Genomic DNA, 56,665 nt, shown 5'->3' with positions numbered 1-56,665 from the left:
GATTCGGATTACCGCGGCGAGGTGAAGGTCATCCTGATCAACCACGGCCAGGAGCCGTTCGAGATCGCGCGCGGCGACCGGATTGCCCAACTCGTCCCCGCCCCGGTTCAGCGCGGGGTACTGGAAACGGTCGACCGGCTGGCGGATACCGTCCGTGGTATCGGGGGCTTTGGATCGACCGGACGATGATAGCTGCGTTTCTCCTGCAGGTTGCCGACGTGCCGGCATCACCGCCAAGCTTGCCCAACGACTGGTCGGCGTTGCCCACCCTGCCCTATGTCGCGCCGCGCCAGGCGACGCCGCAAGTCACGACGTTCGTCGCCGGTGAGATCGCCGCGGGACGGTGTGTCGCGCAACGTCCCGGCGACGGGCATTACGTCCTGCCGGTCGAGGTCGCCGCGCTGATCGGTGCGGACGGCAGCGTGCGCAAGGTCGTGCCGCGCGCGATCGCCTGCCCGACGATCGAGCAATATGCAGCGGGTCTCGTGACCGGGTTCGCACGTGGCAATATCGCGCAGTACAAGCCGACGACCGACACCTGGTATCGCACGACCATCGTGTTCGACTGGCGCGGATGAACACGCTCGGCGACGCCGAACTCGATCGCTACGCCCGCCACATCGTCCTGCGCGAAGTGGGCGGCGCGGGGCAACTGCGGCTTAAACAGGCGAGCGTCGCGGTGGTCGGCGCAGGCGGGATCGGGAGCCCGGCGATCCAATATCTCGCCGCCGCCGGGGTCGGACGGCTGGTGATCATCGATGACGACACGGTCGACCTGTCGAACCTGCAACGTCAGACCCTGTTCGGCGATGCCGACGTCGGCGCGTCCAAGGTCGCGGCGGCTGAAACCGCCGCGCGCCGTATTACGCCGCATGTCTCGATCGAGACGCTGGCGGTGCGGCTCGATGCGGCCAACTCTGCGACACTGCTCGCCGCGGTGGACGTGGTGCTGGACGGCACCGACAGCTTTTCCACCCGGCTTGCGGTTGCGGATGCGGCGCATGCGCTACGCATCCCGCTGGTGTCCTCGGCGGTCGGACAGTTCGAGGGGCAGCTCGGTGTGTTCCGGGGGTGGGAGCCGGACAAGCCCTGCTATCGCTGCTTTGTTGGCGACGCGCACGATGCTGCCGGGGACACCTGTGCCGAACAGGGCGTGATCGGCGCGATGACCGGCGTGATGGGGAGCCTGGCGGCACTGGAGGCCCTGCGCAGTATCGTCGGCTTTGGCGAGGACAGCGCAGGCAAGCTTTTGCTGGTCGATGCGCTTGCGTTTCGATTTCGCACGATCATACTTCCAAAAGACCCGGGATGTCCGTGCTGCGGTTAGCGTAACGCTAGGCGATGGGGGATGGGGTCGGAATGATCGAGGCACAGCCCCCCCGCCCCGACCGTAAAGTCCTGGTCGTCTTCGGCACGCGACCCGAGGCGATCAAGCTGTTTCCGGTCGTCGCAGCTCTCAGGGCGACCCCCGGGCTGGTGGTGCGCTCCTGCGTCACCGCGCAGCACCGGGAACTGCTCGATCAGGTGCTCGCGATCGCGGGGCTGACACCCGACGTGGATCTCGACCTGATGGAGCCGGGCCAGTCGCTCAACCGGCTGACGGCACGGCTGCTGGATGGCCTGGGCGATGTGATGGGCACGGAGCAGCCCGACCGCGTGATCGTGCAGGGGGATACCGCCACCGCGATGGCGGGTGCGCTTGCGGCCTATTATCGCCAGGTGCCGGTCGCGCATGTTGAGGCCGGGCTGCGCTCGGGGGATATCCATCATCCCTGGCCCGAGGAAGTGAACCGCCGGATCGTTGCCTGCATCGCGGACCAGCATTACGCCCCGACCGAAACCGCCGCCGCCGCGCTTCGCCGCGAGAATGTGGACCCCGCCACGATCCACGTGACGGGCAACACCGTGATCGACGCGCTTCACGCAACCCGGGCCAGGCTCGCCGCCGACCCATCGCTCGCCGCCGGGCTGGACGCAATTGCCGGGCGGTTTGCGACCAGGCGGATCGTGCTCGTCACGACGCACCGACGCGAGAATTTCGGTGGGGGAATGGAAAACATCGCGCGCGCGCTTGCCCGGATCGCCGAGCGTGACGACGCCGCGATCCTCTTCCCGGTCCACCCCAACCCCAATGTCGTCGCGGTGATGGACGCGATGCTCGGCAACCGTCCCAACATCGCGCGGATCGATCCGCTCGATTACCCGCACTTCATCCGCGCGCTTGACCTAGCGCATGTGGTGCTGACCGATTCGGGCGGCGTGCAGGAAGAAGCGCCTGCGCTCGCCAAGCCGGTGCTGGTCATGCGCGAGACGACCGAGCGGCCGGAAGGCGTTACTGCGGGGACGGCGCGGCTGATCGGGACGGACGCCGACCGCATCGTTTACGAGACCTCCCGCCTCCTCGACGACCACCAAGCGTATCGGGCCATGGCCCGCGCGCATAATCCGTTCGGCGACGGCCATGCGTCAGCAAGGATTGCACGACGCGTCGCGGAGGGTTTTGACGGCTGACCGCGCGATCGCCGTGGTTCCGCGATTCAGGCGGCGGCGGTGAGCAGCGCGCTTTCGGTTTCCTCGATCCAGCCGCCGCCGATCACACGGTCGCCGCCGTACAGTACGGTCGCCTGCCCCGGCGCGACGCCATATTCGGGCGCGTCGAACACGACCCAGTCGCCATCGCGGCGCGCGGGCACTGGCTTTGCAAGCGAGCGGACCTTGGCGGTCAACGGACCGTCATAGTCCCCACCCAGCCAGTTGATCCCGCTCAGCCGCGCCGCGCGCACCGCCAGCGCCGCACGCGGGCCGACGACGACGCGCCGTGTTTCCGCCTCCAGGCGGATGACGTAGAGCGGCTCAGGCGTGCCGCCGATCTCCAGCCCGCGGCGCTGGCCGACGGTGAAGTGGATCAGCCCCTTGTGCCGCCCGAGCACGCGGCCCTCGGCGTCGACGATCTCACCCGCGGTATCGGCCTCCGGGCGCAGCTTCTTGACCAGTCCGGCATAATTGCCATCGGGGACGAAGCAGATGTCCTGGCTGTCGGGCTTGCCCGCCACGCCGAGCCCCAGTTCGGCGGCAATCTCGCGCACGCGCGGCTTGGGCAGGCCGCCGAGCGGGAAGCGGAGGTAGTCGAGCTGGGTCTGCGTGGTCGCGAACAGGAAGTAGCTCTGGTCACGCGCCGGATCGAACGCCCGGTGAAGTTCCGCTCCAGCGTCCCCCTCGACACGTCGGACATAGTGCCCGGTCGCGAGACAATCCGCACTGAGATCACGCGCGGCCGCGAGGAGGTCGGTGAACTTGGGCCCCATGTTGCACTGGATGCACGGGATCGGCGTTCGCCCCGCGAGATAGTCGTCGGCAAACCGATCGATCACCTGATCGCGAAAGCGCGTCTCGTGATCGAAGACGTAATGCGCGATCCCCAAGCGGTCGCACACTGCGCGCGCGTCGCGGATATCGCGCCCCGCGCAACACGATCCGGCACGTCCCACCGCCTCGCCGTGGTCGTAGAGCTGCAGCGTTATCCCGATCACTTCCGCACCCGTCCGCACCGCCAGCGCGGCGACCACCGAGCTGTCCACGCCGCCCGACATCGCGACGACGATGCGCTTGCCCACGCCGTCGGGACCCAACTGAAATTCTGCGTCTGTCATGATGCGTCGAGAGATAGGCGCTTCGGAAGCAACATGCAAAACCACCGGAAAAGCTTGCGGGCTTTACGCCCCCTTTAGAACCTGTGCCCTACAGCGTCCCGGCTCGCCCTGTGGATGTATGTGTGGACCTAAGCTTTTCCCGATTTGAAACAGACGTGCATGTGGTGGCGCTGTCGCCCGATCTTGCCGTGCTGATGGTTGGGGTGGCGGCCCGGCAGGCGGCGAGTCCGACCGCGCTGGCGCAAGCGCGGCTTCCCCGCATCCACGCGAGTGATCCATTCACCCCGACGCACGGTGCGTTCAACGTCGCCGTCTGGGAAATGGTCGAGTTTTCCGGTGACTGGAGGAAAGCGTGAACGCGACGTTTACCGAGACGCTTTAGCCAGCGTTCAAGTCCGACGGTTATGACCGTAACGAATAAGCTGCAGAGGGGCCCCCGCCCCGAGACAAGGTCTTGTAAGAATGATCGAGAACCAGAAGATCCGCCCAGCAAGAGTGATCGGTCCGCTCGGAGAGCCCTTGACGCTCGACTCGCTTCCGCCACCCGAGACGACGCGCTGGGTCGTGCGGCGGAAGGCGGAAGTCGTGGCGGCGGTCAACGGCGGTCTGCTGTCGGTCGACGAGGTCTGCGAACGCTACGGCCTGACGGTCGAGGAGTTCGCCAGCTGGCAGCGCGCGATCGACCGTTCGGGGATGCCGGGGCTCCGCGTAACCCGGATCCAGCACTATAAGTCGCTGTACGAGCGTCAGCAAAAATACTGATTTTCCGAACCGATCGGGGTTTACTCGATCCGGAGCCGGAACAAAAATCACGGTTTGAGAGTCTTGTCTCCGTCATCCCGGACATAACCGGGCAACGGAGGGTAAAATGGTTGGACTTATTGTTTGGCTCGTCGTCGGTGGCGTGTGCGGTTGGCTTGCCAGCATGATCATGCGTACCGATGGCCAGCAGGGGATTCTCCTCAACGTCATCGTCGGCATCATTGGTTCGGTGATCGCGTCGTTCCTGTTCGGGGCAGGGATCAACCAGGCCATCACGATCAACACGTTCATCTATTCGCTGATCGGCGCAGTTATCCTGCTCGCGATCGTGAATCTGATCCGTCGCGGTACGGTTCGCTAAGAATTCGGTCCAACCGGATGATCGGGCCGCTGGGGAAACCCAGCGGCCCTTTTCATGTCCGGCGTATAGGCGTCGGCTATTTGAGCAGGAAGCGCACGGTAACGGTGACGCTGACCTGCGTTTCGCCCGCCGCGATCGGCGTCGAATCGCTCGCCTTCATAGCGCGCGCCATCGCGAAGACCGGGGGTTGCGGGTTGGACCCGTCGTTGGTGCCATTCTCGCTGATCGTGACGATCCGGACGACGCTCATGCCGGCAGCCTTGGCGTAGAGCTCGGCGCGCGACCGGGCGATCTTCACCGCGTCGGTGCGGGCTTCGTCCAGCGCGGCGTCGGGCTTGTCGAGCGACAGCGTTGGGCCATCGATCTGGTTCGCGCCCTGCGCGACCAGCGCGTCGAGGATCGCACCCGACTTGGCGACATCACGGAAACGGATCGAGACGCTGTTGCTCGCCTGATAGCCGGTGACCGCAGGGGGCTGGCCTTCGGTATAGCGATATTGCGGATTGAGCGCGACGCTGGCGGTGCGGATATCGCGTGCGGCCACCCCGGCCTGCTTGAGCGCAGCGAGCACCCGCGCCATCCGCGTCGCATTTTCCGACAGGGCCGCAGCCGCAGTCTGCCCCTGCGTCACGACGCCTGCGCGGATCGTCGCAACGTCCGGTACCCGCGCCGTCCGGCCTTCGGCGGATACGTCGAGCAGCGCGCCGTCGGGCAGGATCGTCGGCGTGGTCTGTGCCATCGCGGGGGTCGCCGCCGCCAGGACCGCAGGCATCAGCAGCATCATCGTCGAACGCATCGTCTTCTCCCAGAGAGTCGGGCAAACGAGCCCGTCCGGGGCCCTGTTGCCAGCTTTGGGTGAAACGAGCGATGAACAATCGTTACGCGGTGCGACCTATCTTTGCGGGATCAGCGCCCCGCCAGAATCGCATCGATCGCTTCCGCCACGCCATCGTCGTCATTGCTCGCGACGACATGCGTTGCTTCGGCGCGGACCGCTTCCGGCCCCTGCCCCATCGCATATGACACAGCGGCACGCGCGAACATCGGCAGATCATTCGCCTGATCGCCGAGTACGGCAATCTGCTCGAGCGGCACGTCCATCGCCTTTGACAAAGCGGTGAGGCCAGCGCCCTTGTTCCCGCTGACCGGCGTCACGTCGAGGTAATAGGTTTGCGACTGCGCGATTGTGGCGCGATCGTCGAAGCCGTGCATTCGCTTGCGCAGGTCGATCAGCAGATCGGGATCGTCACTGACGAACGTGACCTTGTCGACGCGATCGAACAGGTCCGTGAAATTCTGCGTCACGACGGGATTCTGGTTCGACGCACGCTTCTCGCTGTCGACATGACCGCCGACATCGGTGCTGGCGTACCAGAGATCGTCCGCGAACACCCACGTATCGACGGCAGTTCCCTCGGCAGCGGCGAACACGCCTTCAAGCACGGCACGCTCGATCCGGTCCGCGTGCGAGACGGTCCCGTCCCGCGTGAAGACGGTACCGCCGTTGAACGCGCCCATCGGCGAGTCGATTTCCAGCGCATCGGCGATCGGCATCATGCCCGAGCGCGGACGCGCGCTGATGATGCTGAACCCGATCCCGGCGTCGCGCAGGCGGGCAACCGCCGCGCGCACGCCGAGCGTGACCTGCTTGCTGCTGTCAACAAGCGTGCCGTCGACGTCCGAGACGACCAAGCGGATGTCCGACATACCGCTCACTGCGGCATCTCGACGTGACCGCCGAAGCCATAGCGCATCGCGGACAGCAACTTGTCCCCGAACGTATGATCGACCCGGCTACGATAGCGCGCGAACAATGCCGCCGAGAGGACGTTGACCGGCACCGCTTCTTCCATCGCGGCCTGGACCGTCCAATGGCCCTCGCCCGAATCCGCCACCTGGCCCGAGAAGTCGTCGAGCATCTGGTCCTTGGCCAATGCCGATGCCGACAGATCGAGCAACCACGACGAGATCACCGACCCACGCCGCCATACTTCCGCGATATCGGTCAGGTTGAGGTCGAAGCGTTCGTCCTCGGGCAGTTTCTCGGACGACTTGCCCTTCAACACGTCGAAGCCCTCGGCATAGGCCTGCATCAGCCCGTATTCGATGCCGTTGTGCACCATCTTGACGAAATGACCGGCACCCGCCGGCCCGGCATGAATATAGCCCTGCTCGGCACGCGGATCGGCTGCTGCGATATCGCGCTCGGGCGTGCGCGGGATCGTCCCCATGCCGGGTGCGAGCGCCGCCAGGATCGGGTCGATATGGTCGACCGCTTCCTTGTCGCCGCCGATCATCATGCAATAGCCGCGCTCGAGCCCCCAGACGCCGCCCGACGTGCCGACATCGATGTAGCGGATGCCCTTCTCCGCAAGCGCCTTGGCACGACGAATGTCGTCCTTGTAGAAGCTGTTGCCGCCGTCGATGATGATGTCACCCGGCTGTGCGAAGCCGGAAATTGTCTCGATCGTCTGCTCGGTCGGGCCGCCCGCGGGCAGCATGACCCAATAGATCGCCGGGGTATCGAGCTTGGCTTTCATGTCCTCGAGCGAGGTCGCGCCTTCCGCGCCGTCACCGACCAACTTCTGGACGGCGGCTTCGTCGCGATCGAACACCACCGACTGGTGCCCCGCGCGCATGATCCGTCGTGCGATGTTGCCGCCCATTCGGCCAAGGCCGATCATACCGATTTTCATGACGCGCGCGCTCCTGGGGGGTCAGATAAAAAGACGTCCGCCCCGGCATGACACCAGGACGGACGATGAAACGCCCAAAGGCGTTTTAGGCTGCAACCGGATGTTTGGCCGCGATCGACCCGAGCAGATCGTCGAACGCTTTCGAGAATGACGCGACGCCTTCTTCGACCAGTTCACTGGTGACACCGTCGAGATCGAGCCCAAGCCGTTCCGCTTCCGACAGGATATGCCGTGCACCTTCCACGTCCTGCGTCAGTGTTTCGGTCGCCGTGCCACGCTCGCGGTAAGCGTCGAGCGTCTTGGGCGGGATCGTGTTGACGGTATCCTTGCCGATCAGCGTGTCGAGATACAGCGTGTCGGGATAGTCAGGGTTCTTGGTCCCCGTCGATGCCCACAACAGCCGCTGGACCTGCGCGCCCTTGGCGGCAAGCGCCTGCCAGCGTGCCGAAGCGATGAACTCTTCGTACCAGGCATAGGCGAGCTTGGCGTTGGCGATCGCGACCTTGCCCTTGAGCGGCTTGGCCTCATCGCCCCCGACTCCGGCGTCGATCTTGTCGTCGATCTTTGAATCGATCCGGCTGACGAAGAAGCTCGCAACGCTGGCAATCCGGTCGATCGGCTCGCCGCGCGCAGCGCGCTTCTCAAGACCCTCGACATAGGCTTCCGCCACCGCCTGATACGCGTTTTGCGAAAAGAGCAGCGTCACGTTGACGTTGATCCCGGCGTCGATCGTCGCCGCGATCGCGGGGACGCCAGCCGGCGTGCCCGGGATCTTGATCATCACGTTGGGCCGGTTGACTGCCTTCCACAGCTTCTGCGCCTCGGCGATCGTCGCATCGGTGTCGTTCGCCAGGTAGGGCGAGACCTCGAGGCTGACATAGCCGTCCTTCGAATCGAGCCGGTCATAGACCGGGCGCAGCGTGTCCGCCGCTGCCTGGATATCGAGGATCGCGAGATGCTCGTAGCGGTCGATCGTCGGCGCGTCGGGGTTGGTCTTGTCATAGGCGGCGAGCTCGGCGTCATACGCGTCGCCATGCCCCATCGCCTTTTCGAAAATCGACGGGTTGGAGGTCACGCCGGTCAGCGCGTCCTCGTCAACCATCTTCTGGAGGCTACCCTCGGCGAGAAACTTCTTCTCGACGAAATCGAGCCAGACGCCTTGGCCGAGTGCGGCCAGATCGTTGAGCTTGCCCATCAGTTCTTCTCCCGCAGTTCGTTGGCGATCTTCACGATATTGTCGACCGTGAAGCCGTATTTGTCTTGAAGCTTGGTGATCGGCGCAGACGCACCGAAGGTCGACATGGTGACCGTCTTGCCGTCGAGCCCGACATAGCGATCCCAGCCGATCTCGCCCGCCATCTCGATCGCGATGCGCGCCTTGACCGCCTTGGGAAGCACCGACTCCTTGTACTCGGCGTCCTGCAGCTCATAGCGATGCCAGCTCGGCATCGACACGACGCGCGACGCGACGCCATTTTCCTTGAGCTTCTCATGCGCTGCGACAGCAAGCGACACTTCCGAGCCGGTAGCGATCAGGATCACTTCCGGTTCGTCCGCGCCGTCGAGGATATAGGCACCCTTCTTGAGGCCATCCGCGCTTGCATATTTGGTGCGGTCGAGCGTCGGCAACGCCTGGCGCGACAGGACCATAGCGGTCGGGTGGCTGGCGTCCTCGACGATCGCACGCCATGCGGCGGCGACTTCGTTCGCGTCGCCCGGACGGATCGTATCGAGCCCCGGGATCGCCCGCAGCGTTGCAAGATGCTCGATCGGCTGGTGAGTCGGGCCGTCCTCGCCGACGCCGATCGAGTCATGCGTGAACACCCAGACCGACCCGACTTCCATGATCGCCGACAGGCGGATCGGTGCGCGCATGTAATCGCAGAACACCAGGAAGGTGGAGCCATAGCCGCGCAGGTGCGACAACGTCATGCCGTTGACGATCGCGCCCATGCCGTGCTCGCGCACGCCGAAGTGGAAGTTGGTCCCGCCGTAATTGTCCGCCTCGAACGAGGGCGCACCCTTGATGTCGGTCTTGGTCGACGGCGCCAGATCGGCGGACCCGCCAAGCAGCCACGGCAGCTTGGGCGCGATTGCGTTAAGCACCTTGCCCGACGAATCCCGCGAGGCGACGCCCTTGGCATCCGCCTCGAACACCGGGATGTCGGCGTCCCAGCCGTCCGGCAGGCTGTCCGACAGCATCGAATCGAGCTGATTAGCAAGGTCTGGGTGAGCCTTGCGATATTCGACGACCTTGGCTTCCCATTCGGCGCGCAGCGGTGCAGCCCGGTCAAGCATCGATGCCTTGAAGCGTTCGGCAACGCCTTCGGGGACGAGGAACTGCTCGTCCTCGGGCCAGCCATAGGCCTGTTTGGTCAGGCGAATGTTGTCAGCGCCGAGCGGCTCGCCATGTGCCTTCTCGCTGCCCGCCTTGGGGCTGCCATAACCGATCACCGAATGGACGACGATGAAGGTCGGCTTGTCGGTGGTCGCCTTGAACGCTTCGAACGCAGCGCTGAGCGCGCCGACGTCATTGGCGTCGTCGACGTGGATGACGTTCCAGCCGTACGCCACGAAGCGCGCGCCGACGTCCTCGTCGAACGCGAGCGCGGTGTTGCCCTCGATCGAGATGTGGTTGCTGTCGTAGATCCAGCACAGGTTGGAGAGCTTGAGATGCCCGGCGACCGATGCGGCCTCTGCGGTGACGCCTTCCATCATGTCGCCGTCGCCGCAGAGCGAATAGACGTCATGGTCGAACAGCGTGAAGCCCGGCTGGTTGAACCGCGCCGCGAGCCAACGCTCGGCGATCGCCATGCCGACCGAGTTGCCGCAACCCTGGCCGAGCGGACCGGTCGTGGTCTCGACACCCGTGGTGTGACGATATTCGGGGTGGCCCGGCGTCTTCGAATCAAGCTGGCGGAACTGCTTGAGATCCTCGAGGCTGAGTGCGGGCTTGCCCGACTTCTCGCCATCGGCACCGATTTCCTCGATCCCGGCCAGATGGATCAGCGAATACAAAAGCATCGACGCATGGCCGACCGACAGGACGAAACGGTCACGGTTGGGCCAATCGGGCGTGGTCGGGTCATAGCGCAGGAACTTGGTCCATAGCGTCTGCCCGACCGGCGCAAGCGCCATCGGCGTGCCGGGGTGCCCGGAATTGGCGGCCTGGACAGCGTCCATCGAGAGCGTACGGATCGTATCGATCGCAAGCCGGTCCGCGCTGCCGTCCTCGTGGACGCCGGCGTCGGCGGTCTTGGTCTGGGTATCGGCCATGAAAATATTCGCCTTTTGTTTGCGCCCTGAACGCTTGCGGACAGGTCGGGTTGCGGAATGAGTGCGCTTTAATCCGATGCGACGCGACGTTCCAGCCGCGTAACGACGCCGCGGTCCGCAATATACGCTGCGGACACTTCGGTCAGGAACAGGCCGTGGCCAAGGGCTCCCGGGATGGCGGCGATGTTCTGGGACAAGCGCATATGATCGATCGTAGCGGGAAAGACGCAGTCGATGATAGCGTTACCTTGATCGGTCACGAAATCCTTTCGGACGGTCACGTGCGCGCCGAGATCGGCAAGCCGGGCGGACACGAACGCGATCCCGAACGGAAGCACTTCGACGGGAACGGGCGCGTTCCCGATCGCATCGACCCGCTTCGAGCCGTCGGCGATCACGATCATCCGCGTGCTTGCCGCCGCAACGATTTTCTCGCGGAGCATCGCGCCCCCTGCCCCCTTGATGGCTGCAAGCGTGGGGTCGATCTCGTCCGCGCCGTCGATCGTCAGGTCGATCTGCGCGGGAAAATCGATCAGCGGGATCCCGGCGGCACGCGCCATCGCCTCGCTTGCCTTGCTGGTCGCGACCGCGCGAATGTCGAGGCGGCGCTCCCCCAGCGCAGTGATCGCAAAGGCCGCGGTCGAGCCAGTGCCCAGTCCGACGATCATCCCCGCACGGACTTCCTCGATCGCCGCCATCGCCGCGATCCGCTTGTCGGACTCGTTCATGTCGCCGCCTTTAGCATCGCTCTTCCTACCGCAAAGGCCGTATGACCAAAGCGCGGACATTTCCACTGGCCCCTGACGCGAACGCAGGGCAAAGCACCGATCCATGTTCGAGAAAATCCTGGCGACACTCGCCACTTTCACCATCTGGGTCATTTCCAGCGGCGGTTATGTCGGCATCGCGCTGTTGATGGCGATCGAATCGGCGTGCATCCCGCTTCCGTCCGAGATCATCATGCCGTTCGCGGGCTATCTCGTGTCGGTCGGGCGGTTCAACCTGTACTGGGCGGCGACCGCGGGTGCGATCGGCTGCAACCTCGGGTCGATCGTGGCCTATGAGATCGGCAAGCGCGGCGGACGTCCGCTGGCCGAACGCTGGGGCCGCTACGTGCTGATCGGGCCGGGCGAACTCGACACGGCGGACCGCTTCTTCAAGCGCTTCGGGAGCATCGCGGTGCTGATCGGACGCCTGCTTCCGGTGATCCGCTCGTTCATCGCCTTCCCCGCCGGCGTCGCGCGCATGCCGCTGGTGCCGTTCCATCTGTACACTTTCCTCGGCTCGTGGCCGTGGTGCTTCGGGCTTGCATGGGTCGGCATGAAGCTTGGCGACAAATGGAACAGCGACCCGCGCGTCAAGGCGGCGTTCCACAGCGCGGACCTCGTGATCGGGCTGGTGGTGGTCGCGGCGATCGCCTTTTATATCTGGCACCGCGTCCGTGGCTTGAAGCGGCACTGAGGCATCCCGACATCCTTCTGGCGCGGCACCGCGTATCTCGAGCGGCAACGCCGGGAACGCGCGGGTTGCCCCAGCCGGAAAGGTGCTTTGCAATGCTCAAGCCGATTCTCTTTACCGCAGCCGTGGCCGGCGCGGCAGCATTCGTCCTGAGTGGCGGTGCGGCGCGTGCCGAACGCGCAGTCCCCATCCCCGCAGCCACCGCCGACGTCACCGGCGCGACCGGCCCGCAGACCGCGGTCTTCGCGGGGGGCTGCTTCTGGGGCATGGAAGCTGTGTTCGAGCATGTGAAGGGCGTCCGCCAGGTAACCGCAGGCTATGCCGGGGGCACGCGCGACACGGCGACCTACGACCAGGTCTCGACCGAAACCACGCGTCATGCCGAGGCGATTCGCGTCGTTTATGATCCCGCCAAGGTCAGTTACGCCACGCTGCTCCGCGTCTATTTCTCGGTCGCGCACGATCCGACGCAGCTCAATCGCCAGACGCCCGACAGTGGCCCCAGCTATCGCTCCGCGATCTTCCCGCAGAATGCTGCCCAGCGCGGGGTCGCCGCGGCCTACATCGCGCAGCTCGGCAAGGCCCGTGCGTTTGGCAAGCCGATCGTGACGAAAATCGAGACGGGCGCGTTCTTCCCGGCCGAAGCGTATCACCAGAACTTCTTCGATCGGAATCCGAACCACCCGTACATCGTGACGTTCGACAAGCCGAAGGTCGCGGCATTCCGCGCGGGGTTCCCGCAACTGGCGAGCTGAGGGAGGATTGCCTCCACCCCTCTGCTTCTTCCCCGGCGAAGGCCGGGGCCCAGTCGAGATGGCCGAAGTAACGAAGCGCTGACCCCAGCGTTCCGCTGTTTCGCTACTGGGCCCCGGCCTTCGCCGGGGAAGCGGCTTGAGGTCGAACGAAGCGCTTCACGCAGCCAAGTGAAACCGCATGCACCGGGGTCAACGCCAAGGTTGCGGCGTTTCGGGTGGAGTTCTGCAACTGGCAAACTGAGGGATGCTCCCACCGCCCTTCTACTTCTTCCCCGGCGAAGGCCGGGGCCCAGTCGAGATGGCCGAAGTAACGAAACGCTGCCCCCGGCTTCCTGCCGTCTCGCTTCTGGGCCCCGGCCTTCGCGGGGAAGCAGCTTTGGGTCGAACGAAGAACTTTACGCCGCCAGGCGAAACCGCAGCATCCGGTCCTGCACCGGGATCAACGCCTCGGCACCCTTCCCCACCGCGCGCACGATCTCGGGGTGTTGCGCGTCCAACCCGCCCGTGAGCGCGCCGAACGCGGGCAAAATCAGCTTGCTGGGCGTAGCGATGAAGCATCGCCGCGAGACGTTCTGGCCCCGCACGCGCAGCCGCAGTTTCGGATGGAAATGCCCCGACAGTTCGGGCAGCGGGTCCGCCGGATCGGCTTCGTGCCGCAGGACGAGGCCATCGACCACCGCTTCGTCCACCAATGCGCCGCCGCAGCGATCCGCCATGCCGCTGTCGTGGTTGCCCGTGATCCACGTCCAGCGCGTCGCCGCAGTCAGCGCGCGGAGCCGCGCCTGTGCCTCCGCGGGCAAGCGATCGCAGCCTTCGTCGTCATGGAAACTGTCGCCGAGACACCAGATCTCGCTCGCCCCGGTCACCGCAACGACCTCTTCGAGCGCTTCGAGCGTGACGAGCGAATCATAGGGCGGGAGCATCTGCCCACGCTGCGCGAACCAGCTGGCCTTCTCGAAATGCAAATCCGCGACGAGCAGCGCCGATCGGCGCGGCCAGAACAGCGCGCCGCTACGGAGTGCGTGCAAATCGTGACCGGCGAACGAAAAGGGAACCATAGTGCCGTCTATGTCTGAAACACCGGCTTCATGCAACGTTCACGAAACCGCTTGCGCTCTGGTATCACAGGCGTAAAGCGCGCCGTCCTTCCCGGCAGGTCGCCCATCCTATCATGTCTGTAGCCACCGCCACGTCCACTACCGCAAGTCCCCACGGTGCGCCCGCGCACCCGGCGCTGTTTGCGCTGACGATCGGCGCGATCGGGGTCGTGTTCGGCGACATCGGCACTAGCCCGCTCTACGCATTCCGCGAGGCGCTCGAGCTCACCGGCAAGGACGGGCTCGATCCGGGCGAGATCCTCGGCGTATTGAGCCTTGCGATCTGGTCGCTGATCTTGGTCGTCACGATCAAATACGTCGTATTCCTGATGCGGATGGACAATCAGGGCGAAGGCGGCGTGCTCGCGCTGACCGCGCTGGCGCGACGTGCGCTCGGCAGGCGGTCGCTGATCGCGCTGGTGCTCGGGTCGGCCGGCGCATCACTGTTCTACGGCGATGCGATCATCACGCCGGCGCTGTCGGTGCTGTCTGCGGTCGAGGGGCTGAAGACGATACCGGGCATGGAGACCGTCATCAGCGAACAGGTCATCCTGTCGATGACGATCGTCATCCTGATCGCGCTGTTCGCGATCCAGAGCCGCGGCACCGCGAGCGTCTCTCGGCTGTTCGGGCCGGTCTGCCTTGTCTGGTTTCTCGTGCTCGGCGGCCTGGGCCTTTGGCACATCGCAGACGAGCCTTCGATCCTGCGCGTCGTGTCACCGCATTACGGTGCGCTGTTCCTGCTCAACCACGGCGTCACCGGGCTGTTCGTGCTCGGCGCGGTGTTCCTGACTGTGACCGGCGCAGAAGCTTTGACCGCGGACATGGGGCATTTCGGGCGGTTGCCGATCCGCATCGGCTGGTTCGCGCTCGTCTTCCCGTGCCTGATCTGCAACTACCTCGGCCAGGGGGCATTCGCGCTCAACGCGCTGGAAGCGGCAAAGGCGGCGGGGCAGCCATTCCACAATCAGGATTGGTTCTTCCTGATGGCACCCGCGTCGATCCGTCCCGGCCTGATCGTCCTCGCGATGGCGGCGACCGTGATCGCAAGCCAGGCGGTGATCACCGGGGCCTATTCGCTGACCCAGCAGGCGATCCAGCTCGGGCTGCTCCCGCGGCTCCGGATCCGCCAGACATCGGCGACACAGGCTGGGCAGATCTACCTGCCCTCGATCAACTGGTTGTTGCTGTTCGGCGTGCTCGTACTGGTCGTTCAGTTCCGCACATCCTCGTCGATGGCGGCGGCGTACGGGATCGCGGTGACCGGCACGATGGTCGTCACCACGCTGCTTGCCTATATCGTGATACGGCATCGCTGGAACTGGGGGCGTCCGCTCGCCTTTGCCGTGATCCTGCCCTTCCTGACGCTCGACCTGATCTTCTTCGGCGCGAACATCCTGCGCGTGATCGAGGGGGGCTGGGTCCCGCTGGTTGTCGCGAGTGGGATTGGCCTCGTCATCTACACCTGGAACCGCGGCCGCGGGATCGTGCGCGCGTTCGAGGCCCGGCAGAGCGTTCCGCTCGCCGACCTCGCCGCAGCCCTCTCCAAGCGCCCGCCCGAGCGGGTCGAGGGCATGGCGGTGTTCCTGACCGCCAACCCCGACAGCGCACCGGGGGCGCTGCTCCACAATCTCAAGCACAACAAGGTGCTCCACGAGAAGAACCTGATCGTCAGCATCCGCACCGCCGACCGCCCATCGGTCGCGCCCGAGGAACGTGCCGAGATCCGGCAGGTCGACGACAATTTCACGATCGTCGTGCTGCAGTACGGCTTCATGGAATCGCCCGACGTGCCGCGCGATCTCGGGCTGGAGGCGCAGTCGCACAAAAAGGCGCTCAACCCCGCCAAGACAAGCTATTTCATCGGGCGCAACACGATCAAGCCCGCCGCCGACCAGGGGATGCCGATGTGGCAGGACCGGATCTTCATGTTCCTGCAGCGCAACGCCAGCGACCCGACCGACTTCCTGCGCATCCCGCCGGGCAAGGTGCTCGAACTGGGCGAACAGGTAACTGTTTGAGGCCGTCGGTGCGGCGATGCGGGCGCGGTGCCTTTCCCGAGGCACAGGGCAGCATGATGTCGTTGCAGGCCGAAGTGGTAAGCGTTCCACGTCGTGACGGCGTGGAGCGCGATCGTCACAGGTGCCTGCTCACTTTCGAGACAATTCGCCGAACCGCAACGTCATCGTGATTTAAAAATGTTGCGATGCACATTGGCGCAAGATCGTTACGGCAATTTGCTTTTCTTTGTCGGTCAATAGGTTACGCTTCCTATTCGTAGGTACAGAGCAAGGGGCCGTAATGAACGCGATCAGCAATACGCCAAACGGGCCAGTCGAAGCCATCTTGCCGCCCAATGACGATATCCGCACGACCGTCGATCACATGGAAAAGATCGCGCAATTCACTCCGCTCGTGATCCTTGCCGTGCTGGTCGGGATTCCGGTCGTCAGTGCCTTGTTGCATGGGGCAATCGGATCGGCGATCCTGAGCGGGGTCATCATGTTCGTGCTCGCAGGGTTCGCGATCAAGATCGTCAATTCGCTGGTGATCGCCCCGATGCAGAACATCCGGTACAAGCGGATCGCAACCACGCTGGCGAGTCAGGTGCAGGCCCTGCCGCTGCCGACCAACCTGTGGCGCTCATGGTGGGCGGGTGCTCCGGGGGCGCTGGCGATCACGCAGGACGGGCATGTCGTGATCGTCGACAAGTCGACCGATTACACCCATCTCTGGCTCGGCGAAGGGCAGATCGTCAACGTCAGCGTCGAGCGCGAAGCGACGCAGATCACCAACACAAAGCACGGCGGCCGGTTCACCCTCGGGGGTGCATCCAGCAGTGGTGTGTTCGGGGGCTATACGTTCGGCGGGCGTTCAAAGTCGGTTACCCGGATCGTCGAGACGGCTTTCCTTGAAATCCGCTATCAATTCGAACGCAATGGCGCGGTTTATACCTCGGTTATTCCATTTAACGCGGATCGGCGTGGTGCCGATGAACTGTGCGCGGCGATCACCCGGATCGAACATGGCACCAGGCCCGCATAACATGGTTTCAGGGGAAGGATTGCCTCGCCATTTTGAAGAAAGCGGGGCATTCGGCCGAGGCAGCGCATAGCCGCGGGGAAAGAATGCCGATGTCCGAAGAGTACGACCACGGCCGCCGCGACGGCCTGCGCCTCGCGCTCGCCATCCTGTCGGCGGAGGAAGCGAAATGGGCGGCGCTGCTGGGCGAAAGCAAGTCGTGGCGGACCAATCAGATCCGCGAAGTCCGCCATAAGACGCTGCAGGTCGCGCAGAAACGCGTTCAGACCGTGCTCAACCGCCTGTCGCCCAAACAGGACACGGGGATGAGCGACGAACTTGCCGCCGCGCTCGATATCGCGGGGCTTTGACCGCCGCGCCTCGGCAGGCGGCGGTCTGCGAACCCAAACCGCCTACCCCGCATAGGTCTTGACCAGGTCGAACAGATAATCTCGCCCGTCGTACAGCGACTTGACGTTCATCCGCTCGTTGAGCCCGTGCGCGCCGTTGATGTCCGCACCGATGAACATACCCGGCACGCCGTAGACCGGGATTCCGACCGCCTCGAGGAATACGCCATCGGTCGCCCCCGTCGACATCATCGGCAGGATCGGGGTGCCGGGGAAATGCTTCGCCGCGACCGCCTTGGCGGGACCGAGGATCTTGGGGTCGAGCGTCGGCGGGACCGCGGTCGGGCGGATCGGCTGGTTGGCGGTGACCGTCACCTTTGGCCCCGCAAGCTCCTTCAGCTTCGCAAGCGTGGCGTCGACCGTCTCGCCGGGGAAGATGCGGCAATTGACGTTGGCCGTCGCGCGCTGCGGGAGGGCGTTCTCGGCGTGGCCGGCATCGACCAGCGTCGCGACGCACGTGGTGCGCAGGACCGAGTGGAACGTCTTGTTGCTGCTGACCACCGCGTTTGCCTCGGTATCGGCGGGGTTGGCGAGCAGCCGCTTGATCGCATCGCCCATCGGGCCGGGCTGCGCCGCCGCATTGCCCGCGAAGAAGGCGCGGGTGGTGTCGGTGAAGCGGATCGGGAATTCATACCCCTGCACTGCCTTCAGTGCATCCGACAGTTGGTAGATCGCATTCTCGGGGGTCGGTTGCGAACTGTGCCCGCCGGGGTTGGTGGCCACCAGCTTGAAGTTCTGCGCGGCTTTCTCCCCCACCTGGAGGAACAGCGTCTTGCGTTCGCCCTGCTCGGTCAGCAGCCCGCCACCGCCTTCGTTGAGCGCGAACTCCGCTGCGATCAGGTCGGGCTTGTTCTTGGCCAGCCACTCCGCGCCGTTGAACGCGAAGGTCGTCTCCTCGCCGCAGGTCAGCGCGAGCTTGATCGTGCGCTTGGGGCGATAATTGCCCGTCTTGAAGCGGATCATCGCGTCGGACCAGATCGCCGCCTGCCCCTTGTCGTCGGTGCTGCCGCGCGCGTAATAATAGCCGCCTTCCTCGACCAGCTTGAACGGATCGCGCGTCCAGTCCTCGCGCTTGGCCTCGACCACGTCGAGATGCGCGAGCAGCAGCATCGGCTTGATCCGGGCATTGCTGCCCTTGAGCACCGCGACGAGCCCGCCTTCCTTGGGGTGATCGGGGACCGCAAAATAGGTGATGTCGGTATCGGCATAGCCCGCCGCCTTGAGCCGTGCACCGATCTGCGCCGCCGCCTGCGTGCAACTACCGACGGAGAGCGTGGTGTTGGTCTCGACCAGCTCCTTGTAGATCTCGAAGAACGCCTTCTGGTCGGGGCGCTCCTGTGCGGAGGCGGCAGGGGTCAGCGCGGCGGCGGCCACGGTGCCGAGAAGGATCGTCGAAAGCGTTGCGCGCATGGTGGTGCCCCCCACAAGAGTATCCGGGCAAAGCTAGCGCGGCGCGATACGAACGCAACTGCTAGGATGTGCCCGCTACAATGCCGCTGCCGCGGCATGCGGCCGCGCCAGATGCAATTCGCGATTGGCAAAGTCGATCCGCACCTGCCCGAACAGGTGCATCGCATCCATCCCGAGCAACAGCGCGGGCCGATCCGCCAGTCCGAGCCGTGCGAACGGTGCCGCATCCGAGAACGCGATCGGCAGATTGGCGAGCTTGATATCGCCGACCTGAACCCCCGTCACGATACTGTACTGCGCCTCCAGCACCGCGCCGGTGACGCTGAGCAGCCGCACCGCCGTCAGCGGACCGCTGCTCTTGGCAACGAGCCGCTGGAGCGCAATGTTGCCCATGCTGACGACCGATCCGGTGTCGATCACGACGCGGATCCGCCGACCGCCATAATGCGCATCGGTGACGACAAGTTGGCCGAACAGGTTCTTCGCGCGGATGACGATGTCGTCGCGGCCGAAGAACTCGCGCCGGGTGCGCCGCGTCGCGGGGGATACGGTCATGACGTTGCGCGCAAAGTCGATCTCGACCGCCTTGCCCTGCAACGTGTCGATCCCGATCAGCCCCGACGCGCCAAGATGCTGTTCGAACAGCACCGGCGCTTCGATCCGCGTCCCCGTCAGTTGCGCACCCGCCTTGGGGGAGCCGACAACGATATGGGGCACGAGGACGGTCGAGACGGGCACCGTCCCCGCCATCGCGGTCACGCGCACCCTGCGCCCCACCGACAGCCCCAGCGTGGCGGCAAGCTCGTGCGACAATACGGTGCGTTCAGAGCCGGTATCAACGATGAAACGGAACGGGCCGCCGGCGCCGATCGTGACGGGCACCGTCATCCGCGTATGATCGATCCCGAAACCGAGTTCTTCGGCCAGGGCGGTCTGACCGTCTTGCTGCGGCGATTGCTGCGCAGCAACCGGCGGCGTCTGGGGCGGAACGGGCTGTACCACGGTCTGTCCGGGGTCGAGCAAGGCGACCAGCGGGACGGCCAGGAACAGCGCCGGAAACATGGTCACAAACTACGCTCGTTCCGGCCCCTTCACAAGCGCGATCAGTCGATCCGCATCGCCTCGGCCGCCAGCACTTCGGCTTCCTCGAGCAAGGCATCGTCGGACATGCCCTGCGCGACTTTCTCGCGCCCGATCAGCGTCAGCACCGGCACCGCGAGCGGCGAGATCCGCGGCAGATCGACGTGCAGCATCGTCTCCGCCGCGCGGTCGAGCAGGTTGGCGAGGCGGCCAACGTCGGTCATCCGCGCGCGCGCATCCGCCCATGCCGCCTGGAGCAGGATATGCGCGGGCTCGTATTTGCGCAGCACGTCGTAGATCAGGTCGGTCGAGAAGGTCACCTGCCGTCCGGTCTTGCGCTTGCCCGGGATCTGCCGCTCGACCAGCCCGCCGATCACCGCGACCTCGCGAAACGCGCGCTTGAGCAGTGCGGATTGCTGCACCCATTCGACAAATTCGCCTTCGAGGATATCGGGCGAGAACAGTGCTTTCGGATCGGTGATCGGATTGAGCCCGAAGCACGCGAGCGCATAGTCGTTCGAGACGAAACCGATCGGCCGCAACCCCTGCGTCTCCATCCGCCGCGTGATCAACATGCCGAGGGACTGGTGTGCGTTCCACCCTTCGAAACTGTAGGCGACCATGTAATGCCGCCCTTCGCGCGGGAAGGTCTCGACCAGCAACTCGCCCGGGCGCGGCATCGTCGATCGCGCCTGCTGCGCCTCGAGCCATTCGCGCACGTCGTCCGGGAAACGCGCCCATTCGGAGGAGTCCGCCAGGAATCCGCGCACCCGGTCCGCGAGGTTGGTCGACAAGGGCATCCGCGAACCGCCGTAGCTCGGGATACGGGCCGGGCGGGCGGTCGCGCGGACGACGAGATCCTCGGTGTCGATCCGCTCGACCTCCAAACTCATGCCCGCGAAGAAGAAGGTGTCGCCGGGGCTCATCGTCGCCGCGAACGCTTCCTCGACTCGACCGAGCGTGCGCCCGTTCTTGAAGCGAACGCTGAGCATCGTCGCCTCGACGATGATCCCGGCGTTGAGCCGATGCTGCGCAATGAAACGCGGATGGGTGATCCGCCACATCCCGTCGGCGTCCTGCGTCAGCCGCTTGAACTTGTCGTACGCCTGCAGCGCATAGCCACCGTCACGGATGAAGCTCAGCACCTGTTCGAACGTCTCGGCGGTCAACGCGGAATAGGGGAGCGCGGAGCGAACTTCATCGAGCAGTACGGCCTGATCGAACGGGGCTGCGCAGGCACACGCCATCACATGCTGCGCGAGCACGTCGAGCGCGCCTGCGCGAAACACCTCCTCGTCAAGTTCGCCTGCTTCAACCGCGTCGAGTGCTGCACGCGCCTCGAGATATTCGAAGCGGTTGCCCGGCACGACGATCGCTTCCGAGGCTTCGTCGAGCCGGTGGTTCGACCGCCCGATCCGCTGTAGCAACCGTGACGAGCCCTTGGGCGCGCCCATCTGGATCACACAATCGACGTCGCCCCAGTCGACCCCCAGGTCGAGGCTAGCGGTCGCGACCAGTCCGCGCAACTTGCCGTCCGCCATCGCGCCTTCGACCTTGCGGCGGGCCTCGATACTCAGCGAGCCGTGATGCACGCCGAGCGGCAGGTTCATGGCGTTCGCCTTCCACAGATCCTGGAAGATCAATTCGGCCAGCGCGCGGGTGTTGCAGAAGACGATCGTGGTCTTGTGCGTCTCGATCTCGGCGATCACCTGTTCGGCGGCATAGCGTCCCGAATGGCCCGACCACGGGATACGGCCCTCGGGGAGCAGAATTGCGATATTGGGCGCGGCACCGGGATCCCCCTTCACCAACTGGACGGTATCGATATCGCCATCGGGCGCGAGCCACGCCCGGTAGCCGTCGGGGTCCGCGACCGTCGCCGACAGCGCGACCCGACGTAGGCCGGGCGAGATCGTCTGAAGCCGCGCCATGCCGAGCGACAACAGGTCGCCGCGCTTGCCCGTCGCGAAGGCATGGACTTCGTCCACCACGATCGTGCGCAACCCGGCGAACATCGTCGCGGCATCGGGGTAGCTGAGCAACAGGCTAAGGGATTCGGGCGTGGTCAGCAGGATCTGCGGCGGGCGGATCCGCTGCCGCGCCTTGCGGTCGCTGGGGGTGTCGCCGGTACGGGTCTCGATCCGGATGTCGAGTCCCATCTCCTCGACAGGCGCGAGCAGGTTGCGCTGGATATCGACCGCGAGCGCCTTGAGCGGGGAGACGTAGAGCGTGTGGAGCCCTTCGCCGGGGTTTTCGATCAGCTCGGCAAGCGTGGGCAGAAACCCTGCGAGCGTCTTGCCCGCGCCGGTGGTGGCGACGAGCAACCCATGCGCGCCCAACCTTGCGACGGCGAGCATGTCCAGCTGGTGCCGGCGCGGTGCCCAGCCCTTTTCGGCGAACCAGTCGGTCAGGGCGGGCGGGAGGGACGGCACGGGTGGGGGCATGTCCGCCATATGGGGTGTGCTGCACTGCGAGGCCAGAACGCCCCCGCTCCTTTCCCGTCCACAAGGCAGACGACAACTCCTTCAGTAAACAATACAAATACTTTGGTTTATGATGATGACCGTTGCACCCTAGTATCATAACATAAAGCGGTTATATCGGTTTTAAGGTTACCACGAGATTCTGCCGGGCATAACGAATGTATTCAACACGAGTATCAATCGTGATAGCAAGCTGCGGTCGGCCACAGGAACTTTCTCGTTGGGTCGATTATATCGATTATCAGACCTATCAACCCCATGAGGTGGTTTTTTCGGTCTCTAGAGACGAGGATACACGCGACCTTGTTCGTCATGGCAGAGTTTTGATTGCATATGGTCCGCGTGGGTCTTGCGTCCAGCGAAACCACGGCATGGATATTCTGTCTCCCGATACAGATATTATCGCATTTTTCGACGATGATTATGTACCCAGCAAGTATTGTGTTGAGGGGATTGCTCGGCTTTTCGATAATTGCCCGACCGTGGTAGGCGCGTCGGGGCATTTGTTGGCGGACGGGGTCAACGGGCCCGGCATCTCCTATGCCGACGCCGAAGCGGCAATTACCGCGCACGACGCGAACTCACCATCGCACGAGATCCAGCTGACGCCGCTTCATGGCCTCTACGGCTGCAACATGGCGTTTCGCCGCAGCGCGATCGTCGGCATGACCTTCGATGAAGCGCTGCCGCTATACGGCTGGCAGGAGGACATTGATTTTGCCCGCCGCGCGATGGTCCACGGCGAGATTTGCGGTACGAACGCCTTCGTTGGCGTCCATCAAGGCGTGAAGGGAGGACGCTCCTCCGGACGCCAGCTTGGCTATTCGCAAATCGCCAACCCGATCTATCTGACCCGAAAGGGAACGATGTCTATCCCTCTCGCCGCGCGTCTGATGATACGCAACCTTGCGGCAAACACGGCGCGGTCCTTTGCGCCAGAGCCGTGGATCGATCGGAAAGGCCGTTTGATGGGCAATATGATCGCCCTGGCGGACGTAGTCCGGTTCAGGAGCCATCCGTCTAGGATCCTCGATATTTGATCGGACGACGATCGCTGCCGCCCGCGATCGCTTCATCGGTCGGGGGCGACGCCAGCATCGAAGCGGCGTCTTGCGGGGCACTTGCCTGCGGTTGCTTCGCGCCGATCCCGGCGCCGGGTTGGTACGACTTCAGCTACCAGTTCGTCGAAATGATTGACGGGCTTAGTAGTTCCTCCCGCCGACACATGGCCCATTTACCCGTCGATATGGCGTGACGGTTGCTACCGGCAAGACAGGAGTAATGTCGGCATCTCCGCTTCGCGAAGACACCGGCATTGGTTTGTCACGAAAAAATCAGCGAACCGCGGCCGCCTGGTTCGCGACGACTTCGCCGCGCTGCTCCGGGGTCATCGCTTGGGCGTTGACGTCCGCCGCGCGGATCGCATCGGCGCGGTCTTCAGCGGTCTCGCGTTCGGCCTTGGCGGCTTCCTGCAAATTCTCCGCCTGCGCCTCCATCGCGTCGGCACGGTTCTCGCCAGCCTTCTCGACTTGCTTGGCAAGCTTGCCGTCGCCATTACCACCGCAGGCGGCGAGCGGCAGTGCGAGCGCCAACAGCGCCACAAACATCGTCTTTTTCATCGGTAGATCCCTGTTACCCGTGCCAGATACGCGGCACGTCGGGGGAAACTGCCCGACCCGGAGATCGTTCCGCTAGCGGACCGGCATGGGGCAATGATGATGCCCCATGCCGATCCCGCAACCAATCAGACGTGGATCGCCTTGCCGCGGACCGCCATCGCGGCTTCCTTCATCGCCTCGGCATGGGTCGGATGCGCGTGGCAGGTGTAGGCGATGTCCTCGCTGGTCGCGCCGAATTCCATCGCGGTGCACGCTTCCGCGATCATCGTCCCGCCGACGCTGGCGATCGCCCACACGCCGAGCACGCGATCGGTCTTGGCGTCCGCGATCACCTTCACGAAGCCATCGGGCTCGTGGTTGGTCTTGGCGCGGCTGTTGGCGGCCATCGGGAACTTGCCGACCTTGACCTCGGCGACCTTCTCGCGCGCGGCTTCCTCGGTCAGACCGACGCCTGCGATCTCGGGCCAGGTGTAAACGACCGACGGGATCACGTCGTGATTGACGATGCCGGTGAGGCCACCGATGTTCTCGGCAACCGCAATACCCTCATCCTCGGCCTTGTGCGCGAGCATCGGGCCGGGGACGACGTCGCCGATCGCCCAGATGCCGGGGACCGACGTCTGGAAGCGGTGATCGGTCTCGACCTGCCCACGCGCGTTGGTCGAGAGACCCGCGGCCTCGAGGTTGAGGCCATCGGTGTTGGGACGCCGCCCGATCGACACGAGCACGGTATCCGCCTCGATCGTCTCGGGTGCGCCACCGGCGGCAGGCTCGACCGTAATCGTTGCCTTTTCGCCTTCGACCGTCACGCCGGTGACCTTGGTCGACAGCTTGAACTCGATCCCCTGCTTCTTGAAGATCTTGTTCGATTCCTTGCGGATCTCACCATCGAAGCCGGGGAGGATCTGGTCGAGATATTCGACGCAGGTGACGCGAGCGCCAAGCCGCTTCCACACCGAGCCGAGTTCGAGCCCGATCACGCCGCCACCGATGACGACCATATGCTCGGGCACCTTCGCCAGTTCGAGCGCGCCGGTCGAATCGACCACGACCTTCTGATCGACCGTCACGCCCGGCAGCGGGGTGACCGACGAGCCGGTCGCGATCACGATGTTCTTGGCACGGTAGGTCTGGCCCGCAACTTCGACGGTGTCCTTGCCGGTGAAGCTCGCCTGGCCCTTGAGCCATTCGACCTTGTTCTTCTTGAACAGGAAGGCGACGCCCGCGGTCAGCTGCTTGACCGCGTCGCGACGCTGCGCGTGCATCGTGTCGAGGTCGAGCGTGACGTTGTCCATCTTGACGCCAAGCTTGGCCATCATGCCGTTCTTCGCGTCGTTGTAGAATTCGGACGCGTGGAGCATCGCCTTGGACGGGATGCAGCCGACGTTGAGGCAGGTGCCGCCAAGCGTCTCGCGGCTCTCGACGCATGCCGTGCGCAAGCCCAGCTGCGCCGCGCGGATCGCCGCGACGTAGCCGCCGGGTCCGGCACCGATGATCAGAACGTCGAAATCATAGTCAGCCATGGTGTGCTCCAGGGGGAAACGGCTTCGTCCGTGCCCCGTTCTTCGTCAGAGTAATCATCTGGCCCGCCGGTACGCCCGCTTCAAGCAAGGCGATCAGGCGGGCAGCGGTTTGCTCGGCGGCACGATGCGGTAGCCGCGTGTAAAGGATGGTCTTCGGGGCCGGCAGGCCGTGATTGAAGATCAAGTCGCCAAAGTCGCTGTCGTTGGTGATCAGGATGACCTGATCGATATCCGGCCGCGCGAGGATTTCCGGGTCCGATGCGCCGGGGGTCGTGTCGCTGATCCATTCCAGCTCGAACCCGGCATCCCGCAACCGCTCCACGACGATGCGGTGGGCATTCTCGTCGAGCAGGAGCCGCACCGTTCAAGCAGCCTCTCGACTCGCTGCCGAGGCCTGCTTGACCAACAGGTCGTGACTGAAAGCGATCGCCGCCAGCACATCGGCTTCCTTCAGGGAAGGATAGCCATCGAGCACCTCGCCGACCGGCGCACCTTCGGCGAGATACTCGAGGATCAGCTCGACCGATATCCGCGTTCCCCGCACGACGGGCTTGCCGCCGAGAATGTCGGGGTTCGAATGGATATGGTCGCGCCAGTTCATCGCATCCTCACAGGTCGATCAAGATCCGCGTCGGGTCCTCGATAGCATTCTTGAGCGCGACGAGGAACGTCACCGCTTCGCGACCATCGATCAACCGGTGATCGTAGCTCAATGCCAGATACATCATCGGGCGGATCACGATCTGCCCGTCGACCACCACCGGACGCTCGTCGATGCGGTGAAGCCCGAGCACTGCCGACTGCGGCGGGTTGATGATCGGGGTCGACATCAGCGAGCCGAACACGCCGCCGTTCGAGATGGTGAACGTGCCGCCCTTCATCTCGTCCATCTTAAGCGCGCCGTCCTTGGCGCGCTTGCCGAAGTCGCCGATCGTCTTCTCGATCTGCGCGACCGACATCTGGTCGGCATCGCGGATCACCGGAACGACGAGGCCACCCGGCGACGAAACCGCGACCGAGATATCGGCGTAGTCGTGATAGACGATGTCATCGCCCTCGATCGATGCGTTGACCGACGGGATGTCGCGCAGCGCCATCGTCGCGGCCTTCACGAAGAAGCCCATGAAGCCCAAACGCACGCCGTGCTTCTTCTCGAACAGGTCCTTGTACTTGGCGCGCGCCGCGATCACCGCAGTCATGTCGACGTCGTTGAACGTCGTCAGCATCGCGGCGGTGTTCTGCGCTTCCTTGAGGCGCTTGGCGATCGTCTGGCGCAGGCGCGTCATGCGGACGCGCTCTTCCTTGCGTCCCGTCGACGCGGCGACCGAGGCCGAAACCGGCGCGGCAGCAGCGGCTGGCGCAGGCGCGGGGGTCGAAGCGGCGGCGGCGGCGACGTCGTCCTTGGTCAGGCGGCCATCCTTGCCGGTGCCCTTGACGGTCGAGGGGTCGACACCATGCTCGAGCACCGCACGGCGCACCGACGGGCTAAGCGCGGCAGGGCCATCGCTCGACGAGGACGGAGCCTGCTGGCCGGCGGTCGCGGCGGGGTTCGACTGCTCGGCCGGTGCGGCTGCGGGCTCGGGCGAAGCGGTGACCGCAGGCTGGGGTGCCGGGGCCGAAGCCGCTGCGCCATCGCCCGAATCGATCGTCGCGAGCATCGCGCCGACCTGGACCGTCTCGCCGACCTTGACCGCATGTTCGCCCATGATCCCGGCGACCGGCGACGGCACCTCGACCGAGACCTTGTCGGTCTCGAGGCTGGCGATCGGCTCGTCTGCGGCGACCTTGTCGCCGGGCTGCTTGAGCCATTCGCCGAGCGTCGCCTCGGTGATCGATTCGCCGAGTACCGGTACTGTGACTTCGGTTGCCATATGCGCCTCTTTTATCTTCCCCGGCGAAGGCCGGGGCCCAGGTGCGCAACGCTCGCTGATCAAGCGCCGCGCGAAATTACCTTATGCCCCGCTACTGGGCCCCGGCCTTCGCCGGGGAAGCAGCGGAGCAACGTTTCAAACCTTCCGCGTGCGGCGGATTTCCTCGCGGACGCTGTGGCCGAGCGCATCGGCGACGAGCGCCGCCTGCTCGGTCTGGTGCCGCTTCATCAGGCCCGTCGCGGGCGAGGCCGAAGCCGCACGCCCCGCATAGCGCGCGCGCGTGACCGGACCGCCAACCTCGGTGAGAACCTCCTCGATGAACGGCTCGACGAAGCTCCAGGCGCCGTTGTTCTTCGGCTCTTCCTGCGCCCACACCACCGTCTCGAGATTGGGCATCCGCTTCATGCGCTCTACCAGCGGCTCGCCCGGGAAGGGATAGAGCTGCTCGACCCGCACGATCGCGGTGTTGGTGTCGCCTGCCGCGTCGCGTGCCTCGATCAGGTCATAGGCGACCTTGCCCGAGCACAGGACGAGCCGCTTGACGTCGATGTCGGCGGGGGCCGACGGATCGCTCAGCAACCGCTTGAAGTGGCTGTCGCCGAGGAAGTCGTCGATCTGCGACACCGCCATCTTGTGCCGCAACAGCGACTTGGGCGTGAAGACGATCAGCGGCTTGCGGAACGAACGGTGCATCTGCCGGCGCAGCAGGTGGAAATAGTTGGCCGGCGTCGTGCAGTTCGCGACCTGCATATTGTCCTGCGCGCAAAGCTGGAGGAAGCGCTCGATTCGCGCCGAGCTATGCTCCGGCCCCTGCCCTTCGTAGCCGTGCGGCAGCAGCATCACGAGCCCGTTGGCGCGGAGCCACTTGGCTTCGCCCGACGCGATGAACTGATCGATCATGATCTGCGCACCGTTCATGAAGTCGCCGAACTGCGCTTCCCACATGACGAGCGTCTTGGGGTCCGCGAGCGCGTAGCCATACTCGAAGCCAAGCACGCCATATTCGCTCAGGGGACTGTCGAGCACTTCGAAGCGGCCGTGCGGGATCGTCTCGAGCGGGCGATACTTGTGCTCGTCGGTCTGGTCGACCCAGACCGCGTGACGCTGCGAGAAGGTCCCGCGGCCCGAATCCTGCCCGGACAGGCGGACGCCATAGCCTTCAGACAACAGCGACCCGAAGGCGAGTGCCTCGCCGGTCGCCCAGTCGAAGTTGCGGCCCGACTTGAACATCTCACGCTTGGCATCGAGCACGCGGTTGAGCGTCTTGTGAACCGCCAGGCCCTCGGGGATCGTCGTCAGCGTGCGACCGAGCGAATCGAACAGCTTCTGTTCCATGCCGGTGTTGACGTTGCGGCGCGCGGTCTCGGCATCTGCCGGGGCATGAAGCCCCGACCAGCGCCCGGCGAACCAGTCCGCCTTGTTGGGCTTGTAGCTCGCGCCCGCCTCGAACTCGCCTTCGAGCAGCGTGGTGTACTGCTTGATGTTCTCGTCGATCCAGGCGGCGTCGATCACCTTCTGGTCGATCAGCTTCTTGCCATAGATTTCGCTGACCGGCGGGTGGTCCTTGATTTCCTTGTACATCAACGGCTGGGTGAAGCCCGGCTCGTCGCCTTCGTTGTGACCGAAGCGGCGGTAGCACCACATGTCGATCACGATGTCGCGGTGGAACTGCTGGCGGAATTCCATCGCCATCTTGGTGGCGAAGGTCACGGCCTCGGGATCGTCGCCGTTGACGTGGAAGATCGGCGCCTGGACGCCCTTGGCGACGTCCGACGGGTACGGCGACGAGCGCGCGAACTGCGGGCTGGTGGTGAAGCCGACCTGGTTGTTGATGATGAAGTGGACGCAGCCGCCGGTGTTATACCCGCGGATGCCGGAGAAGCCGAGGCACTCCCATACGATCCCCTGCCCCGCGAACGCCGCGTCGCCGTGGATCAGCACCGGAAGCGATGCCTTGTGCTCGGTCAGGTCGTTCGCGATCGTCTGGATCGCGCGAGTCTTGCCGAGCACGACCGGATCTTCCGCTTCCAGATGCGACGGGTTGGCGACCAGCGACATGTGGACGCTGATCCCGTCGAACTCGCGGTCGGTCGAGGTGCCGAGGTGATATTTCACGTCGCCCGAACCCGCGACGTCATCGGGATTGTCCGACCCGCCGCCGAATTCGTGGAAGATGATGCGGAACGGCTTGGCCATCACGTTGGTGAGGACGTTCAGACGCCCGCGATGCGCCATGCCGAAGACGATCTCCTTCACGCCGAGCGAGCCACCATATTTGATGACCGATTCGAGCGCGGGGATCATGCTCTCGCCACCGTCGAGCCCAAAGCGCTTGGTGCCGACATATTTCTTGCCGCAGAAGCGTTCCCACTGCTCGGCTTCGATCACCTTGTTGAGGATCGCCTTCTTGCCGAGGTCGGTGAACTCGATCGCCTTGTCCTTGCCTTCCATGCGTTCCTGCAGGAAGCGCCGCTCCTCGACGTCGGCGATGTGCATGTACTCGAGGCCGACATTGCCGCAATAATTGGCGCGCAGCGTGTCGACGAGCTCGCGCACGGTCGCCCATTGCAGCCCCATCGTCCCGCCAAGGTAGACCGGGCGGTCGATGTCGGCATCCGAGAAGCCGTGATATTCGGTCTTGAGGTCGGCGGGCATCTCGCGCTTGGAGAGACCCAGCGGATCAAGATTGGCGGCGAGATGGCCGCGCACGCGGTACGTGCGGATCAGCAGCATCGCGCGGATGGAGTCGCCTGCCGCGCGGATGATGTCATCCTGGCTGACCGCGGGGGCCGCCGCCGGAGCAGGCTTAGCGCCGCCCTTCACGGGCTTGGGCGCGGGCTCCATCTGGGTCGGGTCGAGCGCGGCGGTCAGATCGTCGGTGGTCGACAGCGGCCATTTCGCGGACTGCCAGCTCGGGCCCGAGGACGTGCCTTCGAGCCCTTCGAAAAAGCCACGCCAGGCCGGCTCGACGCTGTCCGGGGAAGTGCGGAAACGCGCGTAGAGCGTCTCGATGAACGCGGGGCTGACGCCGCCTGCGATATCGCCGAAGTCCTGGTTCTCGTAGCCCATAGCGAGTCCTCGTCACCCCGAAACATTGGGGTCTTTAGTAGTGGGACACCGCCGCGCCCGACCGGACGCGGCGGCCCCGACCAACCGGCCGGGGCGACGTGCCTTTAACCCTTGAGCACTTCCAGCAAGGTCGTGCCCAGTTCGCTCGGCGAAGCGGAAACGCGGATCCCCGCGCGCTCCATCGCCGCAATCTTGTCTTCCGCGCCGCCCTGGCCGCCCGAGACGATCGCACCGGCGTGACCCATGCGACGACCCGGAGGTGCCGTACGGCCCGCGATAAAGCCGGCCATCGGCTTCTTGCGCCCACGCTTGGCCTCGTCGATCAGGAACTGCGCAGCCTCTTCCTCGGCCGAACCACCGATCTCGCCGATCATGATGATCGACTTGGTCGCGTCGTCCGCGAGGAACAGCTCGAGCACGTCGATAAAGTTCGTGCCGTTGACCGGATCGCCACCGATGCCGACCGCGGTCGTCTGACCAAGGCCTGCGTTCGACGTCTGGAACACCGCCTCATAGGTGAGCGTGCCTGAACGGCTGACAACGCCGACCGAACCCTGCTTGAAGATGCTGCCGGGCATGATGCCGATCTTGCACTCGCCCGGGGTCAGGACGCCGGGGCAGTTCGGGCCGATCAGCCGCGACTTGGACCCCGACAGCGCGCGCTTGACGCGAACCATGTCGAGCACCGGAATACCCTCGGTGATCGTGACGATCAGCGGAACCTGCGCGTCGATCGCCTCGAGGATCGAATCCGCCGCGAAGGGGGGCGGAACATAGATCACCGACGCGGTCGCACCGGTCATCGCGACCGCCTCGGCGACGGTGTCATACACCGGCAGGTCGAGGTGAGTCGTGCCGCCCTTGCCGGGCGTGACGCCGCCAACCATCTGCGTGCCGTATTCCAGCGCCGCCTTGGTGTGGAAGCTGCCGGTTTCGCCGGTCATGCCCTGGGTGATAACCTTGGTGTTCTTGTCGACGAGGATGCTCATGCAGCACTCTTCCTAAATAAGAGAATGCGGGGATCGTGCTGTCGCGCGCCCCGCAGAGAATATCAGTTGAGCGACCCGTCGATCGCCTTGCACGCGACGAGGAGTTCCTTGACCGCATCCACCGACACGCTGAGGTTCTGCTTCGCTTCGTCGTCGAGCTTGATCTCGATGACTTCCTCGACGCCGCCCGCACCGATCACGACCGGGACACCGACATAGAGATTGTCGATGCCATATTGGCCGGTCAGGTGTGCCGCTGCAGGAAGGACGCGCTTCTGGTCGTACAGATAGGCTTCGGCCATCGCGATGCCGCTGGTCGCGGGCGCATAATAAGCCGAGCCGGTCTTGAGCAGAGCAACGATCTCGCCGCCGCCGCCGCGGGTGCGCTTGATGATCGCGTCGATCTTTTCCTGGGTCGAACGACCCATCGCGACGAGGTCGGGTACCGGGATGCCCGAAACGGTCGAATAGGAGATGACCGGGACCATCGTGTCGCCATGCCCGCCGAGCACGAAGCTGGTGACATCCTTGACCGAGACCTTGAACTCGTCCGCGAGGAAGTGGCTGAAGCGCGCCGAATCGAGCACGCCGGCCATGCCGACGACCTTGTTGTGCGGGAGCCCCGAGAATTCGCGCAGCGCCCAGACCATCGCGTCGAGCGGGTTGGTGATGCAGATGACGAACGCGTCGGGTGCGTTGGCAGCGATGCCCTCGCCGACGGCCTTCATGACCTTCAGGTTGATGCCGAGCAGGTCATCGCGGCTCATGCCGGGCTTACGCGCGACGCCAGCGGTGACGATAATCACGTCCGCGCCTGCGATGTCCTTGTAATCGTTGGTGCCGGTGATGGTCGCGTCGAAGCCTTCGACGGGGCTGCACTGGCTGAGGTCGAGCGCCTTGCCCTGGGGAACGCCTTCGACGACATCGAACAACACGACATCCCCGAGGCCCTTGAGCGCTGCGAGATGGGCGAGCGTGCCGCCAATGTTGCCGGCGCCGATCAGCGCGATCTTCTTGCGAGCCATCCGGGATCCTTTTCGCTTAGGCCCGCCCAGGGCGTTAATAACTCAGGAGCGATCGGGCGAGCTCTGCCGGGCGTCGACTTAGGCGGGTTTTCGCATTTGGGCAACCCGTAAGGCAAAGGATTTGCCACGCTATTGCAATTCGTTCGCAAGTGCAATTAGGCTTTGCCGTGCTTGAGAGCATGCAAGAGCCCAGAGTTACGGGGGTGCGACGCTTGTGGCTCTGGATCTCCGCCTTCGCGGGGAAACAGTTCCTTACGACCCGCCGTCGTCAGTCGCCGCCATGTCCCGCAGCAAGATACTCTTCCGACCGCATCTCTTCCAGCCGGCTGATGGTCCGGTCGAACTCGAACCGACCGTCCCCGCTCTCATACAGGTCCTGCGGCTCGGCATCCGCCGCCGCCAGCAACTTGACCTTCTGTTCGTACAGCGCATCGATCAGCGCCACGAACCGTGCCGCCCCGTTGCGATTGTCCGGCCCGAGCTTTGGAATGCCGACCACGATCACCGTATGATAGCGCCGCGCGATCGCGATGTAATCCGCGCTGCCCCGCGCCTCCTCGCACAGTCGTTTGAAGCTGAACACCGCGACGCCCTTGAGCGCCTTGGGGACATGGACGCTGCGGCCCTGCACGATCAGATCCTCGGACGGGACATGCGCGCGGTCCTCGACCGGGAAATCGGTCAGGCGGAAGAAATCGCCCGAAAGCAATTTGGTCGCCTCGGGGCCATTGGGGACCAGCCAGGTATCGATCGACCCCAGCCGGTCGCGGCGATAATCGACCGGCCCGTTGAGCGTGATCACATCCATCCGCGCCTCGATCAGCGCAATGAAGGGGAGGAAATGCTCACGGTTGAGCCCGTTCTTGTAGAGATCCGCCGGCGGGCGGTTGGAGGTGGTGACGACGGTCACGCCCTCTTCCAGCAACAGCGTAAACAGCCGCGACAGGATCATCGCGTCGGGGCTGTTCGTCACCATCATCTCGTCGAACGCGAGCAGCCGAACTTCCTCGGCAATCGCCTTGGCGAGCGGCGGGATCGGGTCGCCCAGTTCCTTGGCGCGCTCGACCGCGAGTCGCTGGTGAACCTCCAGCATGAATTCGGCGAAATGGACGCGACGCTTGCGCCGGATGTCGAGCGCATCGAAGAAAAGGTCCATCAGCATCGACTTGCCGCGCCCCACCCCGCCCCAGACGTACAGGCCACGCGGCGCCTCGGGCTTGCGGCCGAGCACACGCCACAGCATCGATCCACGCTTGGGCGTCGCTTCGAGTGCGGTGGCAAGATCGGCAAGACGGCGCGCCGCGGCGGCCTGTTCGGGGTCGGGCTTGAGTTCCCCCGAGGCGATCAGCGCGTCATAGCGCGCGAGGACATTGGTCATTCTGCAATTATACTCGTTCGGAGGCGCGATCGGGCGGCGGGGTCGATTTGCGCAATGTGCCCGTGAAGCTGGCGATGGTCGGCCTGTCGTCCTGGACGATCAGCCCGCGCAGGAAGAGCATGTTACGTGTTTCGCGCAACAGCTCGATCCGCGCTTCGAGCGGAATACCGATCGCGCCGCCGCCGATGAATTGCGCCGACAAGTCGAGCGTCACCGCCCCACCCGCCGACAGCACACCGAACCCGCGCGCCGCGGCGAACAATGCGACGTCCATGAAGCCGAGCAGCGCGCCACCGTGGACATCACCGCGCATATTGGAATGTTCGTGGCGCGGGCTCATCCGCACGCGGGCAATCTCGCCTTCAACCCTCACCTGCAACGGTTCGAGGAAGGCATTGTAGCGAGTCGCATCGCGAAACTGCCACCGCTTCCATCCCGCCAGATCGGGATCGTCTTCGTAGGTAAAGGGTGCGGTCAAACGCGGCAGGTCCTCGTTTCCATCCCCGCCCGGACAATCCGGGCGGGGTGGCGATGGTCAGACGACGCGTTCGGCTTCCATCAGCTTGATCTCGGCGATCGCCTTGGCGGGGTTGAGACCCTTGGGGCAGACGTTCGCGCAGTTCATGATCGTGTGGCAGCGATACAGGCGGAACGGGTCCTCGAGCTCGTCGAGTCGCTCGCCGGTCATCTCGTCGCGGCTGTCGGCGAGCCAGCGATAGGCTTGCAACAGGATCGCCGGGCCGAGGAACTTGTCGCTGTTCCACCAGTAGCTCGGGCACGCGGTCGAGCAGCAAGCACACAGGATGCACTCGTACAGACCGTCGAGCTTCTCGCGCTCCGCCGGCGACTGGAGCCGTTCCTTGCCTGCGGGGGGCGGCGTCACCGTCTGCAGCCACGGCTTGATCGACGAATATTGCGCGTAGAAGTGCGTGAAATCGGGAACGAGATCCTTGATCACTTCCATGTGCGGCAGTGGCGTGATGCGGATGTCGCCCTTCACGTCCTCGATCGCGGTCGTGCACGCCAGGCCGTTGCGACCGTCGATGTTCATCGAGCACGATCCGCAAATGCCTTCGCGGCACGACCGACGGAAGGTGAGCGACGAATCCTGCTCGCCCTTCATCTTGATCAGCGCATCGAGCACCATCGGGCCGCACGAGTCGAGATCGACCTCGAACGTGTCGTAATGCGGGTTCGCGTTCGCATCCGGATCGTACCGATAGATCTTGAATTTCTTGATTCGTGTCGCTTCAGGTGCCGCTTTATGAACCTTGCCACCCGACTTGGGCTTGGAGTTGGCGGGGAGGAAGAATTCGGCCATCGCTTGCTCGCGTTTTCCATCCAGGAGGGCGGGTTACCGCCGGGTTGTGCGGGTAGCCGTACACAAGCAAGGCCCGACCCGCAAACCCTTGCGGCATCGAATTGCTGCAACTGCGATTGCGGGGGCCGGCATCATCCGATCAGATGACGTCGAGCACGAGCCCACGATCGCGCGCTTCCTCGGCCTCGATATACCAGTTGGACGGCGCCTTCTCGCGTAGTTCCTCGAATGTCACCTGGCTGTCGCGGACGATCGCCTGGAAACCCTCTTCCTCGATCTCGATCGAATGCTCGACTTCGTGCAGCGCCGCCTTGATCGATGCAACGACCATCCGCAGCGGGCCGTTGAGATCGATCTGCTTGGTGATCTGCCGCTCGTGCAGCATCAGCCGGGTATGGCGCGTGAGAAAGCGGCGCGCGACCGGGAAGGCCGACATGAAAGTCGCGCCCGCGGAATAAACCGCGACCTTGCCGAGAAACAGGATCTCGCGCCCGTCATGATCCTCGAGCAGCCGGATATCATCCGCCATCGTCCGCGCGACTTCGGGGTCGCCGCCAAGCGTCGTCAGTGCGATGACGATGGTGCCTTCGGACGGGCAATTGCCGAGCTGCGCCCGGAAATTTTCGTACATCAACTGGTCCACGGTGCCCGACAGGCGGATGTGGGGATTGGCGAGCAGCGGATAGCGCGTGGGATCTGAGGTCTGGGTCATGGCCGCCGAAACCCGCATCCGAAGCCTACGGTTCCTCCCGATCATAATTAACCATGGTCCAGTACAATCATACCGGGATCACGATGCGGCCAGCGCGGCCTTGCGCTTCCGGTCCGCCGCCCTCTCGCGGATTCCCTGCAACGTCATGACGTCGAGGATCGTCCAGGCATGCCGTGCCAGGCGATATCGGAAAAGCTTTCGGCGATAGCGTCGTTCCATCGGATTGAGCGCGACCGCCCGCGCCATGTGCGCCACGGCCGCTGCGCGTTCCCCGCGCTGCCACAGCATCGTCGCAAACCAGTTCCGCAAATGGCCGACGTCGGGCTCGGCATCCACCACTTCCCCGGCCACCGCGATCGCCTCCTCGCCTTCCCCCGCATCCACCAGGGCATTGGCGAACGGGACGAGATAGATCGGCAGACGATTCACCTTGATGGCGATCTGGCGATGGGTCTCCAGCGCTTCGTCGTGATGGCCGGTCCGCGTCAGGATGCGCGCGAGGCTGAGCATACCAAGCGCCGAATCAGGCTTTACCAGCCGTGCCCGGCGGGCAAGCGCGATCGCGGTCCGTGGACGGACCGCCGGTTGCCGTTCCGCCAGCGCGCCCAGATAGACCGAACTGGTCGCGCGTCTCGCCCGGATCTCCGTTGCCATCGCGCGCGCGTCGAATCGGTCATAGAGCAGGTCCTCGAGTAACCCGCGCAGCAGGCTGACTTCGCCGAGGAACGTGCTGGCAGGGTGCAGACAATGCGCCACCGGCAAGAGGTGCGATCCGGTTTGCTCCGCGATCAGCAGCGCATGACGGCGGTCGAGCGGAAGGTGCGGATCATAGACCAGCACGCTCGACGGGGCGGGGCGCAGTGGTACGGCCATCGTGCTCAACCAGCGGATGCGATGCGCGTCCTGCGACCAGCGATTGTCCCAACTCGCGATTGCCGGATCGATCGACCATTGCGGCGAAAGCGCCAGCACGGCATCGGCCCCGATTGCGTCGGCCAGCCGAACCGCGGCATATCCCCCCATGCTGGATCCATAGGCAACCCGGCGCACCGCACCGCTGGTCGCGGCGCGAACGACCGCGGCCGCCGCAAAGATGTCGTCATATTGATACCAGTCATTACCACGGCCGAGCACGTGGATCGCCGATATGCCGTTTGCCTGCAGGAAGCTTTCGCCAAAACCCTTGCGGTCGAACCCATCGCCGATACTGTGGTGATCGAACGTGATGACCCATCGGTCACATCCCTCGATCGCCACCTGCCGGACTAGCAGTGTGTCGCTACGATAAAGCTCGATCGGCACTCCATACCCCCCGCCTTGCCCCGGCCATTCCGGGGGGTCTAGTCCATTTGAAGGCGCGGTGGAAAACCTTCCTTGATCGTCCGCCATCGGGGAATCGTTTGCCGGCAAGGTCATGCGCTGTTCGGCGCAGCGACGACCGGCAGCCTGCCGGCCTCCGATCGTTCCATCGGCCCATTACGATCTAGATCAACCATAATTAACGGAACCTACCCGCCCCGCGTTCGTCGTCTGCCCGAACCCCCAAGAAGGCTCCCACATGGCAGATTTCGACACGGTCACCGGCAACGGTGGCGAGACGCACCAGCAGGCGCAAGGCGATGCGCCGGTCCTGACGACCAACCACGGCGTGCCCGTTTCCGACAACCAGAACAGCCTCAAGAGCGGATCGCGTGGCCCCACGCTGCTGGAGGACTTCGTCCTGCGCGAGAAGATCTTCCACTTCGACCACGAGCGGATTCCGGAGCGGATCGTCCACGCACGCGGTTCGGGCGCGCACGGCTATTTCGAAGCGACCGACGACATTTCGGACCTGTCGCGCGCAGCCGTCTTCAAGAAGGGCGAGAAGACTGAGGTCTTCGTTCGCTTCTCGACCGTCGCCGGCGGTGCAGGCTCGGTCGACACCCCGCGCGATGTGCGCGGCTTTGCGGTCAAGTTCTACACGACCGAAGGCAATTGGGATCTCGTCGGCAACAACATCCCGGTGTTCTTCATCCAGGACGCGATCAAGTTCCCGGACCTTATCCATTCGGTGAAGATGGAAGCCGACCGCGCCTATCCGCAGGCCGGCAGCGCGCACGACACCTTCTGGGACTGGGCATCGCTGATGCCGGAAGCGACCCACATGCTGATGTGGGCGATGTCGGACCGTACCCTCCCCCGCTCGCTGCGGATGATGGAAGGCTTTGGCGTCCACACCTTCCGCCTCGTCAACGCCGAGGGCAACAGCAGCTTCGTCAAGTTCCACTGGAAGCCCAAGCTCGGCCTCCAATCGACCGTGTGGGACGAGACGCTCAAGCTCCAGGCCGCCGACAACGACTATCACCGTCGCGATCTGTTCGAGGCGATCGACACCGGCGATTTCCCCGAATGGGAGCTCGGCATCCAGGTGTTCGACCAGGCATTTGCCGAAGCGCAGCCGTATGACGTGCTCGATTCGACCAAGCTGATCCCGGAAGAGGACGTGCCGGTGCGGATCATCGGGCGGATGGTGCTCAACCGCAACGTCGACAACTTCTTCGCCGAGACCGAGCAAGTCGCGTTCCTGCCGACCAACGTCGTGCCGGGGATCGATTTCTCGAACGATCCGCTGCTCCAGGGCCGCCTGTTCAGCTATCTCGACACGCAGAAGTCGCGTCTGGGGACGACCAACTTCCACCAGATCCCGATCAACAGCCCGCGCTCGCCGGCCGGCAACTTCCAGCGCGACGGGATGATGCAGACCAAGGTCCCCAAGGGCCGCGCGAACTATGAGCCCAACAGCCTTGCCGCGCATGGCGAGGATGGCGGACCGCGCGAAAGCGCAACCAAGGGCTATGTGACGACCAACGCCGCGACCGGCGACAACGAGACGGGCGACAAGCTCCGTGTCCGTTCGGAACTGTTCGCGGATCACTACAGCCAGGCACGGCTGTTCTTTAACTCGGCGACCGAAAACGAGCAGGCGCATATCGCGTCGTCGTTCGTATTCGAGCTGTCGAAGGTCGGCCTGCTCGATCAGGTCCCGCCGCGGATGGTCGCCAATCTGCGCAACGTCGATGAGGGTCTCGCGCAGCGTGTCGCGGACGGCCTAAACATCGATCTGCCTGAAAAGGCGAAGGCTGCACGCGAGCCGGTCGACATGAAGCCTTCGGACGCATTGTCGATTCAGAAAAACATGAAGGAGACGCTGGAAGGCCGCGTCGTCGGCATTTTGATCGCCGACGGCACAGACGCCGCCGAGCTCGACGCGCTGGTCGCGTCGATCAAGGACGCCAAGGGCAAGGCCGTGCTGGTCGCGCCCAAGGTCGGCGGCGCAACGCTGTCGGACGGCAGCAAGCGCAAGGCCGATGGCCAGCTAGCCGGCACGCCGTCGCAGATCTTCGACGCGGTCGCGATCGCGCTTTCGGCAGAGGGTTGCGCGACGCTTCTCAAGCAGGGCGCGGCGGTCCAGTTCGCAATGGACGCGTTCGGGCATCTTAAGGCGGTGGGTGCGAGCGCAGCGGCACAGCCGTTGCTCGACAAGGCCGGCGTCGAGAAGGACGAAGGCGTGACCGATCTGGGCGCGGGTTTCGTCAAGGCAGCGGCGAAGCGCTTCTGGGCGCGTGAGCCTGACGTGCGCGATCTCGCCTGATCGCTGAGGCGATAGGGTAATGGGAAAGGCCCGGTGCGCTTCGCATCGGGCCTTTTTTTACGTTTGTTGTGATGCCGGGCTGTAAATATTCACCTAGGCCGTAAAGCATAAGCGGTCGTTTCGCTTCCGCTCAACCGCGGGCATACCCGCCTGAGCTACCTTCCGTTTCGAGCATCGATGCAAACGCAGCCGACGTCAGTGTAAGAATTTTTTAGAAGTTCCTGAATACAAACAGAAATAAGCGACAAGAATGTCCCCTTGGTAGGTTCTTGTTGAGGCTCAACGTCGGGGGCGGCGAATCAATAGAGCCCCGAGGGGGGGGCGCCAATGAAGATTTTTTACATTTCGGCGGGCTCGGCAGATGTCATCACCGCACATCGCGCATGGCGGTCCGGGGAGGATGACCCTTCCCAAATGTCGATTACCTTCTCGAGCCAGATCGCTGAGTTCGTCGAACAGCTAGATGCGCAAGCGCTGTTCATGTCCTTCGGTCGCGACAATGAACGCTTCGTCGATGACCGCTTCACCCTTGAACACCGGCCCTTCCGATCTGGGCGTGGCGCCAGATATTACCTGGCAGAAATGCGCAAGGCTGCGGCCGCTTTATCCGCAGCGAAAAGGTTTGGGGCAGACATCGCTCTGGTGGATTCCGGTGCGCTCGCATGGTTTGCTTTGCCGATATTCCAGATGGCCGGAATACCGGTTGTTCCAATCTTGCATAATGTCCTGTGGCCTGCTGGCTTTCCTCCCCGTGGGATGATAGCCAAGGCAAAAGCTAGCATCAACCTGCCGTTCTGGCGACAGATCAAGGGACCAGCGCTCGGAGTATCCGAAGAAGCGTGCAGGCAAATAAGAATGGTTTCTGGCCGGGAAAGCGGATCGGTATACCGTTTTCTACCGCAATTTCGTCGTGCATATTTTGACGACATACCGCCGCCACCGCCTCGTGATGGTCCGTTCAATGTCCTGTTCGTTGGTCGAGCGGTCGAAGACAAAGGGTTGTTGTTACTCCCGACCATTGCGCAATCCGTCGAACGCCGCAGCCCTGGTGCCGTGCGGTGGACGATCTGCGGCGACGGGCCGGATCTTGGGGCATTGCGCAAGGCTGTGACCGCGATGGGATTGGACAAGATATTTGATATCCGCGGCTGGACGACCCCTGCTGAAATCAAAGTGATCTACAGATCAATCCACGCTGTGATTGTGCCGACGACCAGCGCCTTCCAGGAGGGATTTGCCATGACTGCAGTAGAAGGCATATTGGCTGGTCGTCCGCTGGTGACCAACTCAGTCGTTCCAGCACTCGACGACCTGCGCCCGGCGTCTTTGGCCGCCATTCCCGACGATGCGCAGAGCCACGCAGACGCAGTCCTCACACTGGCGAGTGATCATGAACGTTACGACCGTTTGAAGGCTGCCACATTGAAGCTGGCAGAGCCCTTTTATGATATGGAATACGGGCTGACAGCGATTTTGAAACTCGCTTTCTCCGAGGCTAATTGAACGCAACGCGTGACGGAGCCGCGACCATATCAACCCGCTGCGCTAGATCGCGTGCCCCACCCTCCGCGTAATCCCGGCTCTGTGCCGGGATCCACCTTGCAGCGAACGCAAGCCGCGGGGACGCGCAATAAGGTCGCCCCCCCGTACAAGCCTTCGGTGACTGAGGGTGCAATCGTCGCGCCCCGCTACAATGGCTGAAGCCGCCGCTATCGCAACGCCAGCGCCACCGCCGCCGAGCAATTCACCGTCGTCGGCGGACGCCCCGCCGCGGAGGGCGGCGTCTTGGTAATCCCCAGCGCCTGACCGATCGACCGCCCCAGCACGCGCAGCACGCCGCCAGCGGTCGGCTTCTCCGACGCGCCGAGCCCCGCGACGGTCACCGTCGGCGACCCCAGCGTGCCCCGGACGTGGATCGGGTCCGCGATCCGCAGCAGCGCATTGCTCTTGCTCGCCCCCGCCAGCGTCAGCTCGAGCCGCTCGCCGTCGAGCACGATCCGTCCCGACCCGCGCCCGACCGAAGCGCCTGTATCGATCGCCAGCGGATTGGGCGTCAGCACGCCGCCGGTCGCGCGGAAGTTGGCGACGAGGCAGCGTAGCGGCACCGTTTCGCTCGGGCCGCCGATCGCGTGGGCGACCGCGCCGCTCAGATTCTGCCCGAGCACGTCCGCGACCATCCGCTGGACATGCCCGTCGGTCGCGACGATCGCGGCCTTGCCGCTCGCATGCGCCATCGCCGCGCGGACGGTATCACCCTGCCCGGTCATCACGATATGCCCGCGCACCGGCCCCGAGATCATCTTAGGTTGCCCGACCAGCGAATCCAGCGTCAGCCCCGCCAGTCGCAGGTCGATCGCGAGCTTGGGTGTGCCACTGCGGTGATCGACCTTGACCGTGCCCGTCATCCGCCCGCTCGCCAGCGTCGCGACGACGTTGCGCACCGTGATGACGCGGTGATCGAGCGTCAGCGATCCCGACAGGCTCTTGAACACCGTCCCCCCGCTCGACAGCAGCCGGTGCGCGACGAAGACCAGACGCCCGTCGGTCTTGCCCATCTTCGACAGGTTGATCCGCGTCGGCGGGATCACGCGCGGCCCAATCGCCGCCTTGCGCGCGGCCGATTTCGCACGGCCCTCGGCGTCGGCGAGATCGTCGAAGTCGAACTGGCGCGCGTCGACCTTCGCGTCGATGTTGGTCCGCCCGCCGTCCTTGTGGATCGTCGCCACGCCGCTGAACAAGGACCGCCCCATGCTCCCGGCGATCTTGTCGACATACCAGTCGCGCCCGTCGTGACGGATCTTCCCCGCGAGGTTGATCGGTTGCGACCCGAACAGCCCCGCCTCGATGATCCGGTCGAGGTTCTTGAGCGTCGGCGCGCGGGCGGTGATGTCCGCGCTGAAATGCCGCGTGTCGAGCACCCCGCGCATCTGCCCGTTGACCGCCATCCGCAGCGCGGGCGAAGCGAGCGTCGCCTTGAACGGATAGGGTGCGGTCGGGTCGATCCCGGTGATCTTGCCGCCGGTCAGGTCGAGCGTGGCGGGGGTATCCTGGAACGTCCCCGTCGCGGCATAGCGCAGGCCGTTCCGCGCATCGACGCTGAGCGGCCCGCCGACGATCAGCCCGCGCTTCGCGTCGCTGATCACGACCTGGCTGTTGGTGATCGTCAGGTCGGACAGGCTCGGGCGATTGTCCCCTTCACGCTTCGGCTTCTTGCGCTCAGGCTTCCAATTCTCACGTCCCGACACGTCGCGTACCAGCGCGATCCGTGCGCCGTCGATGCTGACCTTGTCCGGGCGAAACTTGCCGAGCAGCAGCGACAGCACCGGCACGCGCACGCTTGCGGTTGCCACGCGGACGAGATCGCCCGGCCCGACCCACGCCGGTTGCGCGATCTGTACGTCGTGGACCGACACGATTGGCGTGTAGGAAAACACGCTGTCGCGCGTCACCGACCCGACCTGCACCTTCGTATCGAGTGCTGCGGACAGCCGGTTTTCGATCGTCCCGCGCAACAGCCCGAACGGAAACGCCCCCAATGCGACGACCCCGACCACCACCAGCGCGCTCCCCACGACTGCGCTTACCAGCAACCGCGATCGCAGGCGCGACCGCGGCTTTGGCGTGGGAGAGATCGCAGGCTGCTCGGACGGGGCCGGAACGGGAGGATTGGTCACGCCGGATCAACCCGAAAACCGCCCGATGGTTTCACTCGCGTATCATTATGTGTCCAGCGCTAGCCTGCGTCAGGCAATTACCCGGTCGAGCGCGGTACAGAACGCCTTCATCTCCGCTGTCGACCCCACGGTCACCCGGCTGACCGTCGGCCAGATCGGCCACGACCGACCGATCTCGACGCTCTGCTTGCGGAACGCGACCTGCATGTCTTTGGCTTGCTTCGTCTTCCAGTCGACCATGAACATGTTGGCATTGGTCGGCTTGACGCTGATCCCCCGCGCCTTGAGATGATCGAGCGTCAGACCGCGCGCCGCCTCCATCTGCGTGCGCCGCGCGACGATCAGCGACGCCGCGCTCAGGCTGGCAGTGGCGCAGGCGATGCTCGTCACCGGCAACGCGCCCGACTGCATCCCGCCGTCATAGCGCATCATCTTGGCGATATTGGTCGGGTTAGTGACGATATAGCCCATCCGCAGCCCCGCCATGCCGAACAGTTTGGAGAAAGTGCGCAGCACGATCACGTCGGGATGTTTCACCGCCAGATAGGAGGCGACCGGCACGCCCGCGAAATGGGTGTACGCCTCGTCGATCAGCACCATCGACCCGGCGGGCTTGTTCGCGATCAGCCATTCGATGTCGGCAAGCGGGGTGATCGTGCCTGTCGGGTTGTTGGGGGTGCAGATGTAATAGAGCCCCGCGTTTGGATCGGCGGCGAGCATTGCCTTGACGTCATGGGTATACTCCGCGGTCAGCGGCACCGCCTTGACCGGCGCGCCGAGCCACGCCGCGGTGCGCCCGGCGAGCTCGAACGTCGGATCGGCGGTGACGAGCCCCCTGGTCGGCGAACAGAAGCTGACCACGGCGCGACACAAGGGGTCGCTCGATCCCGGCCAAGGCGCGACATGGCCGGCGGGAACGCCCTCGACCGTCACCACCGCCTTGATGAAATCGCCGCGCTGGTCCTGCGGCGAATAGCGGTTGCCCTGCTCGATCATCTGCGCCGCCGCGGCCGCCCCCGGCGCGAGCGGGCCGGTCCAGCATTCGTTCGCGCCGATCCGTACCTTGGGCTCGGGCTCGGGTGCCGCCGCAGCCGATCCCCAGGCTGGGCGCCCGAGCGTCGCCGCCGCCGCGCCGACTCCGAATACCGCAGCGATTCGCGCAAGATCACGCCGCGCAAACCCGCGGGTCAGCAAATCGTCGTCGGCTTCGTGGTTTAGAACAGCATATTGTGTCATCGGTCGGCCCCCCGTCGTGAACAAGTCCGTCCCGTCCTGGTCAGGCTCGCCGGCCCTTGGTGATAGAGTGTTCCGCACAACGGATGTGCGCGCTATTGGTCAAATGGCGCAGGTGCAAAGGATAGTGGGATTGGACTTTCCTTCCGTCGTCCCCGCGCAGGCGATAGGAGGTTGGTCGTCACCCCGCGCCCTAAAAGCTGCCGTCATGCTGAACTTGTTTCAGCATCCACCGTGCAACAGGGATAGTCCGGACTCGCGGAGGGCTGGATCCTGAAACGAGTTCAGGATGACGGATGGTTTTGTAGAACTGCCGCCGTCGCGGTAATGACGGCTAGCGGGCAACGCCACCACGCCCCGTTGACTTTCCCCCGCATCCAGCTATCAGCGCCGCTCTCCCGACCCGAGTTCGCTTGGGGAAGGACCGTCCGAGACAGCAGGTGGCCGAATTCCGTCGGTCTTAATGCCCTGCCGAGACGGGGACAGGATTTCCGCCGACACCGGGTTTGCCCGCGTTCCGGCTTGCCGCCCTCCGCATCGCCCCCGTGGCGAATGAGCGGGCGTCGCTCCCATTCCCCATCGCTGGACACTTCCGGGGTGCATCTGTGCCCTGGTTCGTAACCGGTCGTGCCGTTCGCGGCATGGCCAAAAAAGTGGAGAATGGCATGGATCGTGCTCAAAAGACCGAGCTCGTTGCAGAGCTGAACCGCTCGTTTGCCGAAGTCGGCGTGGTGATCGTCACCCGCAACCTCGGCATGACCGTTTCGCAGTCGACCAAGCTGCGCAACGCGATGCGGGATGCTGGCGCGAGCTACAAGGTCTCGAAGAACAAGCTTGCCAAGATCGCTCTGGACGGCACCGACTACACCCCGCTGGGCGACATGCTCACGGGTCCGGTCGGTCTCGCCAGTTCCATCGACCCCGTCGCGGCCGCCAAGGTGGCCGTGGAATTCGCGAAGACGAACGACAAGTTCGAAATCGTCGGCGGTGCGATGGGTGCGACCGTCCTCGACGTGGACGGCGTGAAGGCACTCGCGACGATGCCGTCGCTGGACGAACTGCGCGCGAAGATCGTGGGCCTCCTGGTTGCACCTGCAACCAAGCTCGCGACGATCGCCCAGGCGCCTGCGGCTCAGCTCGCTCGTGTGCTTTCGGCCTATGCCGAGAAGGACGCCGAACAGGAAACGGCGGACGCCTGACATCTGTCGGGTATTCGAGATCTTTTGAACTGAAACCATGGGGCGATGCCCCTGTTACTGGAGACTACACATGGCAGACCTCAACGCGCTGGTTGACCAGCTTTCGGCCCTCACCGTCATCGAAGCAGCAGACCTGTCGAAGATGCTCGAAGAGAAGTGGGGCGTTTCGGCCGCAGCAGCAGTCGCAGCAGCTCCGGCAGCTGGCGGCGGCGCAGCAGCACCGGTTGCTGAAGAGCAGACCGAATTCGACGTCATCCTCACCGGCGACGGTGGCAAGAAGATCAACGTCATCAAGGAAGTCCGCGCGATCACCTCGCTCGGCCTGACCGAAGCGAAGACGCTGGTCGAGTCGGCTCCCAAGGCCGTCAAGGAAGGCGTTTCGAAGGACGAAGCAGCCAAGATCAAGGCCCAGCTCGAAGCAGCTGGCGCGACCGTCGAAGTCAAGTAAGGCAGGCGAAGGGCGGCGGGCAACCGGCGCCCTTCCCTACCGGACCTCGGTTCGAACCGAAAAGGGCGGCCCCTGCGAAGGGGTCGCCCTTTTTGCGTTTGGGGGTGACGGGGCTGTGCGGGACGAGCGCATCGACCCTTTCAACCACAGCGCACACCTTCTCAAGCCCTACACCATCCGTTCGGGCCTAGACGACAGAAGCAAGGGCGAAGCCGCTACCGCTAGGGAAAGCCTCGCGCAACGCCACAGCGGTCGGCTCAAGCGCCCAGATTACAGAGAACCGGACGCCAACGCGCTGCGGCAACATTACCAGCTAGCCGCTCGACGCCATCGCTGCACTGTGGGTCTGTTCCTAGCACATGGCCATCCCCGCCCCCATTCTGACAGTTAATCACACCGCCAACCTCCTGATGGGCTCGTATAGAATGGCCGCGTGCAGCCTTATTGACCCGCTGCTCTGGACTATTGTTGGCAGTTCAGATTCCCGATACGCTACCGATACGAAATACAAGGTAGCCTGGGAGGAACGAATGCGCAGAGCTTTACTTGGTATGATGGCGTCTGTTCTTGTTCCGACAACCGCTGCCGAAGCTCAACAAGGGCCTTCTGGACAAGGCAATGGGCCGAACAACAGTGGCACGAAGGATTTCAACCAGCAGCAAAATTTCCGTGATTTCTACGTCGGCGTTGCAGACTCGGACCGATCGACGATGCGGGCGGTCCCAGCGTCGCCCAAGGACATCGTGCAAGGGTTGGAGGTCCATGACGAAAAGGGCCTGCTGGTCGGCAGGATCGAGACGGTCGGCAAAGGCTTTGCGACCGTGGCAAGCGCGATCGGTAGCGTCGAGGTAGATTTTTCATCCGTTGCAAAGAACAAGAACGGGCTTTTGATCAACATGCCCAAGAGCAAGATCGACGCGTTGATGACGCCCGCTCATCCAGCGCCGTGAGGTTTCGACCGGCTAAGACGCGATCGACGGGACTATCTATGGTCGCTCGTCCCGGTACGCTGAACCATACGTCCGTTGCTGACTTTCCGCCGGACCTCCCCATGCCACTCCAAGCGGAGCAAGTGCTCATTTCGTTCCTACCCGTGCCTCACCGCGATCGAAGAGGCGGCGCATTTGCGATGACAGGCCGGGGCTGCTCGGTCAGCATCCGCACCCCCCGCCGTTCCGCGACAAACCGCGCCGCGCGCAGTTGCACCGCCGCGATCATCACCACCATGATGCTGACCAGCACCGCGTCGAGCGCGAGCATTCCCCACATCACGCCCGCGGACTGCCCCATCGCGTAGCGATTGAGCCCCTGATGTACGGCACTGAACGGCAACCGAGTGACGAAAACCATCGGCAAGACGGCGAAATACCACCAGCCGGTCGCGCGCGCGGACTCAAGCGGACCGAAGCCGGTCGTTCCGATCGCGGCGTTGACGAACCACAGCAGCAGCAGCGGCTCGAGCAGTTGCTGGCCTAGCCCGAAGACGAGCCGCACCCCAATCACCGCCTGCCCCGTACCCGCCTGCCCGCCTGGCGCAGCCCCGAGCGCCGCGAGGATCGGCTCGGCATAGATGATCGCCAGCGCCGGGACCAACTGGAACACCACCACCCCCGCATAGCGCCGCCACGCCAGCGCGGGCACGCGCAGCGCCGCGCCCGCATCCCCCAGCACGAGGAAGCGCACCGCGAAGAACGCTAGGCCCCAGGTCGCGAACATCTTGGGCCAGCCGAGCGCCATCCGCTCCGGTGCCATGCTCGCGGCCTTGCGGACCGCCGGATCGGTCGAGAAAAAGCCGGTGCGGACTTCAATCACGTGCTGCACCAGCTCGATCGCGATCATCCCCGCGACGAGCCACAGCAATGCGCGCATCGCCTTCGTGCCATCGACGAACCCGCCCGCCCAATTCGCGAAAAAGCGCTTCATGCTGTTTCCCCTTCTGTTTCGAACCGCAGGATATCCCCCGGCTGGCAGTCGAGCGCTGCGCAGATCGCCTCGAGCGTCGAGAAACGGATCGCGCGGGCCTTGCCCGTCTTGAGGATCGACAGATTGACGACGGTCAGATCGACCGCGGCGGCGAGCTCCGTGAGCGTCATCCGCCGTTCGTGGAGCATCGCGTCCAATGTGACGACGACCGGCATCAGACCGTCATCGCCAGATCGTCGCGCATTTCCGTGCCGCGCCGGAATACGCGGGCAAGCACGAACAGCATGAGCACGGTGATCCAGCCGCTGAACGACGGGTTCCAGTCAACGAAATCGAACCGCATCAGTCGTGCCCAGCCGGTGAACGCCCCCAGTCCGAGGTCGAGCACTTGCAAGACCAGCATTCCCCAGGCGATCGTCTGAAGCCGTACGGCGTTGGCCTCGGTAAACGGGTCGCCTGCGCGCACCGTGTCGACGATCGCGAGCAGCGCCAGGAAGATCCGCCGAAGCACGGCAGCGGCACCGATCGACGCCAGCATCAGCAACCGCATCCCCCACACAATCGCCGCGACATCCATCGTCGGCCCGTATTTGTATGTCAGCCGTGCGAGCAGCGCGCCGCTCATCGGAAACGAGACGAGGATCGCGACCGCAAACAACACCCCCGCCGCGACGTTGATCAGGAGAAAGCCGCGCAGGATCAGTCGTGCTGCGCTCAGAACCCGGTCATGTCCCACCATTTGCCACCCATATCGTTTATCGATGTATAGATTATCGATAAACGATATGGGGTCAAGTGGTAACGCCGTCTGTGTACGCGATGATCGCAACGTTCTGGACCATCCGCGCAGCGGTATCGAGCCGGAACGGCTGGAGCCTGCCCCCCGTCCCCGGGTCGATCCCGATGACGAACGGCCGCGCAGTCTGCCCCTCGCCGCCCCCCGTCGCGTCATCGGGCCAGCCATAGCGCAGGTTGACCGAGAGCAGCGGCACCACCATCCGCCGCCCGCCGATCTCGACCGTCTCGATCGTGTCCTTGGGGTGCATCGCCATCCCGCCCAGATCGACCGCGGTCCCCGGCGGCAGGTCGAACGGCGCGGCGATCGACTTCTCGATCGGCATCGCAAACAGCGCGCTCAGCAGCGCATCATGCTGCGTCCCCATCCCGAGCAGCCGGATATCGACCCGGATCCCGGTCGCCAGCGCATCTCCGACGTTACGAACGATAATCCGGTAATCGACCGCCACGCTCAGCAGGTTGGTCCCGCCACGGGTCGCAACGCAATCGATCTCGATCCGCGCGCGTTGCGCTTGGGGGGCATCGGTGCGCGGGGTCGGTTCCGCACGCGGGGCGGGAGCAACATCGACCGGGTCATGCGCTGCGTCATCGGTTACGATGGCCCCGGCGTCCTCCGAGTTTGAAGCCTTCGGTTCGCCCCTCCGCCGTCGCCACAGAAACACCGCCCCGGCCCCGAGCGCGACCGCAATGCCCCCCGCTACGAGGGCGAACCACGATGACCGCGCATTGCCCTGCCCTGCGGGTTGCGACGTTGCCGTGGCAACCGGTGTCGAACTGACCGCGACAGGCTCGGGCGAGGCTTCCGGCTGCTGGGTGGAGATTGCGGTTGGGACCGGTTCGGGCGCCGCGGGCGTCGGTAGTGGTTCGGGCGCGACCGGTGTCGGCCTCGGCGCCTGGACGGGCGTAGCGACCGGGGCCGGGCGGTCGGGCACCGTCACGCGTGGCGCAGTCGTCGGACGCGGTACGGGCGTAACCCGCACGGTCGGTACGACGCGAGGCGGTTGCGCGGGTGCGGCAACCACAGGCGCGGATGGCGTAGGGGTGGGCGCTGGACGCGGCGCGGTGGCACCGGTGGTCGGCTGCGCATCCGGGGCAATCCGCGGCGTCGGACGCGAAGACGGGAGGCTGAATCCGTCGAGATCGGGAAGCGGGGTCGCGGGCGCAGACGTCTGCGCGACCGCTGCAGGTGCCAGAAGGAGCGCGAACGCGACGGGAGCGGTGCTGGAGATGGTTTTCACAAGATCGCCCATAGCGACAATCGCGCAACCGCCAAAGCGGCGCTTCGAATTGGCCCGCCCAACCCGCCGCACGCGATGTTCCGTTCACCGCCCGGTCGGACTAGACGCCTTATCACCCCATGATTTGACAGGCTCGGACCCCGTCCCTATATGGCGCACTCCACCACAGTCTTCGGGAAATGACGTGCCGTCGCGCAGCATGTCGATCGTATTGGGATTGTGGTTTCACGAGACGCATGAAAGCTGCTGTCGTTCCACCCCTGTGGAGGACATGCGGCTTTTTGCGTTTTCGGCGTGCCCGCCCGGGCGTTTCCGGGCACGAATTTAGAGCTTGAGGGCAAAAACTCCATGGCGACCAAGGCAACCAACGAGGGCACGGCCAAGCCGCGCGCAGCAGAAAGCGGCACTGCCAAGCGCCGCATCCGCAAGGTTTTCGGCAACATCCACGAAGTCGTGCAGATGCCGAACCTGATCGAGGTCCAGCGCGAGAGCTACGAGCAGTTCCTGCGGTCCGACCCGTCGATCGGTTATGTCTCGGGTCTCGAGAAGACGCTGCGCAGCGTTTTCCCGATCCGCGATTTCGCCGGCACCGCCGAACTCGACTTCGTCAATTACGAGCTCGAGCCCCCCAAGTTCGACACCGACGAGTGCCGCCAGCGTGGTATCACCTATGCGGCACCGATGCGCGTCACGCTGCGCCTGATCGTGTTCGAGGTGGACGCCGACACCGATTCGCGTTCGGTCCTCGATATCAAGGAGCAGGACGTCTACATGGGCGACATGCCCCTGATGACGGGCAACGGCACCTTCATCATCAACGGCACCGAGCGTGTCATCGTCTCGCAGATGCACCGTTCGCCGGGCGTCCTGTTCGACCATGATCGCGGCAAGACCCACGCATCGGGCAAGTATCTGTTCGCTGCGCGCGTCATTCCGTATCGCGGGTCGTGGCTCGACTTCGAGTTCGACGCCAAGGACATCGTCAACGTCCGCATCGATCGTAAGCGCAAGCTCCCGGTTACTGCCCTCCTGTACGCGCTCGGTATGACCGGCGAGGAGATCCTCAACCACTTCTACAACCGCGTGACCTTCGTCCGTGGCCAGGGTGGCTGGATCATCCCGTTCCAGCCCGAGAACTGGCGTGGCCAGAAGCCGATGTACGACATCATCGACGCCAAAACTGGCGAGATCGTGTTTGCCAACGGCCAGAAGATTAGCCCGCGCGCAGCCAACAAGGCAGCCAAGGACGGCCTGACCGACCTGCTGATCCCGACCGAGGAAATCTTCGGTCGCTACAGCGCGTATGACCTGATCAACGACAACACCGGCCAGATCTACATCGAGGCGGGCGACGAAGTGTCGGCCGAGAACCTCGAACTTCTCGACCAGGCCGGGATCGACCGGATCGAACTGCTCGACATTGATCACGTTGCGACGGGTCCGTGGATCCGCAACACGCTCAAGGTCGACAAGGCCGAGGAGCGCGAGCAGGCGCTGTCCGACATCTACCGCGTTATGCGCCCGGGCGAGCCGCCCACGCTCGAGACCGCAGAGTCGCTGTTCAGCGGCCTGTTCTTTGATCCCGACCGCTATGACCTGTCGGCCGTCGGTCGCGTCAAGCTCAACATGCGTCTCGACCTCGACGTCGAGGACACCGTGACCACGCTCCGCACCGAGGACATTCTCGAGGTCGTCAAGACGCTCGTGAACCTCAAGGACGGCAAGGGCGACATCGACGATATCGACAACCTCGGTAACCGTCGTGTCCGTTCGGTCGGCGAACTGCTCGAGAACCAGTATCGCGTCGGTCTGCTCCGCATGGAGCGCGCCGTGAAGGAGCGTATGTCGTCGGTCGACGTGTCGACCGTGATGCCGAACGACCTGATCAACGCGAAGCCCGCGGTTGCCGCGGTCCGCGAATTCTTCGGCTCGTCGCAGCTGTCGCAGTTCATGGATCAGACCAACCCACTGTCGGAAGTCACCCACAAGCGTCGCGTGTCGGCACTTGGACCAGGTGGTCTGACGCGTGAGCGCGCCGGCTTCGAAGTCCGCGACGTTCACCCGACGCACTATGGCCGCATCTGCCCGATCGAAACGCCGGAAGGCCCGAACATCGGTCTGATCAACTCGCTCGCCTCGTTCAGCCGCGTCAACAAGTACGGGTTCATCGAGACGCCGTACCGCAAGGTCGTCGACCACAAGGTGACCGACGACGTCGTGTACCTGTCGGCGATGGAAGAGGCGAAGCACACGATCGCACAGGCCAACGCTGACCTGACCGCGGACGGTGGTTTCACCGAGGAACTCGTCTCGTCGCGTCAGGCTGGCGAATTCCTGATGGCGATCCCCAACAACATCACGTTGATGGACGTCAGCCCCAAGCAGCTCGTCTCGGTTGCCGCATCGCTCATTCCGTTCCTGGAAAACGATGACGCCAACCGCGCGCTGATGGGCTCGAACATGCAGCGTCAGGCGGTTCCGCTCGTCCAGGCCGAGGCGCCGTTCGTCGGCACCGGCATGGAAGAGACCGTGGCGCGCGATTCGGGTGCGGCGATCTCGGCCAAGCGGGCTGGCATCGTCGACCAGGTTGACGCAGCACGTATCGTCATCCGCGCAACCGGCGAGATCGATGCCGGCCAGTCGGGCGTCGATATCTACACACTGATGAAGTTCCAGCGCTCGAACCAGAACACCTGCATCAACCAGCGTCCGCTGGTGAAGGTGGGCGACGTGATCACCGCAGGCGACGTCATCGCCGACGGCCCGTCGACGGAGTTCGGTGAGCTCGCCCTCGGCCGTAACGCGCTCGTCGCGTTCATGCCGTGGAACGGATATAACTATGAGGATTCGATCCTCATCTCCGAGCGCATCGTCAAGGACGACGTCTTCACCTCGATCCATATCGAGGAATTCGAAGTCATGGCGCGCGACACCAAGCTCGGGCCGGAAGACATCACGCGCGATATCCCCAACGTCGGTGAGGAAGCGCTTCGCAACCTCGACGAGGCTGGCATCGTGTACATCGGTGCAGAGGTCGAGCCGGGCGATATTCTCGCGGGCAAGATCACGCCGAAGGGCGAAAGCCCGATGACGCCGGAAGAAAAGCTGCTCCGCGCGATCTTCGGTGAGAAGGCGTCGGACGTGCGCGACACGTCGCTCCGCCTGCCGCCGGGTGTTGCGGGTACGGTCGTTGAAGTCCGGGTGTTCAACCGCCACGGCATCGACAAGGACGAGCGCGCGATGGCGATCGAGCGCGAAGAGATCGAGCGCCTCAAGAAGGACTCGGACGACGAGCGCAGCATCCTCAACCGCGCGACCTGGTCGCGTCTGCGCGAGATGCTGATCGGCCAGACGGCAACCGCCGTCCCCAAGAACGGGCCAAAGAAGGGCGTGGTCATCGACCAGGACGTCCTCGACAGCGTCGATCGTCACGAGTGGTGGAAATTCGCGGTTGCCGATGACAAGACCCAGAGCGATCTGGAAGCAGTCAAGACGCAGTATGACGATGCCGCCAAGCTGATCCTCGACAAGTTCCACGATCGTCGCGACAAGCTCGAGCGTGGTGACGAGCTGCCGCCAGGCGTGCTCAAGATGGTCAAGGTCTTCGTCGCGGTGAAGCGCAAGCTGCAGCCGGGCGACAAGATGGCCGGCCGTCACGGGAACAAGGGCGTCATCTCGCGGATCCTGCCGGCGGAGGACATGCCGTTCCTCGCCGACGGTACGCCGGTCGATCTCGTGCTCAACCCGCTGGGCGTGCCGTCGCGCATGAACGTCGGTCAGATCTTCGAGACGCATCTCGGCTGGGCTGCCCGTAACCTCGGTCAGCAAGTCCACCGTGCGCTCGAGGAATGGCGCGATGCCAACCCCGAACCCAAGGCGGGCGACATGCCCGACGCGGTCAAGGCGCGGCTGCTCGAAGTCTATGGCGATCACTATGCCGCAGACATCGAGGCGCGGACTGCCGAGCAGATCATCGAGCTGACGGATAACCTCAAGACCGGCATCCCGATGGGAACGCCCGTGTTCGACGGTGCCCGCGAAGCCGACGTCTCGGCGATGCTGGAACTGGCGGGTCTCGATACGTCGGGTCAGTCGGATCTGTTCGACGGACGCACCGGGGATCAGTTCGACCGCAAGGTGACCGTGGGCATCATCTACATGCTCAAGCTCCACCATCTGGTCGACGACAAGATCCACGCCCGGTCGATCGGGCCGTACTCGCTCGTCACGCAGCAGCCGCTGGGTGGTAAGGCGCAGTTCGGTGGCCAGCGCTTCGGCGAGATGGAGGTCTGGGCGCTTCAGGCATATGGTGCTGCGTACACCTTGCAGGAAATGCTCACGGTCAAGTCGGACGACGTCGTCGGGCGCACCAAGGTCTATGAGGCGATCGTCAAGGGTGACGACACGTTCGAGGCCGGTATTCCGGAGAGCTTCAACGTTCTCGTCAAGGAAATGCGTTCGCTCGGCCTCAACATCGAGCTGACCACGACCGAGCATTTCGACAGCGACGGCGTCGCGATCGCGGCCGAGTAAGCGGATAGCTCCCCTCCCCTTCAGGGGAGGGGTTGGGGGTGGGGCCGTGCAGCGCATGCCTCACCCGAGAAAATAACGGCCCCACCCCCAACCCCTTCGGTACAAGGGGCGGGGCTAAGGAGTTCAGATATGAACGAACTGACCAATTTCGCGAACCCGGTCGTCAAGGCCGAGACCTTCGACCAGATCCAGATCGGCATCGCCAGCCCGGACAAGATCCGCAGCTGGTCGTTCGGTGAGATCAAGAAGCCCGAGACCATCAACTATCGCACGTTCAAGCCCGAGCGTGACGGCCTGTTCTGCGCGCGCATCTTCGGTCCGATCAAGGATTACGAGTGCCTGTGCGGCAAGTACAAGCGCATGAAGTACAAGGGCATCGTCTGCGAGAAGTGCGGCGTCGAAGTCACCGTCTCGAAGGTCCGGCGTGAGCGCATGGGCCATATCGAGCTGGCAGCGCCTGTCGCGCACATCTGGTTCCTGAAGTCGCTGCCGTCGCGCATCGGCCTGCTGCTCGACATGCAGCTCAAGCAGCTCGAGCGCGTGCTGTACTTCGAGGCGTATATCGTGATCGAGCCGGGCCTGACCCCGCTCGAGAAGTATCAGCTGATGACCGAGGACGAGCTCCTCGACGCACAGGACGAGTATGGCGAAGACGCCTTCTCGGCCGGCATCGGCGCGGAAGCCGTTCGCATCATGCTTCAGGACCTCGATCTCGAGGGCGAGCGCAAGGAGCTCCTCGAGGAACTCGCGGTCACCAAGTCCGAGCTCAAGCCCAAGAAGATCATCAAGCGGCTCAAGGTCGTCGAGAGCTTCATCGACTCGGGCAACCGCCCCGAGTGGATGATCCTCGAAGTCGTTCCGGTCATCCCGCCCGAGTTGCGCCCGCTGGTGCCGCTGGACGGTGGTCGTTTCGCGACGTCGGATCTGAACGATCTGTATCGCCGCGTGATCAACCGCAACAACCGCCTGAAGCGCCTGATGGAACTCCGCGCGCCGGACATCATCGTCCGCAACGAGAAGCGCATGCTGCAGGAGGCCGTCGACGCATTGTTCGATAACGGTCGCCGCGGTCGCACGATCACCGGCGCCAACAAGCGTCCGCTCAAGTCGCTGTCCGACATGCTCAAGGGCAAGCAGGGCCGCTTCCGCCAGAACCTTCTGGGCAAGCGCGTCGATTACTCGGGTCGTTCGGTCATCGTGACCGGGCCTGAGCTGAAGCTGCACCAGTGCGGCCTGCCGAAGAAGATGGCGCTCGAGCTGTTCAAGCCGTTTATCTACGCACGTCTCGATGCCAAGGGTCTGTCGATGACCCTCAAGCAGGCGAAGAAGTGGGTCGAGAAGGAGCGCAAGGAAGTCTGGGACATCCTGGACGAGGTGATCCGCGAGCATCCGGTCATGCTGAACCGTGCGCCGACGCTTCACCGTCTCGGCATCCAGGCGTTCGAGCCCGTTCTGATCGAGGGCAAGGCAATCCAGCTTCACCCGCTGGTCTGCTCGGCCTTCAACGCCGATTTCGACGGCGATCAGATGGCGGTCCACGTCCCGCTGTCGCTGGAAGCACAGCTCGAAGCCCGCGTCCTGATGATGTCGACCAACAACATCCTGTCGCCCGCGAACGGCAAGCCGATCATCGTTCCGTCGCAGGACATGGTGCTGGGTCTGTACTATCTGTCGATGCTCAAGGAAGGCGAGCCCGGCGAGGGCATGATGATCTCCGACATGCAGGAGGTGCATCACGCGATCGAGGCTGGCGCGGTCACGCTCCACACCAAGATCATTAGCCGCGTCCCGCAGACCGACGAGGACGGCAAGCAGTATCTCAAGCGCTATGAGACCACCCCCGGTCGCATGCTGCTTGGCGAGTGCCTGCCGCAGAACCACAAGGTACCGTTCGACATCGTCAACCGCCTTTTGACCAAGAAGGACGTCGGCGACGTGATCGACGAGGTCTATCGTCACGCCGGCCAGAAGGACACGGTGCTGTTCGCCGATGCGATCATGTCGCTGGGCTTCAAGCACGCG

General features: G+C 64.3%; 50 protein-coding genes (2 of these 50 only partly in view). 20 read left to right on the top strand and 30 right to left on the bottom strand.

Annotated features, from left to right (window positions below):
- The 4 genes in view from dut to wecB are tightly spaced (at most 32 nt apart) and all read left to right on the top strand, a layout consistent with a single transcriptional unit that may run on beyond the window.
- Positions 1–189 carry the 3' portion of a dUTP diphosphatase gene (gene dut, locus ABIC17_RS11355; protein ID WP_354281926.1) on the top strand. It extends 261 nt beyond the left edge of the window, so the window shows 189 of its 450 coding nt (coding positions 262–450); its start codon lies beyond the left edge, outside the window; it ends in the stop codon at positions 187–189.
- Entirely contained in the window at positions 186–578 is a 393-nt protein-coding gene (locus ABIC17_RS11350; RefSeq protein ID WP_354281925.1) for a hypothetical protein, read from the top strand. The genes dut and ABIC17_RS11350 overlap by 4 nt, the downstream gene beginning before the upstream one ends.
- Positions 575–1,327: a HesA/MoeB/ThiF family protein gene (locus tag ABIC17_RS11345; protein ID WP_354281924.1), complete on the top strand. Its 753-nt coding sequence runs from the start codon at positions 575–577 to the stop codon at positions 1,325–1,327. Before ABIC17_RS11350 ends, ABIC17_RS11345 begins: the two co-directional genes overlap by 4 nt.
- Positions 1,328–1,359: 32 nt before the next feature.
- Positions 1,360–2,511: a non-hydrolyzing UDP-N-acetylglucosamine 2-epimerase gene (gene wecB / locus ABIC17_RS11340; protein WP_354281923.1), complete on the top strand. Its 1,152-nt coding sequence runs from the start codon at positions 1,360–1,362 to the stop codon at positions 2,509–2,511.
- A 26-nt stretch (positions 2,512–2,537) separates the two neighbouring features.
- Here the strand turns inward: wecB and mnmA are convergent, their stop codons facing one another.
- Positions 2,538–3,650, bottom strand: coding sequence for a tRNA 2-thiouridine(34) synthase MnmA (gene mnmA / locus ABIC17_RS11335; RefSeq protein ID WP_354281922.1), 1,113 nt, complete (start codon positions 3,648–3,650; stop codon positions 2,538–2,540).
- A gap of 164 nt (positions 3,651–3,814) precedes the next feature.
- Here mnmA and ABIC17_RS11330 point away from each other — a divergent pair, with 164 nt between their 5' ends.
- The 3 genes from ABIC17_RS11330 to ABIC17_RS11320 all read left to right on the top strand — a co-directional run bounded on the left by ABIC17_RS11330 (position 3,815) and on the right by ABIC17_RS11320 (position 4,773).
- Positions 3,815–4,006, top strand: a complete 192-nt coding sequence (locus ABIC17_RS11330) for a hypothetical protein (protein ID WP_354281921.1) — start codon at positions 3,815–3,817, stop codon at positions 4,004–4,006.
- Between the two features lie 106 nt (positions 4,007–4,112).
- Positions 4,113–4,412 carry a CtrA inhibitor SciP gene (gene sciP, locus ABIC17_RS11325; protein ID WP_354281920.1) on the top strand — a complete coding sequence of 100 codons (300 nt, stop codon included), beginning with the start codon at positions 4,113–4,115 and terminating at the stop codon, positions 4,410–4,412.
- Positions 4,413–4,518: 106 nt separating this feature from the next.
- Positions 4,519–4,773: a GlsB/YeaQ/YmgE family stress response membrane protein gene (locus ABIC17_RS11320; protein ID WP_354281919.1), complete on the top strand. Its 255-nt coding sequence runs from the start codon at positions 4,519–4,521 to the stop codon at positions 4,771–4,773.
- A gap of 76 nt (positions 4,774–4,849) precedes the next feature.
- On the opposite strand, the gene ABIC17_RS11315 is transcribed toward ABIC17_RS11320, so the two are convergent.
- From ABIC17_RS11315 to rpiA, 6 genes are all read right to left on the bottom strand, one after another.
- On the bottom strand, positions 4,850–5,569 hold the full coding sequence (locus ABIC17_RS11315; RefSeq protein WP_354281918.1) for an SIMPL domain-containing protein: 720 nt from the start codon (positions 5,567–5,569) through the stop codon (positions 4,850–4,852).
- Between the two features lie 110 nt (positions 5,570–5,679).
- Entirely contained in the window at positions 5,680–6,480 is an 801-nt protein-coding gene (locus ABIC17_RS11310; RefSeq protein ID WP_354282321.1) for a Cof-type HAD-IIB family hydrolase, read from the bottom strand.
- 5 nt (positions 6,481–6,485) lie between these two features.
- Positions 6,486–7,469 carry a phosphogluconate dehydrogenase (NAD(+)-dependent, decarboxylating) gene (gene gnd / locus ABIC17_RS11305; RefSeq protein WP_354281917.1) on the bottom strand — a complete coding sequence of 328 codons (984 nt, stop codon included), beginning with the start codon at positions 7,467–7,469 and terminating at the stop codon, positions 6,486–6,488.
- An 85-nt stretch (positions 7,470–7,554) separates the two neighbouring features.
- Positions 7,555–8,664: a transaldolase gene (tal, locus tag ABIC17_RS11300; protein WP_354281916.1), complete on the bottom strand. Its 1,110-nt coding sequence runs from the start codon at positions 8,662–8,664 to the stop codon at positions 7,555–7,557.
- The gene (gene tkt / locus ABIC17_RS11295; protein WP_354281915.1) at positions 8,664–10,745 is read right to left on the bottom strand and encodes a transketolase; all 2,082 of its coding nucleotides are present in this window, start codon (positions 10,743–10,745) and stop codon (positions 8,664–8,666) included. Before tkt ends, tal begins: the two co-directional genes overlap by 1 nt.
- A gap of 68 nt (positions 10,746–10,813) precedes the next feature.
- Positions 10,814–11,473 (bottom strand): ribose-5-phosphate isomerase RpiA, encoded by a 660-nt coding sequence (gene rpiA, locus ABIC17_RS11290; RefSeq protein WP_354281914.1) that lies wholly within the window; start codon positions 11,471–11,473, stop codon positions 10,814–10,816.
- A 103-nt stretch (positions 11,474–11,576) separates the two neighbouring features.
- On the opposite strand from rpiA, the gene ABIC17_RS11285 reads away from it, so the two are divergent.
- The gene (locus tag ABIC17_RS11285; RefSeq protein ID WP_354281913.1) at positions 11,577–12,206 is read left to right on the top strand and encodes a DedA family protein; all 630 of its coding nucleotides are present in this window, start codon (positions 11,577–11,579) and stop codon (positions 12,204–12,206) included.
- A gap of 92 nt (positions 12,207–12,298) precedes the next feature.
- Positions 12,299–12,958, top strand: a complete 660-nt coding sequence (gene msrA, locus ABIC17_RS11280) for a peptide-methionine (S)-S-oxide reductase MsrA (protein WP_354281912.1) — start codon at positions 12,299–12,301, stop codon at positions 12,956–12,958.
- Positions 12,959–13,353: 395 nt separating this feature from the next.
- On the opposite strand, the gene pdeM is transcribed toward msrA, so the two are convergent.
- On the bottom strand, positions 13,354–14,016 hold the full coding sequence (gene pdeM / locus ABIC17_RS11275; protein ID WP_354281911.1) for a ligase-associated DNA damage response endonuclease PdeM: 663 nt from the start codon (positions 14,014–14,016) through the stop codon (positions 13,354–13,356).
- A 113-nt stretch (positions 14,017–14,129) separates the two neighbouring features.
- Here pdeM and ABIC17_RS11270 point away from each other — a divergent pair, with 113 nt between their 5' ends.
- From ABIC17_RS11270 to ABIC17_RS11260, 3 genes are all read left to right on the top strand, one after another.
- On the top strand, positions 14,130–16,076 hold the full coding sequence (locus tag ABIC17_RS11270; RefSeq protein ID WP_354281910.1) for a potassium transporter Kup: 1,947 nt from the start codon (positions 14,130–14,132) through the stop codon (positions 16,074–16,076).
- A 280-nt stretch (positions 16,077–16,356) separates the two neighbouring features.
- A complete protein-coding gene (locus ABIC17_RS11265; protein ID WP_354281909.1) occupies positions 16,357–17,100 on the top strand; it encodes a hypothetical protein in 744 nt (247 codons plus the stop codon).
- A gap of 89 nt (positions 17,101–17,189) precedes the next feature.
- A complete protein-coding gene (locus tag ABIC17_RS11260) occupies positions 17,190–17,447 on the top strand; it encodes a hypothetical protein (RefSeq protein WP_354281908.1) in 258 nt (85 codons plus the stop codon).
- 42 nt (positions 17,448–17,489) lie between these two features.
- Here the strand turns inward: ABIC17_RS11260 and ABIC17_RS11255 are convergent, their stop codons facing one another.
- From ABIC17_RS11255 to ABIC17_RS11245, 3 genes are all read right to left on the bottom strand, one after another.
- Positions 17,490–18,896 (bottom strand): M20/M25/M40 family metallo-hydrolase, encoded by a 1,407-nt coding sequence (locus tag ABIC17_RS11255; RefSeq protein ID WP_354281907.1) that lies wholly within the window; start codon positions 18,894–18,896, stop codon positions 17,490–17,492.
- A 75-nt stretch (positions 18,897–18,971) separates the two neighbouring features.
- Positions 18,972–19,958 (bottom strand): aspartyl protease family protein, encoded by a 987-nt coding sequence (locus tag ABIC17_RS11250; protein ID WP_354282319.1) that lies wholly within the window; start codon positions 19,956–19,958, stop codon positions 18,972–18,974.
- A gap of 41 nt (positions 19,959–19,999) precedes the next feature.
- Positions 20,000–22,420: a ligase-associated DNA damage response DEXH box helicase gene (locus ABIC17_RS11245; RefSeq protein ID WP_354282317.1), complete on the bottom strand. Its 2,421-nt coding sequence runs from the start codon at positions 22,418–22,420 to the stop codon at positions 20,000–20,002.
- A gap of 197 nt (positions 22,421–22,617) precedes the next feature.
- On the opposite strand from ABIC17_RS11245, the gene ABIC17_RS11240 reads away from it, so the two are divergent.
- The gene (locus ABIC17_RS11240; protein ID WP_354281905.1) at positions 22,618–23,499 is read left to right on the top strand and encodes a glycosyltransferase family 2 protein; all 882 of its coding nucleotides are present in this window, start codon (positions 22,618–22,620) and stop codon (positions 23,497–23,499) included.
- Between the two features lie 294 nt (positions 23,500–23,793).
- Here ABIC17_RS11240 and ABIC17_RS11235 read toward each other — a convergent pair whose 3' ends face one another.
- The 13 genes from ABIC17_RS11235 to ABIC17_RS11175 form a co-directional block, all read right to left on the bottom strand.
- Positions 23,794–24,078, bottom strand: a complete 285-nt coding sequence (locus ABIC17_RS11235; protein WP_354281903.1) for a hypothetical protein — start codon at positions 24,076–24,078, stop codon at positions 23,794–23,796.
- Positions 24,079–24,203: 125 nt separating this feature from the next.
- Complete coding sequence (gene lpdA, locus ABIC17_RS11230; protein WP_354281901.1) at positions 24,204–25,601, bottom strand: dihydrolipoyl dehydrogenase; 1,398 nt, start codon at positions 25,599–25,601, stop codon at positions 24,204–24,206.
- Entirely contained in the window at positions 25,594–25,962 is a 369-nt protein-coding gene (locus ABIC17_RS11225; protein WP_354281899.1) for a DUF5615 family PIN-like protein, read from the bottom strand. Before ABIC17_RS11225 ends, lpdA begins: the two co-directional genes overlap by 8 nt.
- 3 nt (positions 25,963–25,965) lie before the next feature.
- Positions 25,966–26,202 carry a DUF433 domain-containing protein gene (locus ABIC17_RS11220; protein ID WP_131531017.1) on the bottom strand — a complete coding sequence of 79 codons (237 nt, stop codon included), beginning with the start codon at positions 26,200–26,202 and terminating at the stop codon, positions 25,966–25,968.
- Positions 26,203–26,209: 7 nt separating this feature from the next.
- Positions 26,210–27,472 carry a 2-oxoglutarate dehydrogenase complex dihydrolipoyllysine-residue succinyltransferase gene (gene odhB / locus ABIC17_RS11215; protein WP_354281897.1) on the bottom strand — a complete coding sequence of 421 codons (1,263 nt, stop codon included), beginning with the start codon at positions 27,470–27,472 and terminating at the stop codon, positions 26,210–26,212.
- 135 nt (positions 27,473–27,607) lie between these two features.
- Positions 27,608–30,541 (bottom strand): 2-oxoglutarate dehydrogenase E1 component, encoded by a 2,934-nt coding sequence (locus tag ABIC17_RS11210; RefSeq protein WP_354281895.1) that lies wholly within the window; start codon positions 30,539–30,541, stop codon positions 27,608–27,610.
- A gap of 104 nt (positions 30,542–30,645) precedes the next feature.
- Complete coding sequence (gene sucD, locus ABIC17_RS11205; RefSeq protein WP_010160545.1) at positions 30,646–31,530, bottom strand: succinate--CoA ligase subunit alpha; 885 nt, start codon at positions 31,528–31,530, stop codon at positions 30,646–30,648.
- 62 nt (positions 31,531–31,592) lie between these two features.
- Positions 31,593–32,555, bottom strand: coding sequence for a malate dehydrogenase (gene mdh, locus ABIC17_RS11200; RefSeq protein ID WP_242140424.1), 963 nt, complete (start codon positions 32,553–32,555; stop codon positions 31,593–31,595).
- Between the two features lie 268 nt (positions 32,556–32,823).
- Positions 32,824–33,933, bottom strand: coding sequence for a cell division protein ZapE (gene zapE, locus ABIC17_RS11195; RefSeq protein ID WP_354281892.1), 1,110 nt, complete (start codon positions 33,931–33,933; stop codon positions 32,824–32,826).
- 7 nt (positions 33,934–33,940) lie between these two features.
- Positions 33,941–34,411 (bottom strand): PaaI family thioesterase, encoded by a 471-nt coding sequence (locus ABIC17_RS11190; protein ID WP_354281890.1) that lies wholly within the window; start codon positions 34,409–34,411, stop codon positions 33,941–33,943.
- A gap of 57 nt (positions 34,412–34,468) precedes the next feature.
- Positions 34,469–35,254: a succinate dehydrogenase iron-sulfur subunit gene (locus ABIC17_RS11185; protein ID WP_354281888.1), complete on the bottom strand. Its 786-nt coding sequence runs from the start codon at positions 35,252–35,254 to the stop codon at positions 34,469–34,471.
- 139 nt (positions 35,255–35,393) lie between these two features.
- Positions 35,394–35,966: an ATP-dependent Clp protease proteolytic subunit gene (locus tag ABIC17_RS11180; RefSeq protein WP_354281886.1), complete on the bottom strand. Its 573-nt coding sequence runs from the start codon at positions 35,964–35,966 to the stop codon at positions 35,394–35,396.
- A 78-nt stretch (positions 35,967–36,044) separates the two neighbouring features.
- Positions 36,045–37,268: a tetratricopeptide repeat protein gene (locus ABIC17_RS11175; protein WP_354281884.1), complete on the bottom strand. Its 1,224-nt coding sequence runs from the start codon at positions 37,266–37,268 to the stop codon at positions 36,045–36,047.
- A 256-nt stretch (positions 37,269–37,524) separates the two neighbouring features.
- On the opposite strand from ABIC17_RS11175, the gene ABIC17_RS11170 reads away from it, so the two are divergent.
- Together ABIC17_RS11170 and ABIC17_RS11165 are read left to right on the top strand one after the other, a co-directional pair.
- On the top strand, positions 37,525–39,597 hold the full coding sequence (locus tag ABIC17_RS11170; RefSeq protein WP_354281882.1) for a catalase: 2,073 nt from the start codon (positions 37,525–37,527) through the stop codon (positions 39,595–39,597).
- 327 nt (positions 39,598–39,924) lie between these two features.
- Positions 39,925–41,100 carry a glycosyltransferase family 4 protein gene (locus tag ABIC17_RS11165; protein ID WP_354281880.1) on the top strand — a complete coding sequence of 392 codons (1,176 nt, stop codon included), beginning with the start codon at positions 39,925–39,927 and terminating at the stop codon, positions 41,098–41,100.
- A 206-nt stretch (positions 41,101–41,306) separates the two neighbouring features.
- On the opposite strand, the gene ABIC17_RS11160 is transcribed toward ABIC17_RS11165, so the two are convergent.
- Both ABIC17_RS11160 and ABIC17_RS11155 read right to left on the bottom strand, forming a co-directional pair.
- The gene (locus ABIC17_RS11160) at positions 41,307–43,271 is read right to left on the bottom strand and encodes an AsmA family protein (RefSeq protein WP_354281878.1); all 1,965 of its coding nucleotides are present in this window, start codon (positions 43,269–43,271) and stop codon (positions 41,307–41,309) included.
- A gap of 69 nt (positions 43,272–43,340) precedes the next feature.
- Entirely contained in the window at positions 43,341–44,507 is a 1,167-nt protein-coding gene (locus tag ABIC17_RS11155) for a pyridoxal phosphate-dependent aminotransferase (RefSeq protein WP_354281876.1), read from the bottom strand.
- 662 nt (positions 44,508–45,169) lie between these two features.
- Here ABIC17_RS11155 and rplJ point away from each other — a divergent pair.
- The 3 genes from rplJ (at position 45,170) to ABIC17_RS11140 (ending at position 47,101) form a co-directional block, all read left to right on the top strand.
- Positions 45,170–45,703 carry a 50S ribosomal protein L10 gene (rplJ, locus tag ABIC17_RS11150; RefSeq protein WP_242139445.1) on the top strand — a complete coding sequence of 178 codons (534 nt, stop codon included), beginning with the start codon at positions 45,170–45,172 and terminating at the stop codon, positions 45,701–45,703.
- 70 nt (positions 45,704–45,773) lie between these two features.
- Positions 45,774–46,151, top strand: coding sequence for a 50S ribosomal protein L7/L12 (gene rplL, locus ABIC17_RS11145; RefSeq protein ID WP_354281875.1), 378 nt, complete (start codon positions 45,774–45,776; stop codon positions 46,149–46,151).
- A 359-nt stretch (positions 46,152–46,510) separates the two neighbouring features.
- Entirely contained in the window at positions 46,511–47,101 is a 591-nt protein-coding gene (locus ABIC17_RS11140) for a hypothetical protein (protein ID WP_354281873.1), read from the top strand.
- 148 nt (positions 47,102–47,249) lie between these two features.
- Here ABIC17_RS11140 and ABIC17_RS11135 read toward each other — a convergent pair whose 3' ends face one another.
- The 4 genes from ABIC17_RS11135 to ABIC17_RS11120 are packed head-to-tail and all read right to left on the bottom strand — an operon-like array spanning position 47,250 to position 50,110.
- Positions 47,250–48,074 (bottom strand): hypothetical protein, encoded by an 825-nt coding sequence (locus ABIC17_RS11135; RefSeq protein ID WP_354281871.1) that lies wholly within the window; start codon positions 48,072–48,074, stop codon positions 47,250–47,252.
- Complete coding sequence (locus ABIC17_RS11130; RefSeq protein WP_354281869.1) at positions 48,071–48,289, bottom strand: helix-turn-helix domain-containing protein; 219 nt, start codon at positions 48,287–48,289, stop codon at positions 48,071–48,073. The genes ABIC17_RS11135 and ABIC17_RS11130 overlap by 4 nt, the downstream gene beginning before the upstream one ends.
- Positions 48,289–48,813, bottom strand: a complete 525-nt coding sequence (locus tag ABIC17_RS11125; RefSeq protein WP_354281867.1) for a DUF2975 domain-containing protein — start codon at positions 48,811–48,813, stop codon at positions 48,289–48,291. Before ABIC17_RS11125 ends, ABIC17_RS11130 begins: the two co-directional genes overlap by 1 nt.
- 52 nt (positions 48,814–48,865) lie before the next feature.
- Positions 48,866–50,110 (bottom strand): hypothetical protein, encoded by a 1,245-nt coding sequence (locus tag ABIC17_RS11120; protein ID WP_354281865.1) that lies wholly within the window; start codon positions 50,108–50,110, stop codon positions 48,866–48,868.
- A gap of 348 nt (positions 50,111–50,458) precedes the next feature.
- Here ABIC17_RS11120 and rpoB point away from each other — a divergent pair, with 348 nt between their 5' ends.
- Both rpoB and rpoC read left to right on the top strand, forming a co-directional pair.
- Entirely contained in the window at positions 50,459–54,643 is a 4,185-nt protein-coding gene (rpoB, locus tag ABIC17_RS11115) for a DNA-directed RNA polymerase subunit beta (protein ID WP_354281864.1), read from the top strand.
- 129 nt (positions 54,644–54,772) lie between these two features.
- Positions 54,773–56,665 carry the beginning of a DNA-directed RNA polymerase subunit beta' gene (rpoC, locus tag ABIC17_RS11110; protein WP_354281862.1) on the top strand. 2,400 nt of this gene lie beyond the right edge of the window, so only the first 1,893 of its 4,293 coding nucleotides appear in the window; its start codon is at positions 54,773–54,775; its stop codon lies off the right edge, out of view.

This window comes from Sphingomonas sp. PvP056 (genome assembly GCF_040549155.1).
Lineage (GTDB): Bacteria > Pseudomonadota > Alphaproteobacteria > Sphingomonadales > Sphingomonadaceae > Sphingomonas.
The sequence above is the reverse complement of the archived record's forward strand: the minus strand, read 5'-3'. Positions and strand labels throughout refer to the sequence as shown.

What these genes read in the sequence shown, in the direction of transcription:
- ABIC17_RS11350 (WP_354281925.1), top strand. Translation starts at nt 186, where the DNA reads ATGATAGCTGCGTTTCTCCTGCAGGTTGCCGACGTGCCGGCATCACCG.
- ABIC17_RS11345 (WP_354281924.1), top strand. Translation starts at nt 575, where the DNA reads ATGAACACGCTCGGCGACGCCGAACTCGATCGCTACGCCCGCCACATC.
- wecB (WP_354281923.1), top strand. Translation starts at nt 1,360, where the DNA reads ATGATCGAGGCACAGCCCCCCCGCCCCGACCGTAAAGTCCTGGTCGTC.
- mnmA (WP_354281922.1), bottom strand. Translation starts at nt 3,650, where the DNA reads ATGACAGACGCAGAATTTCAGTTGGGTCCCGACGGCGTGGGCAAGCGC.
- sciP (WP_354281920.1), top strand. Translation starts at nt 4,113, where the DNA reads ATGATCGAGAACCAGAAGATCCGCCCAGCAAGAGTGATCGGTCCGCTC.
- ABIC17_RS11320 (WP_354281919.1), top strand. Translation starts at nt 4,519, where the DNA reads ATGGTTGGACTTATTGTTTGGCTCGTCGTCGGTGGCGTGTGCGGTTGG.
- ABIC17_RS11315 (WP_354281918.1), bottom strand. Translation starts at nt 5,569, where the DNA reads ATGCGTTCGACGATGATGCTGCTGATGCCTGCGGTCCTGGCGGCGGCG.
- ABIC17_RS11310 (WP_354282321.1), bottom strand. Translation starts at nt 6,480, where the DNA reads ATGTCGGACATCCGCTTGGTCGTCTCGGACGTCGACGGCACGCTTGTT.
- gnd (WP_354281917.1), bottom strand. Translation starts at nt 7,469, where the DNA reads ATGAAAATCGGTATGATCGGCCTTGGCCGAATGGGCGGCAACATCGCA.
- tal (WP_354281916.1), bottom strand. Translation starts at nt 8,664, where the DNA reads ATGGGCAAGCTCAACGATCTGGCCGCACTCGGCCAAGGCGTCTGGCTC.
- tkt (WP_354281915.1), bottom strand. Translation starts at nt 10,745, where the DNA reads ATGGCCGATACCCAGACCAAGACCGCCGACGCCGGCGTCCACGAGGAC.
- rpiA (WP_354281914.1), bottom strand. Translation starts at nt 11,473, where the DNA reads ATGAACGAGTCCGACAAGCGGATCGCGGCGATGGCGGCGATCGAGGAA.
- ABIC17_RS11285 (WP_354281913.1), top strand. Translation starts at nt 11,577, where the DNA reads ATGTTCGAGAAAATCCTGGCGACACTCGCCACTTTCACCATCTGGGTC.
- msrA (WP_354281912.1), top strand. Translation starts at nt 12,299, where the DNA reads ATGCTCAAGCCGATTCTCTTTACCGCAGCCGTGGCCGGCGCGGCAGCA.
- pdeM (WP_354281911.1), bottom strand. Translation starts at nt 14,016, where the DNA reads ATGGTTCCCTTTTCGTTCGCCGGTCACGATTTGCACGCACTCCGTAGC.
- ABIC17_RS11270 (WP_354281910.1), top strand. Translation starts at nt 14,130, where the DNA reads ATGTCTGTAGCCACCGCCACGTCCACTACCGCAAGTCCCCACGGTGCG.
- ABIC17_RS11265 (WP_354281909.1), top strand. Translation starts at nt 16,357, where the DNA reads ATGAACGCGATCAGCAATACGCCAAACGGGCCAGTCGAAGCCATCTTG.
- ABIC17_RS11260 (WP_354281908.1), top strand. Translation starts at nt 17,190, where the DNA reads ATGTCCGAAGAGTACGACCACGGCCGCCGCGACGGCCTGCGCCTCGCG.
- ABIC17_RS11255 (WP_354281907.1), bottom strand. Translation starts at nt 18,896, where the DNA reads ATGCGCGCAACGCTTTCGACGATCCTTCTCGGCACCGTGGCCGCCGCC.
- ABIC17_RS11250 (WP_354282319.1), bottom strand. Translation starts at nt 19,958, where the DNA reads ATGTTTCCGGCGCTGTTCCTGGCCGTCCCGCTGGTCGCCTTGCTCGAC.
- ABIC17_RS11245 (WP_354282317.1), bottom strand. Translation starts at nt 22,420, where the DNA reads ATGCCCCCACCCGTGCCGTCCCTCCCGCCCGCCCTGACCGACTGGTTC.
- ABIC17_RS11240 (WP_354281905.1), top strand. Translation starts at nt 22,618, where the DNA reads ATGTATTCAACACGAGTATCAATCGTGATAGCAAGCTGCGGTCGGCCA.
- ABIC17_RS11235 (WP_354281903.1), bottom strand. Translation starts at nt 24,078, where the DNA reads ATGAAAAAGACGATGTTTGTGGCGCTGTTGGCGCTCGCACTGCCGCTC.
- lpdA (WP_354281901.1), bottom strand. Translation starts at nt 25,601, where the DNA reads ATGGCTGACTATGATTTCGACGTTCTGATCATCGGTGCCGGACCCGGC.
- ABIC17_RS11220 (WP_131531017.1), bottom strand. Translation starts at nt 26,202, where the DNA reads ATGAACTGGCGCGACCATATCCATTCGAACCCCGACATTCTCGGCGGC.
- odhB (WP_354281897.1), bottom strand. Translation starts at nt 27,472, where the DNA reads ATGGCAACCGAAGTCACAGTACCGGTACTCGGCGAATCGATCACCGAG.
- ABIC17_RS11210 (WP_354281895.1), bottom strand. Translation starts at nt 30,541, where the DNA reads ATGGGCTACGAGAACCAGGACTTCGGCGATATCGCAGGCGGCGTCAGC.
- sucD (WP_010160545.1), bottom strand. Translation starts at nt 31,530, where the DNA reads ATGAGCATCCTCGTCGACAAGAACACCAAGGTTATCACCCAGGGCATG.
- mdh (WP_242140424.1), bottom strand. Translation starts at nt 32,555, where the DNA reads ATGGCTCGCAAGAAGATCGCGCTGATCGGCGCCGGCAACATTGGCGGC.
- zapE (WP_354281892.1), bottom strand. Translation starts at nt 33,933, where the DNA reads ATGACCAATGTCCTCGCGCGCTATGACGCGCTGATCGCCTCGGGGGAA.
- ABIC17_RS11185 (WP_354281888.1), bottom strand. Translation starts at nt 35,254, where the DNA reads ATGGCCGAATTCTTCCTCCCCGCCAACTCCAAGCCCAAGTCGGGTGGC.
- ABIC17_RS11180 (WP_354281886.1), bottom strand. Translation starts at nt 35,966, where the DNA reads ATGACCCAGACCTCAGATCCCACGCGCTATCCGCTGCTCGCCAATCCC.
- ABIC17_RS11170 (WP_354281882.1), top strand. Translation starts at nt 37,525, where the DNA reads ATGGCAGATTTCGACACGGTCACCGGCAACGGTGGCGAGACGCACCAG.
- ABIC17_RS11165 (WP_354281880.1), top strand. Translation starts at nt 39,925, where the DNA reads ATGAAGATTTTTTACATTTCGGCGGGCTCGGCAGATGTCATCACCGCA.
- ABIC17_RS11155 (WP_354281876.1), bottom strand. Translation starts at nt 44,507, where the DNA reads ATGACACAATATGCTGTTCTAAACCACGAAGCCGACGACGATTTGCTG.
- rplJ (WP_242139445.1), top strand. Translation starts at nt 45,170, where the DNA reads ATGGATCGTGCTCAAAAGACCGAGCTCGTTGCAGAGCTGAACCGCTCG.
- rplL (WP_354281875.1), top strand. Translation starts at nt 45,774, where the DNA reads ATGGCAGACCTCAACGCGCTGGTTGACCAGCTTTCGGCCCTCACCGTC.
- ABIC17_RS11140 (WP_354281873.1), top strand. Translation starts at nt 46,511, where the DNA reads ATGGCCATCCCCGCCCCCATTCTGACAGTTAATCACACCGCCAACCTC.
- ABIC17_RS11135 (WP_354281871.1), bottom strand. Translation starts at nt 48,074, where the DNA reads ATGAAGCGCTTTTTCGCGAATTGGGCGGGCGGGTTCGTCGATGGCACG.
- ABIC17_RS11130 (WP_354281869.1), bottom strand. Translation starts at nt 48,289, where the DNA reads ATGCCGGTCGTCGTCACATTGGACGCGATGCTCCACGAACGGCGGATG.
- ABIC17_RS11125 (WP_354281867.1), bottom strand. Translation starts at nt 48,813, where the DNA reads ATGGTGGGACATGACCGGGTTCTGAGCGCAGCACGACTGATCCTGCGC.
- rpoB (WP_354281864.1), top strand. Translation starts at nt 50,459, where the DNA reads ATGGCGACCAAGGCAACCAACGAGGGCACGGCCAAGCCGCGCGCAGCA.